This window comes from Peptacetobacter sp. AB800 (assembly GCF_047807365.1).
GTDB lineage: Bacteria > Bacillota > Clostridia > Peptostreptococcales > Peptostreptococcaceae > Peptacetobacter.
The window spans coordinates 57,672-114,762 of sequence record NZ_JBLOUI010000003.1 but is presented as its reverse complement, the minus strand read 5'-3'; the positions used below and the strand labels follow the sequence as shown (position 1 = coordinate 114,762).

General features: G+C 25.0%; 73 protein-coding genes and 6 tRNA genes (2 of these 79 only partly in view). 25 read left to right on the top strand and 54 right to left on the bottom strand.

All coding sequences use genetic code 11. The features are described 5' to 3' along the window. The 40 genes from ACK2WN_RS02660 to ACK2WN_RS02465 form a co-directional block, all read right to left on the bottom strand. On the bottom strand, positions 1 to 133 hold the 5' portion of the coding sequence (locus ACK2WN_RS02660; protein WP_416154784.1) for a hypothetical protein. 95 nt of this gene lie to the left of the window's left edge; 133 of the gene's 228 nt are visible here — the first part of the coding sequence; the start codon lies at positions 131 to 133; its stop codon lies beyond the left edge, outside the window. Positions 134 to 234: 101 nt separating this feature from the next. Next, complete coding sequence (locus ACK2WN_RS02655) at positions 235 to 819, bottom strand: 3D domain-containing protein (RefSeq protein WP_416154783.1); 585 nt, start codon at positions 817 to 819, stop codon at positions 235 to 237. Beyond that, a complete protein-coding gene (locus ACK2WN_RS02650) occupies positions 761 to 1,063 on the bottom strand; it encodes a hypothetical protein (protein WP_416154782.1) in 303 nt (100 codons plus the stop codon). The genes ACK2WN_RS02655 and ACK2WN_RS02650 overlap by 59 nt, the downstream gene beginning before the upstream one ends. Continuing rightward, positions 1,056 to 2,873 carry a hypothetical protein gene (locus ACK2WN_RS02645; protein WP_416154781.1) on the bottom strand — a complete coding sequence of 606 codons (1,818 nt, stop codon included), beginning with the start codon at positions 2,871 to 2,873 and terminating at the stop codon, positions 1,056 to 1,058. The genes ACK2WN_RS02650 and ACK2WN_RS02645 overlap by 8 nt, the downstream gene beginning before the upstream one ends. Before the next feature lie 491 nt (positions 2,874 to 3,364). Further along, positions 3,365 to 4,579: a PHP domain-containing protein gene (locus ACK2WN_RS02640; protein ID WP_416154780.1), complete on the bottom strand. Its 1,215-nt coding sequence runs from the start codon at positions 4,577 to 4,579 to the stop codon at positions 3,365 to 3,367. A gap of 9 nt (positions 4,580 to 4,588) precedes the next feature. Further along, positions 4,589 to 4,909 carry a hypothetical protein gene (locus tag ACK2WN_RS02635; RefSeq protein ID WP_416154779.1) on the bottom strand — a complete coding sequence of 107 codons (321 nt, stop codon included), beginning with the start codon at positions 4,907 to 4,909 and terminating at the stop codon, positions 4,589 to 4,591. Positions 4,910 to 4,920: 11 nt separating this feature from the next. Then, entirely contained in the window at positions 4,921 to 5,706 is a 786-nt protein-coding gene (locus ACK2WN_RS02630; RefSeq protein WP_416154778.1) for a PD-(D/E)XK nuclease family protein, read from the bottom strand. 255 nt (positions 5,707 to 5,961) lie between these two features. Then, positions 5,962 to 6,663: a DNA adenine methylase gene (locus tag ACK2WN_RS02625; RefSeq protein WP_416154804.1), complete on the bottom strand. Its 702-nt coding sequence runs from the start codon at positions 6,661 to 6,663 to the stop codon at positions 5,962 to 5,964. Between the two features lie 459 nt (positions 6,664 to 7,122). Continuing rightward, positions 7,123 to 7,509 (bottom strand): hypothetical protein, encoded by a 387-nt coding sequence (locus tag ACK2WN_RS02620; protein WP_416154777.1) that lies wholly within the window; start codon positions 7,507 to 7,509, stop codon positions 7,123 to 7,125. Continuing rightward, a complete protein-coding gene (locus ACK2WN_RS02615) occupies positions 7,499 to 7,912 on the bottom strand; it encodes a hypothetical protein (RefSeq protein ID WP_416154776.1) in 414 nt (137 codons plus the stop codon). The genes ACK2WN_RS02620 and ACK2WN_RS02615 overlap by 11 nt, the downstream gene beginning before the upstream one ends. Before the next feature lie 10 nt (positions 7,913 to 7,922). After that, positions 7,923 to 8,330, bottom strand: coding sequence for a hypothetical protein (locus ACK2WN_RS02610; RefSeq protein ID WP_416154775.1), 408 nt, complete (start codon positions 8,328 to 8,330; stop codon positions 7,923 to 7,925). A 15-nt stretch (positions 8,331 to 8,345) separates the two neighbouring features. Continuing rightward, on the bottom strand, positions 8,346 to 8,591 hold the full coding sequence (locus ACK2WN_RS02605; RefSeq protein ID WP_416154774.1) for a hypothetical protein: 246 nt from the start codon (positions 8,589 to 8,591) through the stop codon (positions 8,346 to 8,348). Beyond that, the gene (locus ACK2WN_RS02600) at positions 8,546 to 9,550 is read right to left on the bottom strand and encodes a hypothetical protein (protein WP_416154773.1); all 1,005 of its coding nucleotides are present in this window, start codon (positions 9,548 to 9,550) and stop codon (positions 8,546 to 8,548) included. Before ACK2WN_RS02600 ends, ACK2WN_RS02605 begins: the two co-directional genes overlap by 46 nt. Before the next feature lies 1 nt (position 9,551). Beyond that, positions 9,552 to 11,108, bottom strand: coding sequence for a DnaB-like helicase C-terminal domain-containing protein (locus ACK2WN_RS02595; RefSeq protein WP_416154772.1), 1,557 nt, complete (start codon positions 11,106 to 11,108; stop codon positions 9,552 to 9,554). A 10-nt stretch (positions 11,109 to 11,118) separates the two neighbouring features. Further along, positions 11,119 to 11,610: a dUTP diphosphatase gene (locus tag ACK2WN_RS02590; RefSeq protein ID WP_416154803.1), complete on the bottom strand. Its 492-nt coding sequence runs from the start codon at positions 11,608 to 11,610 to the stop codon at positions 11,119 to 11,121. Next, positions 11,585 to 11,746 (bottom strand): hypothetical protein, encoded by a 162-nt coding sequence (locus ACK2WN_RS02585; RefSeq protein WP_416154771.1) that lies wholly within the window; start codon positions 11,744 to 11,746, stop codon positions 11,585 to 11,587. Before ACK2WN_RS02585 ends, ACK2WN_RS02590 begins: the two co-directional genes overlap by 26 nt. A 25-nt stretch (positions 11,747 to 11,771) precedes the next feature. Beyond that, the gene (locus ACK2WN_RS02580; RefSeq protein WP_416154770.1) at positions 11,772 to 12,602 is read right to left on the bottom strand and encodes a prohibitin family protein; all 831 of its coding nucleotides are present in this window, start codon (positions 12,600 to 12,602) and stop codon (positions 11,772 to 11,774) included. Position 12,603: 1 nt separating this feature from the next. Further along, positions 12,604 to 13,134, bottom strand: a complete 531-nt coding sequence (locus ACK2WN_RS02575) for a hypothetical protein (RefSeq protein WP_416154769.1) — start codon at positions 13,132 to 13,134, stop codon at positions 12,604 to 12,606. Positions 13,135 to 13,223: 89 nt separating this feature from the next. Further along, positions 13,224 to 13,760: a hypothetical protein gene (locus ACK2WN_RS02570; RefSeq protein ID WP_416154768.1), complete on the bottom strand. Its 537-nt coding sequence runs from the start codon at positions 13,758 to 13,760 to the stop codon at positions 13,224 to 13,226. 437 nt (positions 13,761 to 14,197) lie between these two features. Further along, positions 14,198 to 14,611 (bottom strand): AAA family ATPase, encoded by a 414-nt coding sequence (locus ACK2WN_RS02565; RefSeq protein ID WP_416154767.1) that lies wholly within the window; start codon positions 14,609 to 14,611, stop codon positions 14,198 to 14,200. A gap of 45 nt (positions 14,612 to 14,656) precedes the next feature. Beyond that, a complete protein-coding gene (locus ACK2WN_RS02560) occupies positions 14,657 to 15,730 on the bottom strand; it encodes a hypothetical protein (protein ID WP_416154766.1) in 1,074 nt (357 codons plus the stop codon). Then, the gene (gene thyX, locus ACK2WN_RS02555) at positions 15,730 to 16,425 is read right to left on the bottom strand and encodes an FAD-dependent thymidylate synthase (RefSeq protein WP_416154765.1); all 696 of its coding nucleotides are present in this window, start codon (positions 16,423 to 16,425) and stop codon (positions 15,730 to 15,732) included. Before thyX ends, ACK2WN_RS02560 begins: the two co-directional genes overlap by 1 nt. 104 nt (positions 16,426 to 16,529) lie before the next feature. Continuing rightward, the gene (locus ACK2WN_RS02550; RefSeq protein ID WP_416154764.1) at positions 16,530 to 17,162 is read right to left on the bottom strand and encodes a hypothetical protein; all 633 of its coding nucleotides are present in this window, start codon (positions 17,160 to 17,162) and stop codon (positions 16,530 to 16,532) included. Between the two features lie 44 nt (positions 17,163 to 17,206). After that, positions 17,207 to 17,923 (bottom strand): SprT-like domain-containing protein, encoded by a 717-nt coding sequence (locus ACK2WN_RS02545; protein WP_416154763.1) that lies wholly within the window; start codon positions 17,921 to 17,923, stop codon positions 17,207 to 17,209. 363 nt (positions 17,924 to 18,286) lie between these two features. Then, positions 18,287 to 19,411, bottom strand: coding sequence for an RtcB family protein (locus tag ACK2WN_RS02540; protein WP_416154762.1), 1,125 nt, complete (start codon positions 19,409 to 19,411; stop codon positions 18,287 to 18,289). 1 nt (position 19,412) lies between these two features. Further along, positions 19,413 to 19,595 carry a hypothetical protein gene (locus ACK2WN_RS02535; protein ID WP_416154761.1) on the bottom strand — a complete coding sequence of 61 codons (183 nt, stop codon included), beginning with the start codon at positions 19,593 to 19,595 and terminating at the stop codon, positions 19,413 to 19,415. Position 19,596: 1 nt separating this feature from the next. After that, the gene (locus ACK2WN_RS02530; protein WP_416154760.1) at positions 19,597 to 20,481 is read right to left on the bottom strand and encodes a Rha family transcriptional regulator; all 885 of its coding nucleotides are present in this window, start codon (positions 20,479 to 20,481) and stop codon (positions 19,597 to 19,599) included. 51 nt (positions 20,482 to 20,532) lie between these two features. After that, positions 20,533 to 20,892 (bottom strand): hypothetical protein, encoded by a 360-nt coding sequence (locus ACK2WN_RS02525; protein ID WP_416154759.1) that lies wholly within the window; start codon positions 20,890 to 20,892, stop codon positions 20,533 to 20,535. Position 20,893: 1 nt separating this feature from the next. Continuing rightward, positions 20,894 to 21,664, bottom strand: a complete 771-nt coding sequence (locus tag ACK2WN_RS02520; RefSeq protein ID WP_416154758.1) for a phage antirepressor — start codon at positions 21,662 to 21,664, stop codon at positions 20,894 to 20,896. A gap of 15 nt (positions 21,665 to 21,679) precedes the next feature. Beyond that, positions 21,680 to 22,273 (bottom strand): BRO family protein, encoded by a 594-nt coding sequence (locus ACK2WN_RS02515; protein WP_416154757.1) that lies wholly within the window; start codon positions 22,271 to 22,273, stop codon positions 21,680 to 21,682. Between the two features lie 149 nt (positions 22,274 to 22,422). After that, complete coding sequence (locus tag ACK2WN_RS02510; RefSeq protein WP_416154756.1) at positions 22,423 to 22,791, bottom strand: hypothetical protein; 369 nt, start codon at positions 22,789 to 22,791, stop codon at positions 22,423 to 22,425. A gap of 1 nt (position 22,792) precedes the next feature. Continuing rightward, positions 22,793 to 23,227: a hypothetical protein gene (locus tag ACK2WN_RS02505; protein ID WP_416154755.1), complete on the bottom strand. Its 435-nt coding sequence runs from the start codon at positions 23,225 to 23,227 to the stop codon at positions 22,793 to 22,795. A 25-nt stretch (positions 23,228 to 23,252) separates the two neighbouring features. Next, positions 23,253 to 23,684 carry a hypothetical protein gene (locus ACK2WN_RS02500; protein ID WP_416154754.1) on the bottom strand — a complete coding sequence of 144 codons (432 nt, stop codon included), beginning with the start codon at positions 23,682 to 23,684 and terminating at the stop codon, positions 23,253 to 23,255. After that, positions 23,685 to 24,083, bottom strand: a complete 399-nt coding sequence (locus ACK2WN_RS02495; protein WP_416154753.1) for a hypothetical protein — start codon at positions 24,081 to 24,083, stop codon at positions 23,685 to 23,687. Between the two features lie 11 nt (positions 24,084 to 24,094). Further along, complete coding sequence (locus ACK2WN_RS02490; RefSeq protein ID WP_416154752.1) at positions 24,095 to 24,676, bottom strand: hypothetical protein; 582 nt, start codon at positions 24,674 to 24,676, stop codon at positions 24,095 to 24,097. 21 nt (positions 24,677 to 24,697) lie between these two features. Then, positions 24,698 to 25,993 carry a hypothetical protein gene (locus ACK2WN_RS02485; protein ID WP_416154751.1) on the bottom strand — a complete coding sequence of 432 codons (1,296 nt, stop codon included), beginning with the start codon at positions 25,991 to 25,993 and terminating at the stop codon, positions 24,698 to 24,700. Between the two features lie 533 nt (positions 25,994 to 26,526). Then, positions 26,527 to 27,579: a hypothetical protein gene (locus ACK2WN_RS02480; protein WP_416154750.1), complete on the bottom strand. Its 1,053-nt coding sequence runs from the start codon at positions 27,577 to 27,579 to the stop codon at positions 26,527 to 26,529. 485 nt (positions 27,580 to 28,064) lie between these two features. After that, on the bottom strand, positions 28,065 to 29,492 hold the full coding sequence (locus ACK2WN_RS02475; RefSeq protein ID WP_416154749.1) for a hypothetical protein: 1,428 nt from the start codon (positions 29,490 to 29,492) through the stop codon (positions 28,065 to 28,067). Then, positions 29,485 to 29,973: a hypothetical protein gene (locus ACK2WN_RS02470; RefSeq protein WP_416154748.1), complete on the bottom strand. Its 489-nt coding sequence runs from the start codon at positions 29,971 to 29,973 to the stop codon at positions 29,485 to 29,487. Before ACK2WN_RS02470 ends, ACK2WN_RS02475 begins: the two co-directional genes overlap by 8 nt. A gap of 14 nt (positions 29,974 to 29,987) precedes the next feature. Next, the gene (locus ACK2WN_RS02465; protein WP_416154747.1) at positions 29,988 to 30,524 is read right to left on the bottom strand and encodes a helix-turn-helix domain-containing protein; all 537 of its coding nucleotides are present in this window, start codon (positions 30,522 to 30,524) and stop codon (positions 29,988 to 29,990) included. Between the two features lie 292 nt (positions 30,525 to 30,816). On the opposite strand from ACK2WN_RS02465, the gene ACK2WN_RS02460 reads away from it, so the two are divergent. After that, positions 30,817 to 31,794 carry a hypothetical protein gene (locus tag ACK2WN_RS02460; RefSeq protein WP_416154746.1) on the top strand — a complete coding sequence of 326 codons (978 nt, stop codon included), beginning with the start codon at positions 30,817 to 30,819 and terminating at the stop codon, positions 31,792 to 31,794. A gap of 39 nt (positions 31,795 to 31,833) precedes the next feature. Beyond that, entirely contained in the window at positions 31,834 to 32,118 is a 285-nt protein-coding gene (locus ACK2WN_RS02455) for a hypothetical protein (protein WP_416154745.1), read from the top strand. A gap of 35 nt (positions 32,119 to 32,153) precedes the next feature. On the opposite strand, the gene ACK2WN_RS02450 is transcribed toward ACK2WN_RS02455, so the two are convergent. The 14 genes from ACK2WN_RS02450 to ACK2WN_RS02385 all read right to left on the bottom strand — a co-directional run bounded on the left by ACK2WN_RS02450 (position 32,154) and on the right by ACK2WN_RS02385 (position 39,211). Next, the gene (locus ACK2WN_RS02450; protein WP_416154744.1) at positions 32,154 to 33,029 is read right to left on the bottom strand and encodes a hypothetical protein; all 876 of its coding nucleotides are present in this window, start codon (positions 33,027 to 33,029) and stop codon (positions 32,154 to 32,156) included. A 109-nt stretch (positions 33,030 to 33,138) separates the two neighbouring features. Then, the gene (locus ACK2WN_RS02445; protein ID WP_416154743.1) at positions 33,139 to 33,882 is read right to left on the bottom strand and encodes a hypothetical protein; all 744 of its coding nucleotides are present in this window, start codon (positions 33,880 to 33,882) and stop codon (positions 33,139 to 33,141) included. 74 nt (positions 33,883 to 33,956) lie between these two features. Continuing rightward, the gene (locus ACK2WN_RS02440) at positions 33,957 to 34,370 is read right to left on the bottom strand and encodes a hypothetical protein (RefSeq protein WP_416154742.1); all 414 of its coding nucleotides are present in this window, start codon (positions 34,368 to 34,370) and stop codon (positions 33,957 to 33,959) included. Between the two features lie 13 nt (positions 34,371 to 34,383). Then, positions 34,384 to 34,977 carry a hypothetical protein gene (locus tag ACK2WN_RS02435; RefSeq protein WP_416154741.1) on the bottom strand — a complete coding sequence of 198 codons (594 nt, stop codon included), beginning with the start codon at positions 34,975 to 34,977 and terminating at the stop codon, positions 34,384 to 34,386. A 177-nt stretch (positions 34,978 to 35,154) separates the two neighbouring features. Beyond that, positions 35,155 to 35,409, bottom strand: a complete 255-nt coding sequence (locus ACK2WN_RS02430; protein ID WP_416154740.1) for a hypothetical protein — start codon at positions 35,407 to 35,409, stop codon at positions 35,155 to 35,157. Between the two features lie 11 nt (positions 35,410 to 35,420). Beyond that, a complete protein-coding gene (locus ACK2WN_RS02425; protein WP_416154739.1) occupies positions 35,421 to 35,696 on the bottom strand; it encodes a hypothetical protein in 276 nt (91 codons plus the stop codon). A 16-nt stretch (positions 35,697 to 35,712) separates the two neighbouring features. Beyond that, on the bottom strand, positions 35,713 to 36,210 hold the full coding sequence (locus ACK2WN_RS02420) for a hypothetical protein (RefSeq protein ID WP_416154738.1): 498 nt from the start codon (positions 36,208 to 36,210) through the stop codon (positions 35,713 to 35,715). 88 nt (positions 36,211 to 36,298) lie between these two features. Next, positions 36,299 to 37,129, bottom strand: a complete 831-nt coding sequence (locus tag ACK2WN_RS02415; protein WP_416154737.1) for a hypothetical protein — start codon at positions 37,127 to 37,129, stop codon at positions 36,299 to 36,301. A gap of 88 nt (positions 37,130 to 37,217) precedes the next feature. Beyond that, a complete protein-coding gene (locus ACK2WN_RS02410; protein WP_416154736.1) occupies positions 37,218 to 37,409 on the bottom strand; it encodes a hypothetical protein in 192 nt (63 codons plus the stop codon). A gap of 14 nt (positions 37,410 to 37,423) precedes the next feature. Beyond that, positions 37,424 to 37,657 (bottom strand): hypothetical protein, encoded by a 234-nt coding sequence (locus ACK2WN_RS02405; RefSeq protein ID WP_416154735.1) that lies wholly within the window; start codon positions 37,655 to 37,657, stop codon positions 37,424 to 37,426. A gap of 21 nt (positions 37,658 to 37,678) precedes the next feature. Then, on the bottom strand, positions 37,679 to 37,954 hold the full coding sequence (locus ACK2WN_RS02400; RefSeq protein WP_416154734.1) for a hypothetical protein: 276 nt from the start codon (positions 37,952 to 37,954) through the stop codon (positions 37,679 to 37,681). Positions 37,955 to 37,992: 38 nt separating this feature from the next. Next, positions 37,993 to 38,118, bottom strand: a complete 126-nt coding sequence (locus ACK2WN_RS02395; protein WP_416154733.1) for a hypothetical protein — start codon at positions 38,116 to 38,118, stop codon at positions 37,993 to 37,995. A 14-nt stretch (positions 38,119 to 38,132) separates the two neighbouring features. After that, positions 38,133 to 38,456: a hypothetical protein gene (locus ACK2WN_RS02390; RefSeq protein WP_416154732.1), complete on the bottom strand. Its 324-nt coding sequence runs from the start codon at positions 38,454 to 38,456 to the stop codon at positions 38,133 to 38,135. A 113-nt stretch (positions 38,457 to 38,569) separates the two neighbouring features. Then, a complete protein-coding gene (locus tag ACK2WN_RS02385) occupies positions 38,570 to 39,211 on the bottom strand; it encodes a SprT-like domain-containing protein (protein ID WP_416154731.1) in 642 nt (213 codons plus the stop codon). A 527-nt stretch (positions 39,212 to 39,738) separates the two neighbouring features. On the opposite strand from ACK2WN_RS02385, the gene ACK2WN_RS02380 reads away from it, so the two are divergent. The 23 genes from ACK2WN_RS02380 to ACK2WN_RS02270 form a co-directional block, all read left to right on the top strand. After that, positions 39,739 to 39,939: a hypothetical protein gene (locus ACK2WN_RS02380; RefSeq protein ID WP_416154730.1), complete on the top strand. Its 201-nt coding sequence runs from the start codon at positions 39,739 to 39,741 to the stop codon at positions 39,937 to 39,939. A 1,059-nt stretch (positions 39,940 to 40,998) separates the two neighbouring features. Continuing rightward, positions 40,999 to 41,958 (top strand): hypothetical protein, encoded by a 960-nt coding sequence (locus ACK2WN_RS02375; RefSeq protein ID WP_416154729.1) that lies wholly within the window; start codon positions 40,999 to 41,001, stop codon positions 41,956 to 41,958. Further along, positions 41,958 to 42,209 (top strand): hypothetical protein, encoded by a 252-nt coding sequence (locus ACK2WN_RS02370; protein WP_416154728.1) that lies wholly within the window; start codon positions 41,958 to 41,960, stop codon positions 42,207 to 42,209. The genes ACK2WN_RS02375 and ACK2WN_RS02370 overlap by 1 nt, the downstream gene beginning before the upstream one ends. 120 nt (positions 42,210 to 42,329) lie before the next feature. Continuing rightward, positions 42,330 to 42,917, top strand: coding sequence for a hypothetical protein (locus tag ACK2WN_RS02365; RefSeq protein ID WP_416154727.1), 588 nt, complete (start codon positions 42,330 to 42,332; stop codon positions 42,915 to 42,917). A 360-nt stretch (positions 42,918 to 43,277) separates the two neighbouring features. After that, entirely contained in the window at positions 43,278 to 44,600 is a 1,323-nt protein-coding gene (locus tag ACK2WN_RS02360; RefSeq protein WP_416154726.1) for a hypothetical protein, read from the top strand. Between the two features lie 258 nt (positions 44,601 to 44,858). Further along, on the top strand, positions 44,859 to 45,128 hold the full coding sequence (locus ACK2WN_RS02355; protein ID WP_416154725.1) for an HU family DNA-binding protein: 270 nt from the start codon (positions 44,859 to 44,861) through the stop codon (positions 45,126 to 45,128). A 453-nt stretch (positions 45,129 to 45,581) separates the two neighbouring features. After that, positions 45,582 to 45,658, top strand: a tRNA-Gln gene (locus tag ACK2WN_RS02350). 37 nt (positions 45,659 to 45,695) lie between these two features. After that, positions 45,696 to 45,770 (top strand) — tRNA-Met (locus tag ACK2WN_RS02345). A 4-nt stretch (positions 45,771 to 45,774) separates the two neighbouring features. Then, positions 45,775 to 45,848: transfer RNA gene (locus tag ACK2WN_RS02340), tRNA-Trp, on the top strand. A gap of 6 nt (positions 45,849 to 45,854) precedes the next feature. Next, positions 45,855 to 45,928: transfer RNA gene (locus ACK2WN_RS02335), tRNA-Asn, on the top strand. Between the two features lie 68 nt (positions 45,929 to 45,996). Next, positions 45,997 to 46,068, top strand: a tRNA-Glu gene (locus tag ACK2WN_RS02330). Positions 46,069 to 46,078: 10 nt separating this feature from the next. Then, positions 46,079 to 46,167: transfer RNA gene (locus ACK2WN_RS02325), tRNA-Ser, on the top strand. Between the two features lie 1,292 nt (positions 46,168 to 47,459). After that, positions 47,460 to 47,648, top strand: a complete 189-nt coding sequence (locus tag ACK2WN_RS02320) for a hypothetical protein (RefSeq protein WP_416154724.1) — start codon at positions 47,460 to 47,462, stop codon at positions 47,646 to 47,648. Positions 47,649 to 47,733: 85 nt separating this feature from the next. Beyond that, entirely contained in the window at positions 47,734 to 48,657 is a 924-nt protein-coding gene (locus tag ACK2WN_RS02315) for a hypothetical protein (protein ID WP_416154723.1), read from the top strand. Beyond that, entirely contained in the window at positions 48,611 to 50,341 is a 1,731-nt protein-coding gene (locus ACK2WN_RS02310) for a terminase large subunit domain-containing protein (protein WP_416154722.1), read from the top strand. The genes ACK2WN_RS02315 and ACK2WN_RS02310 overlap by 47 nt, the downstream gene beginning before the upstream one ends. 21 nt (positions 50,342 to 50,362) lie before the next feature. After that, positions 50,363 to 51,838 (top strand): hypothetical protein, encoded by a 1,476-nt coding sequence (locus ACK2WN_RS02305; protein WP_416154721.1) that lies wholly within the window; start codon positions 50,363 to 50,365, stop codon positions 51,836 to 51,838. Next, the gene (locus ACK2WN_RS02300) at positions 51,831 to 52,028 is read left to right on the top strand and encodes a hypothetical protein (RefSeq protein WP_416154720.1); all 198 of its coding nucleotides are present in this window, start codon (positions 51,831 to 51,833) and stop codon (positions 52,026 to 52,028) included. The genes ACK2WN_RS02305 and ACK2WN_RS02300 overlap by 8 nt, the downstream gene beginning before the upstream one ends. Before the next feature lie 18 nt (positions 52,029 to 52,046). Continuing rightward, the gene (locus ACK2WN_RS02295; protein WP_416154719.1) at positions 52,047 to 53,513 is read left to right on the top strand and encodes a hypothetical protein; all 1,467 of its coding nucleotides are present in this window, start codon (positions 52,047 to 52,049) and stop codon (positions 53,511 to 53,513) included. 17 nt (positions 53,514 to 53,530) lie between these two features. Beyond that, positions 53,531 to 53,989: a hypothetical protein gene (locus ACK2WN_RS02290; RefSeq protein ID WP_416154718.1), complete on the top strand. Its 459-nt coding sequence runs from the start codon at positions 53,531 to 53,533 to the stop codon at positions 53,987 to 53,989. A gap of 17 nt (positions 53,990 to 54,006) precedes the next feature. After that, a complete protein-coding gene (locus ACK2WN_RS02285) occupies positions 54,007 to 54,984 on the top strand; it encodes a hypothetical protein (protein ID WP_416154717.1) in 978 nt (325 codons plus the stop codon). Between the two features lie 89 nt (positions 54,985 to 55,073). Further along, entirely contained in the window at positions 55,074 to 55,697 is a 624-nt protein-coding gene (locus ACK2WN_RS02280) for a hypothetical protein (protein ID WP_416154716.1), read from the top strand. Between the two features lie 12 nt (positions 55,698 to 55,709). Continuing rightward, complete coding sequence (locus ACK2WN_RS02275) at positions 55,710 to 56,360, top strand: hypothetical protein (protein WP_416154715.1); 651 nt, start codon at positions 55,710 to 55,712, stop codon at positions 56,358 to 56,360. Beyond that, on the top strand, positions 56,361 to 57,091 hold the 5' portion of the coding sequence (locus tag ACK2WN_RS02270; RefSeq protein WP_416154714.1) for a hypothetical protein. Its footprint extends 247 nt past the window's final position; 731 of the gene's 978 nt are visible here — the first part of the coding sequence; the start codon lies at positions 56,361 to 56,363; its stop codon lies off the right edge, out of view. It abuts the gene before it with no gap.

Below are 57,091 nucleotides of genomic sequence, written 5' to 3'. Positions count from 1 at the left end.
TATCAAATTCTAAATCATATAAAACGAATGTATTTATAATCTTATCATAGAAACAGTAATATCCTTCGTGCCAAGTTTTTCCTTTTACCTTCTTACCTTCTCTCATTACTTTAATCGCTTCTAATATATTCATTTTATTCTCCTTTTATAATATTTTAAGAGAAAGATAAACAAATCTTTCTCTATATTTATATTATATCACATTCAAAATAGAGTATCAAGTGATAATTTATTTTAAATTTCTAAAACAAAACCTTCTGTATTCTTAACACCCATATTATTTACCCTTTTTAAATATTCCCCTGAAGATTCACCACCATATTTACCAACAAACACATCTAGTCTATTAGGTGAATTGAATCTGCTACTACCTCTATCTGCTACCGTATAAACCTTTCCATCTATATATAACTTTGTTCCTTGAGGATAATAGTTACTAGCTACTATTCCATCTCTTAATGGCTCACCATTACAAGTAACTGTATATCCACCATTTTCAGAAGGTAAAGCAGTATAATAAGTGAATTTAAAATTTTCCTTATAATATCCTTTTACATCTAGCCCTGTAGCTTTCTGCAACTTAGATAACTTTATACTTTCAATATATTCATCTGATTTATAATAATCTAATTCTTTCTGTGAATCTTTATATTTTTTATTAAGCATATCATATTCTTTTTCGTATTTTTCTATCATAATTTTCTTTTCGTTATTTAATTTATCTATTTGTTCTTTTTCTTTAATTATTTCATAACTCATACTACCCAACAACATTGTTGCCATAGCTATGCTTATTATTGTTTGTTTTTTCTTGTTCATTTTTTATTCTCTCCTTATATTCAACATTATTTGAAATACGATATAAACTTTCTAAAATATATGTATTCTTAGTGTTTCTAGGCACTTCATTTTTAATAGATAAATCTATTAATTTCTTTGCCATATTGTAATTTTTTATATGAGTATGACCTTCTTCAAATTTCTTTTTAGTATTTTGAACTACATATCCATTTCTAACTCTAAATATTATATATTCTTTTCTTCTATAAATTTTATTAAACATTTGATTTTTCTAATATCTCATAATCTATTAACCAGCAATCTAAATCGTTATGGTCTTTTATCCATTTATCACCCACTTTTTTAGATTTTGGCTTCTTTTCTATATAGCTGACATTAATTAGGTCATAAACATTTATTTTATTTTCATCTAAAATATCATTAGATATCTTAAATTCGTGACTTTTACCCATTAATAAATTATAAAGTTTAATCTTAGAATATCTTTTATATCTCGTTGGTTTTTCCATAAGAACACAATTCCATTTCCCAACATTACTAAACTTCAAGTCGCAAGTTCCTGTATATTCTAAGAAGTATTCTACCCTTTCTCTATTTGATATATCTGTATTTTCTATATATTTATCTGATAATTCATTACAAAGATTGTCTAAATCTACATCTTTAAATATTTTTTCTGTTTCTACATTTGAATATTTTCTAAACATATCTTCATAATCTTTTATCTTTTCTTTCTTAAATTGTTTTTTAGAATATACATTGTCATATAATTTAACTATATCCCTTAATTTATTAGATTTTCCATAATACTCAAAAAAACCTAAACCTATTAAAACATCTATTTGTCTTGAATTAGCATAACCTTTTAATTCATTTAATAATGTTATAAAATCATTTGGTTTATTCTTTGATAACTCAGATATTCTTTTGCAACATTTTTCATTAAGATATTTTATACTATTCATACCCTTATATATAATTCTATTTTCTTTATCTATTGAGTAATTATAGTCAGCATTTATAAAACTAGGATTCTGTAATTTAATATCAAAATACTTTAATTCATTTGTCATTTTAGCAGTTCTAGTTGTATCATCTGAATACATATTAAGTGCTTCTGCATAGTATTCAAACGGATAATGACTTTTTAAGTATGCACAATAAATTGAATCATAGGCATAACTTAAAGAATGACTTGCATTAAAAGAATATCTCGAAGCATCTTCTACAACTTGCCAAGTTTCTTCAAAATTTTCTTCAGAACCAATTTTTTCTTTCCAATTAGATTTCAATTTTTTATGTAATTCTTCTAATTCTTCAGGTTTAAATTTTTTCTTAGCTATCTTTTTTAAAATATCATAAGTTTTAGATTCCTCTATTCCTAACCATATTAAATATTTCATTATAGATTCCTGATACATTAAATAATGGAAAGAATCCTCTAGTAATTCATCTAACTCAAGAACATTTGTTGTATATGTTTCTCTTCTTATAAAATTATTTAGTAATGAAGAAAATCCCGGTCTAATTGAAGCTACAAAAGCAGACATTTCTGCAACAGATTTAGGATTATATTCTTTTGCTAAATTTTTTGAAAAATCTGAATCAGCTTGGTTTATAGTACAAGTAATACCATTTGCATATATATCCCAAGTTTTTTTATCTATTTTTTTTTCTAATTCTATTATGCTTGGTATAGGTATATTTGCCTTTTCACAAACTCTTTGTATTAATTTCCAAACTTCAACTTTAAGATAATCATTTTTTAGATATTTATATTTATCACAGTTATAGCCATCTAATAAACAACATATTTTATCAGTTGTTTTTATAAGTCCTATTTCTTCAGAAACATCTTTGTCATATATAACCATAGAACAAGGTGAAGGAGAAATACTTTCTATAACTCCTACAAACTTTTTAGATTTTTTTATTATATCTTTCCATTTAGAATCTTCTTTATATAAATCTAAATCTTTAGATACCGAATCATATTGAGAAATATTTAATCCTATTCCTTTACAATATAATCTAAAAGCAGATTTTTCTTGTAATGGTTTATATGACAACATCCAAGCACAATTTTCTTTACCAACTAATTCTTCTGTAGCTTTTATAAATGGTTCTTGGTCAGATGTGTTTAAATCTATCCTTTATACCCTCGGTTTCCCGATATTTATTAGGGGAGTAGACTATACCATTATCGTTGATATTATCTCGGATACCTCTTGGTAGTCGTTGCGAGCTTTCCATATCTTAAATTAAAATATTAAGACTTAGGACTATCTCTCAGAATTGCCCAATTTTCAATCTTTTTACTATACCTAGCTGATTAGACTAGCCACATTTTGATTTCTCTAATGCTTAGTAATTGAAACTCTAAGGGTGTTCTCTGATATTCGAGGTTTTCATTATATATCACTATATAATGCGACCATATTTTTCTAATCCTATATATGTTTTATTATTTATGACTATTTTATTATTTTTTATTAATTCATTATATTCTAAAATAATATCACCTCTTAAATATAAATATTACATATACAGAATTATTTTTTTGTTAATCGGGTAAACTATTAGCTTTCAGTATTCTCTCAGCACTCATAAATCGAGAAGGATATAATGTTACAGGTGCAAATACTCTATTAATTTCAGTAAGACCAAGTAGATGATTTATTAAGAAACTAACTGCACTACCTCTACCCGTCCTAGTAAGTAGTCCTCCATATTTTTCTTGAGCCAATTTACAGATTTTATAGTCCATTATAAAGTAATTTTCCATTTTTGTATCTGTAATAGTCTGCATTTCCTCTCTTACGGCTTTCAATAAAATTTGTCTTTTATCTTTTGGATATTTATCAAAACCTTTATTTCTAAACTCTTTATTTATTATATTCTTCAGTTCCTGAGTAGGATTATCTGAAACAGAAGGTAATTTTATTTTTTTATCTATATTTGCTACATTAATACATTCTTTAAATACTAGCGTATTATTTAAGGCTCTAAGAGATTCTTCTTTGGTTAATACACCTTGAATTTTATATCTATCTAATATTTCTTCTGAAGATGGATAATCTAATTGAAAACTATTTTCATCTCCATAAAACATCTCTTTACCTTTTAAAAATATATCTCTATACTTTTCTCCTTCTTCATCTATATAATGTGAATCATTAGCATGAATTAATTCTATATCATATTCTTTAGCTAATTTAACCATTCTCTTATTGTGATTTATCTGAGCAATATGATTATGACTTTGCACTTCAAGATATAAGTCTTTACCAAATCTATCCTTTAATTTAGATATTAATTCTTTATAATCTTTTCTAGCACCTATTCCTGCAATACACGCAGTAGTTATAATTACATCATTAGGTTTGAAAAGATTGAATAATATATCATCATTTATTCTAGGTTTATAATAATAACCATCTGTATTAGCTATAGACAATGCTTTATTTATTTGTTTAAATCCTTCATTATTCTTAGCTATAACAATTATATGATTGTTACTTTTATCTTTTTTACCTTCTAAATTTTCGTCATAACTTGGTACATAATACATTTCCACACCAAATATATAGTTCATATTATTTTCTTCGCATAAACTTATTACATCAAATATATTCCCTTGAAATCCATGTTCGACAGTAGAATATATATTAGAATTTAATTCTTTCGCTCTATTTATATAATCTATTATTTTTTCAGCTGAATCAGGTGTTCTTATATTTGAGTAACAAGAGTGTTTATGATAATTTATATATTCCATAATTATCTCCTATCCTTTATATTCATTTATTTTTATAAGTTTATATGCTTCTTTTATATCATCTCTAGTCCAACGATATACCGGAAATGTATCACGTCTATTGCATATTTTTGAAATTACACAGTTATTACAAGGTTCTTCTAAGTCATAACAATAATCGATAATTATTCTTTTTATTTCCTCTATTTCATTTATTTTTGTTAAATTTTCAATTTCTTTGATTAATGAATTTAATTTATCTGAAATTAAAAGTAGTTCACATTCTGATAATTCATCTTTATTTGTTATATTTAAAAATATTTCTTTAATTTTTCTAATAATTTCATTCATTTTTATATCTCCTAATTACAATATTTTTTTACACTACAAAGATTATCACAGAAGAATTTATTTATATTTTTACTCCAACATCTTATATCCTCTTTATCACAAATATCTATATGTTTAACTATCAAGTCTATGTAATCTACTAATTCTTCTTTTTTTTCTTCAGTAAACTTTACTTCAACATAAGCATTACCATAAGATTCTTCTTGTGTATCTCTAGTTTTTAAAGTTCCTCTTTTATTAACAAAATATTTGCACATATCAAATCCAAGATAAACTATATTTTTATCAGGATATTTCTCTTGTAAATACATACCATAGAGTATTAACTGTTTTTCTTTTTTCTCTAAATCATTTTTACTAAATTTAGAAGAAGTCTTATAATCTAGTACATAGATATTATTATCTTTTATAAAATATAAATCTATATAACCCCTCATAATAACTCCTTCGATTTCAAATTCAAAATATTCCTCTGTTTCAAAATTATCTATAGGTAATCTTTCGTAGTTATCAAGATAAGCCATAAGACATTCTATATATTTTTTTTTAGATTTTTCTGTAGGAAATTCCATTTCAAATATTTCAGTAGTAGAAATATCATTTAAAAATTTATCTTTTGCTTCTTTTATTGTTATTTCTTTTTTCTGTAATTTTTCTAAACAATCATGGAAAGAACTTCCTAAAAAACCATATACATTTTCTTCCCTTTCTACTTTTTTAATGTAAGTTAAATAATAACTTCTAGGGCAAGTATTAAATGTATCTAATTTAGAAAATGAAAATTTTTCTTTATTCATTCATACACCACCTTTTAAATTTTAAGAATTGAGTATCAACGGTTGCAGATACTTTTTTTAAATCTATATTTATATTATATCATATTCAAAATAGAGTATCAAGTATAAAAAAAGAGTTATACAATTAAGTATAACCCTAAATTTAATTATCTATAAATTGATATTAAATATAATATAAATAGAATTATAAATGCTATAAAACTCATAATTCCAACAAATTTATATTTCATAAAATCACCTCATAAAATTATTAATTTATATAATTGGTTTTATCAATACTTCTATAGTATCAATATTTTTCCCATTTCTTTTTACACCGGTTTTAGACTCCTTTTCCCAAATAATTTCAAATCCTTCTCTAATATTTTCTTTATATTCACTTATATAAAAATCATATTTATTCTTGTTATCGTCAACCCATTTATAAAATTCATCGTGATTAAATTCCCCAACCTCTTTTTTGCAATATCCTAATTTCTTTTCGTATGGTATATCACAATATACAAGACTTCCCAACGGAATTTCAACATCTTTATAATCTTTATTTTCAAATTTAACTAAATGTAAATTGTCTAATTTCTTTTCTATACCTCTCTTAGCTTCATCAGCATAGTTTCTCTTACCCTTACCATCTCTAGCATATCCACCGAACCATTTACCGGAATATGAACATCCAAATCCAACAAAACTTGTTAAAGCCATATTTTCATTCTTATTTTCTCTTATATATTTATATTCTTCTTCACTTATATCATTAGGTGGAATCCAACCATTTTGTAAAGCTTTCCACATTTCTATAAGATATTTATGTTTATCATTTGCGATTCTTATTCTATTTGGCTCTATTTTTTCTATAATATTACAACTACCACAAAATAAATCAACAAATGTTTGTTCTTCTTTTAAATTAGAATTAAGTACATTTGTAATGTCTTTACTTAATCTACTTTTCCCCACCAAAATAATGCAATTTATCACCCTTTCATCTATATTTTAAAAATCAAGTATCAACTAAAATAATGGATAATTTTGTTCTATATAAAGTTTTACAATTTTCAACTAATCTCTATATTCATCTAAACTATCATTATCTAACTTTTTTCTATAATTTTTATTAATTTATTCGTCATTTTCTAAACTCTAATCAATTACAATTTTTTAATTTTCTTTTGCTTTTTAAATTTTATTGCAAATATGACTTCTGAGTTAGTTCTTATAACTTTTCTACCTATGTATCCAATAACATTAAAACCTTTAAACACTTCATATATCTCTAAAAATTCACAAATACTTTCTCCGTTACAAGATTTCTGAAATTCTTCAAGGAAAGATATGTTGTATTACCTTTCTTTAAAATTTTCAAAGGTTAAATCTTTATCTATATATTTGTCACCTTCGTTTAATAACATAACAACCTTATTTAGTTCTTCCATATTCATCTGCAAATCTCCATTCTTGAACTACTTTGTATAATGGTTTAATTTCTCTTAGGTCTAAATATTCTCTTTCGTAACATTCTTCGCAAGATATATATCTATTTTCAACATTTCTACCAATATAACATATTATTTCTTTTTTCATATTTTCAACTCTAAAAATTTCAGTAGATATTCTATAATCAACTTCTAGAGTATTTTCATAAACTTCTGTTTCAAAAAATACTCTATACTCTATTCCATCAAAAACTACAGCTTCATATTCATCTTTATTTGAATAACTAGCTATATCTACTAATTCATTCAAATCAATTTCATCAATAGAATTTAATTCTCCTATCTCAAATATCAATTCTTTATTTTTCATCTTTATACCTCCAACCATTATAAATATTTTCTATTCTTTCAACTTCTTCAAGTTGACAATATAAAACTCCTGAATAGTTTTTCCACTTATAAACATCTCTTCCTGCATAAGCTACAAAATTAGACATAAAATCAATAGTATAACCATTATTTTTATATATTTTAAAAATTTCCATATATTTATTTTTTTTACAATCAACCTTTTCTTCTGTATTACCTATATAAAATATTGCATACTTTTCATCATTTATTTTTATAGAAATACTTGGTTGCAATTGATGTTCTATTTTATTATTTTTTAAATTAAAATAATATTCATTAGTTTCTTCGACTAAATTTTCTAACATAATATATTTATTAGAATCCATTTCTTCAATTTTTTCTATTAATTCTTTATTATTCATATTTATCACCTTACATAAATTTAAAGCCTAACTCTACTTCTCTTAAATTAAGTTTAAATAAGTCCTCTAATTCTTCTATATCTATATCTGTTACTAAATCATCTTCTATATAAACATCTTCTGCAAAATACATTATTATTGCTCCAGAGTTATCATATAAAGCATATATATTTTCATATTTACGAAGATTTTTACAAACTTCTACAGTATCCGTATCAGCAATAAATTCTAATAAGTATTCTTTACCATCAAGATTTATTATTTCATAGAATCTTTCTAACAATTCTTTATCTTCCATTTCATATTTCCGACAAATACTATGTATAGCATATAATTTCCCACCTTTTGCATTTTCTAAAATAGAATCAAAATATTCATCTGATTCTACTATTTTTTCTAATAACTCTTTATTAGTCATATTAAGCACTCCTTTTTATAAAAATTTCATTAAATCTTTTTTCTTAATATATTTTCCCTTTTTTACATAGACCCCATTAATTTTTGTAAAAAAGTCTATTGTATCAACATCATCTAAGTCTATAATCAAAGAGTGCCAATATTCATTAACACTCTTATTATCTTTAAATTCTTTTTCTATCTTAGAGCCATTTTTATTGTTTACTACTATTTTTCTTATATTTTTATTTTCAGAACACATTCTCTTTTCACCTTCTCCCATATTTCTTTTCCTAAATCGCTAGGAGAACATTTATTCTTTAAATATTTATTGTTTTTATCATATATCAAATATATTCCTATATTTTTAAATGCTAGATGTCTTTTTATTTTTTCAAAATTACTATTTATAACTTTAGGATTTAATCCTTCATCATAACAGAAAATTAAATTTTTAGGATTAAGAGTTAGTAATTCTTCTATTTGTACATCTGAAAGAGAATCGCCACCTAATGCAACAGCATTAGAATAACCCATTGTTTTTAATTGAAGTACAAATTTTTCTGATTCTCCAATAAATATGTTATTATCACATAATTCTAAATAATTTTCAGAGAAACCATATAAAGTACCACTTTTTTTAAAAGGAATAATGGGTAAATATTTATTTTCAACATTATCTATGTTACTTCTACCCATTATTCCACATATTTCACCCTCAAAATCTCTCCACGGAATTGTTATTCTTTGCGTTTCATCATCAAATCCTATTCCAAATTCCTTTTGAACATCGATTGATATATTATCATTCAAAAATTTCATATTCCATTGTTTAGAGTAATCATCTAATATTTGCTCAGGATATACATCTAATTCTATTTTTTTAGATATCTCTTTTTTTTTATCTATACTTTTAAATATAGTTAAAAACGTTACGTCAGATTTATGGTATTGAAAATCAGACAAACCTAATACTTCTTTTATTCCATTGATAACCTCTTTAAACTTTAAATTCCTATTAGACATTATCAATGTGATTATATCTCCGTTTATATTTCTAACAAAATCTGTAGAAGATAAATTTTCATTTAATTTAATTCTTATCGCTGTTGGGTTACCATCTGAATCTATAGCACATCTTACTTCGTTTTTAGACACTCTTTTTATTTTATAATAATTAAAATATTCTAAAACACGTTCTACATTATCCCCCAATAACATAGTTTCTTTTAACTTTCTCATATTACATACCTAATTTCGCTCTTTTCGGCATACAATAACAAAGTTCTCTTATTGCCCCAGTATCACCATAAAATTCTAATATAATAGCATAATTACCTGCTGTAGAATTCTTGCCTGACCTAACTTTGTCTAAAAATAACACTTTATAACTTTTCTTTTCATCTAACTTAACTTCTTCTCTTTCCCAAACACCATTCCCTTTGTCTTTATTTATATAAGGTTTACAATAATATCTTGATGTTTTATCCATTTCTTCTGCATATAAATCCCTAACTATATATAAATTTTCTAAAATTTCTTTAACCTGTTTAGAATTAGATAATACAGAAGAATCTAAGAATAATTGTCCTAAAGTATTATTCGCACATTGTATAGTTGCAAATCCTATAGCATCATATTTTTTAGCAAGTTCAAATAATTCTCTTGAATCTCTTATAAGTGACATCCAAAAGTTATCCTTATCGCCACTATTAAAATCTATTTTAAATGTATCGTATATAAACACTCCACAACCTTTTCTAAGACAATATTCTCTAAATTTAGTTTTAGCAAGTTTCATATTTGTACTAGGAATTGAAACAAAATATATTTTATCTTTATATTCTTCATTAAATATTTTTTGAGCTTCTTTTATCATTCGTATATCTTCATCATTTAATGCACCAGCACCAACTCTCATTTTCTTTTTAGTAACGTGATAATATTTTAATTTATTAGTTAATATCCACATTAAAAAATTCATTTGAAAAGGATTGATTTTCTGTTCATTAGAAATAATACATACTTTTTCTCCTCTATGAATTAAAGCCATAACTATTGGTATAATTAAAGTAGATTTACCTACACTTGAATAACCGGCTAACATTGATAGAGAACCGTGTAAAAATCCACCTGTTTCATTAGATATTTTAGGAAAAGCATATATTTCATTTCCATTGACATCTTCACCTGCAACATTAAATAATGTTCCTAATTCTTCTCCTGATAAACAACTATCTATAAAATCATCTGATATAGATAACATTTCTTCTTCTATACCTTTGTTTAAATCTAAAGTTCTAATTTGATTTACATAATCATCATAGAAATCTTTAACTTGTTGCGAATCATATTTTTTAAACTTATAAAAAGGAATAACATTTTTTCCATTAAAATTGACTTCTTTGAATAAATCAAACCCACCATCTACTAATTGAAGTATTGCATTTTCCTTATATAAATCATCTATATATTTTGTCGCATTATCTATTGACAAGTTATTTTGCATAGAATTTATTAATTCAAATCCACCTAATTCATTAAATTTATTTTGTTGTTCTTTAGTAAAATTATTCATTAAATCAAATTCTGTGAGAGTACTGATATTTGATTCATTTAATTTATTTGCCATACTAAATAAAAATCTACCTTCTGTAGTTTTAAAATCTTCAACTTTTAAATCATAATCATTTAATAATAAAAAGTCTTTATAAATTGTACCTATAACAGAAGATTCTACTACCATTCTATTTTCAAGTAATTTTTCATCGTACTTTTCTTGTATTCCTGATACAAACATTTAACCACTCCTAACAATCTGTACTCCCAAATCCTCCTTCGCCCCTATCGGTAGTACTTAATTCATTTACTTCTATAAAATTAGCTTTAGGTATTTTTTCTATAACCCCTTGAGCTAATTTAGTACCTTTTGGAACACATACAGGATGTAATTCATTATTAGTTGTAAGTATTTTAACTTCACCTCTATAATTTTCATCTATAGTTCCTATCTGTACTTTTATATCCATTTTATGTTTGTTTTCATCTATTAGAAGACAAAATTCATCTACTATTGGCTCAAACGTACCTATAACTCCTTTTAATGTATTCCCACTTCTAGGTCGAACCATAATTCCATAACCTTTCGGTAATTCAAATTTTAAACCTGTAGGTATAGCACCTGTACCTTTTGCACTTATTACATAATCTTCACTTGTATATAAATCAAATCCACTATCCGTAGAATGAGCATAGCAAGGAAGTATTGCATCCTCGCTAACTTTCATTACTTTTATTTCCACGTTTTCCAACTCTATTTTCCTCCGTTTTATCCTTCTTTATTTTTATATTTAAACTCTTTATCAATATGAAACATATATATAATGTTATTGTTACCATTAATATTGATAAACATATATTCATAACTGTTGCAACCATTTTAGTGTTCACCTCTCATTTTTAATTATTTTATTAATAATGTTCCACCATTTGTTGATTGTGGTAATTTACCATCCCATTTTTCTATAGCTTTTTCTTTTAATACTGTTTCAGTTAAACCTTTAGCTTTTTCTTCATTAGCTTTACGTTCACCCTGTGCTTTTATTAATGCTCTTTCTTGTTTAAGTTTTTCTTCTTCTTTAGCTATTTCAGCTTTTTTAAGATTCATTTTCTGCTGTTCTAATTCTTGAGATATTTTCTGTCTTTTTTCCATAGCTAACTGCACTTCTTTAGTAACTCTAGCTTCTGCTAAAGAAACATTTTCAAATCTTATTCCGTATTTTTCTCCACGTTTATTGAAGTAATCAACTAATTTAGAGTTTACTTCTTCCCTCTTATCCATATATACTTCTATAGTTGTATAGTTTTTAGTAACCTCAGATACCCAAGTTCTTAACTGACCTCTAAGAACAGTATCAACTATTTCATTACCATCTCTACCTCTATATTTTCTCTGTAAATCAGGAACTTTATCAGCTTCATATCTATAACTAAATGTTAAATCTGCATTTACACTTCCATCTTTACAAGCTATATTTATAGATTCGTCATCTTCAGAGCCTTCTCTATCATCTTTAGACATATATATTGTTTCTATACTTATAGGGAAGTCTTTAACTTTTTCAAAAGGACTTTTTATATGGAATCCTTCTGTTAAAACTTCATCCTGAACGCCATGCTCTAATTTATCATAAACTGCACCAACATGACCTGCTGGTACTATTGTTGTGCAACTAGGTGCTAATAATACTCCTACACCTAATAAAGTCATTATTGCTATTAATCCTTTATTCATATTAATCTCCTTCGTCAAATATTGTTTTTCTAGGTTTAACTTGTTTACCTCTTGGCATTAAGTTTTCATAATCTATATAATCTTTTAAAATTTCATTTTCAATTTTATAATTTTCCGCTATTTCATCATTAACATATTTTGTCATCCCGTAACTAATCATATTAATTAGTACAGCAATTTTATAATTAAGATTTATAGTTTTAGTTTTTTCTATCCTATTTATTTCACATTTAAATCTTTCAAATAAAGTTTCAAAATATCTATCAACATAGGTATACATAAGTTTCGTATTTTCAATTTCTTTTATACGTTTTTTAAAATAAGCATTTCGTGTAATTTCTGCACCTAAAATTTCTGAACACTTTGAATAAAATTCTACTTTTATTGTTTTATCATAATGAAAATTTTTCTTACATTCTTCAGAGCAAAAGTATCTATTTGCTATTTTCAAAGTATTCGTTATATATTCTTCTTTTATTGCATTTTTCTTATCTACTCTTTTGCCACAATGTTTGCATTTTACATTAGCCATTAAATCACCTTAATCGTTTCTTAAATTGTTATTAGAGAGTATACCAAAAAATTTGATATACCCTCACATAACAATTACTTTATTTCTATCTATATTAATTTAGATATATCATTTAGTGCTTCGTCAGATAATTCCCCAACTGCACTAACTCCTTCAGAACCCATTAGTTCTTTTATTTTAGTAACTACTTCTTGATTTTTTATATTTTTCTTTATAAGGCTTAATAATGAATCCCTATCTATTTCTTCTTTAACTTCAACTTTCTGTTCTGCAAATTCTTTCATTTCTTTTTTGGCTAAAGTTTCAAATTCTTCATCTGACATAGGTTTAGATTTCGAACCTTTTAATCCATCTTTAAGAGTTTTTATAAGTAATTTTGCAGTATCTCTTGAATCTTCACAACATTCTATATACTCAGGAACAGAATTATTTGCAAATCTACAACCTGCTTCTATATAAGAATCACCTCTTAAAGCAAGTTTTCTAACAGAAGAAGTTATTCTTCCATCTGTTATTGTTTTATCTACATATCCAGTAAGAACACAATCGAATATATCCCCAAAAATAGATTCGTAGGCATTAGATAGATTAGATGTTAGCACCTGATAACCTTCATCCTCATTCATACCTTTTTCTTTTATTGTTTTATCTTTTGTATGTGCTATCGCCCAAGTGCCAAATCCTGCACTTCTTAAATCAGCAAAATATTCTTTTATTAATTCTTTAACTTTTTCCTGACCTTTACCAACGTATTACTCTCATATTTCTATGGGTACAGACTATATCTTTTCAGTATTTCTATTACCAAAATACCTATTCTCCCATTTCCAAACAAGGAATTTCACCTTGAATGTAACCTCACTACATTTGAATCGTATTTCTCGTATTCAGTAGATATTGGATAGTCGTTAGAGGTTTACTATTTCTAGCACTTCCTACGGGATTGACTTCAACTTTACTTGGTCAGCTTCCCCCGTTAGCAACATTTCTAACAATCATTTCCTATTGTTCCTAACGTAAATGTTACACCCTATATTTATAGGCTAGAGAGATTTTAGGTGAACTAAGCTACCAATCCACCAAAAGCACTATTTATTGATTCACATTTTTTTTTCATTTTTATTTGAGATAACCTACAAGCCTCTTTTTCAGCTATAGGTATTAATTCATCTACAACATCAAATGCCACTATTTCTATATTATGTTCATTACCTTTTTCAGATATAAGCCAGTTTTTAAGTTCTATTAAATCTTTCCAAGTATCTACATGAAGTGCATTAAGGTTATCAAGCATATCATAACCATGCTCATAACCAACACCAACTAAAAGTCCTTTACTAGCGTCCCCATTGTAAAGACATTCTACATAATCTCTAAACAGAGTTGTTTTTCCCCATTTTCTTACTGCTCTTATATATATTCTTAATTTATTTATATTATTACTTGCCCTATTTATTTTTGGTCTTGTAAAAGCCATTTTTTATTCCTCCTATTTTTAAAATTGTGTATCAACTATAATAAATTAAAACGGTAAATCATCATTTATCACTTCTGAATTTTCGCCAAACAATTCTCCGATTAATCCATCATCCATTTTAGCAGAAAAATATTCTTCATTAAATTTAGTCAAGATAGCACCTGTACTATAACCTTTAACTAATCCTTTAAATATTTTTTTATCTCTAAATTCACCTTTTCCTAATCCTTTTTCTTTTTCTAATTCTTCCATTGTCATAAGACCAAAATCAACTAAATCTTTTTCTTCATCAGAAAGCATTTCTTTAGTCAATCTGACATCTTCAGAACCTCTTATTAAATCAACCTTTAAACCTATTTTATTAAGTTTTCCAACTTCTTTTTCTCCTAGATTTAATTTAGATTTTATTGTATCTATAGCTTTAGTACCTTTTCCTGTAAAATCAAATTCTATACTTTCATCAAACAAAGTGTCTTTCCCTAATTTAGAATCATACTGTATAACTTTACCATTAAGTATCATTATTTCTTCTGTTTCACCTTCTAATATAGAATTTTCATCAAATAACATTTCTATATTAGCTTCAGCTTTTTCTTCAATCCCTTCATTAAGTAAAGTAATTCTCTGTGGTACATATTTTTTACTCTCAACTTCTTTATTTTCTTTATTTTTATATCTTGAATATTCTATTCTTCCTTCTATTTTTATAGGTTTATTAACTATTTCTTCATTATCTATAAGTTCTTTTAAATAATTTATAAAATCTGTATTATGACAAAATTCTTTTTTATCATTATCATTTTTAAACACCATTTTAGAAAACTCAGACATTTCTTCTATACATTTTTCTTTTTCAGAATAAAGGAAATTAAATTTAACATTTTTATCTCCTTCTCTTTTAAAAGCGTATATTATTCTTTCGTTTTCATTGTTATTTAAAAATCCCATTAAATTCATTTTAAATACATTAGAATTTGTTTTTAAATTAAAATTCAATAAAGTTGTTTCACCTTTATTACCAACTTTAACTTCATACCATTTAGATTCTTGTTTAGGTTTCATTATTTTACCAACCATAACAAAATTAACACTTTTAGCTTCTGATTTTTTTTCTCCCATTAATTTTCCTCCAATTCTATTATTTTTATTTTATTTTTATTAGGTTTTCTCCCACAACATCTCTTTTCAGGTTCAGGACAATAACCTAAATTTATACATTTTGAATTAAGTTTACTTTCTAATTCAGGTAATACTTCTATCACTTCTTGTTTTATATTTTCAGCTAATTCTCTTATTTCCCATTGTGAAGCAGTACATAACCTTTCTTCACAAAAATGTATTAAAGCTTCTAAAGTAAAACCTATCGTTAAATCTGTGGTACAAGCATTTGGTAGTACATATCTTGTATCTTCTTGTATCCCCTCTAATTCATACAACATACCATTTAAAGTTCGATACATAGTATTAATACTTTTCATAAATTCATCGTATTTTTTTCTTACAACAGGTTTATTCCGTATTTTAGGTGGTACAACATAATCAAAGAAACTTTCATCGCAATACCTTTGACTTCTTTGATTTACTGTAACACCTACCGAGTGACGAACGAGCTGATGAGAACACCGACGAGATATTCCTTTTACTTCAAAATTGAAACTAAACGCTCTACTACCTGAATAATGCCCACTCTCAAAACAAGTTTTTCCAACTTTTTCTGCATATTTCTTATCAGTATTATAACAAACGCTACTGAATTCACCCCAAGTTTTAAAGAAATTTTTACATTCTTCTTTATTGAGTAATTTAACTTCCATAACAAACCTCCTTTTTTAAAAATAGGGTATTAACTTGTATTTTCAGATATATCCCTTTCCATAATTATATTATAACATATTTAAAATAAGGTATCAAGTAATTTTTAATAAGAAATTCCAAATTCTTCTTTAAAAGATTTTCTATCGCCATTATACACATACGCTTTTATAGGCTGATTACTTCTATATATTTTTGAACTAACATAAGCTTTAAATCCTGCTATTAAAGAATATCTACCATTTTCTTTTCGAGAAACAGCTATTATAGAATTAATACCTATTTTATCTCCCATTTCTATTACTGAATATTTATGCTTAGAATAATCTATATCTATATCTTCTAAATTAATTTCTATTAATTCATCCTCATTTATTTTTTCTCTCCAATTATTAGATTTTTTTACTTCTTCTTTTATTTTTACTTCTTCTTCAACTTCATCTATATTAATACTCATACAATTAACTACTATATAAGGTTTATTTTCACTATTTGTTAATGCCTTAATTTCACCACTTATACTATAAATTGTATTTTTATTAACCTCTTTACCTTCTATTAAACTTTCCCACATTTTTTTAGTTACATTCACTTTACAAAAAGTTACACCTAATTTTTTCAATCCTTTAGGAATTTTATTACTCATAGATATTTTAAAATATAATTCCATAGAATTATTAACCTCTCTTGGTTCTCTAACTGTTTTTCCAATTATTTTTATAATTGCTCTATTTTCCATTTTAATACCTCCAATTTATTTTATTAAGCTAGATATAGATATATCTAGCTATTTAACATATTATTACATTTTTCATTTTCTTTAGATGTCATTTTCTTTTTACTCAAACTCCATCTTTTGGTTCTAGTATTATAAGTAGACCAATATTTTAAATTTTCAACTATATCAAATACAACTAATTTATGTCCGTGTTTTTTACAGCGCCAATTTTGAGTCCACTTCTTTATAGAATCTTTTCTAGCTACTTTATAAACACTATGCCAAGAATAATCACACTCAGGACAAGTTTGTATATATCTTACCTTTTTAGGATTTTCAATTTCCTTTATTTCTTTTTTTGATTCAATATAATCTTCTCTTATATATTTTTCTGAATCTTTTACTAAAGCAGAGCCATCTATTTCAAATCCTAACTTCGATATATTTTTACAAACCTCTTTAAATACTTTATTGTGTTTATGACCTACTCCAAACAATTCAAACGTTATATAATGTGCCACTTCATGTCCTATAACTTTATCTATTAATTCATCATTATACTTATTAATAAGATATCTAGATATTTCTAAACTATAACTATAATATTTTCCATTTTCAACTTTAGTTCTAAACATACCAAAATTTCTAGTTATTTTTTTACTTTCATTTATTAATACTTTTGGAAAATTTTCAGTAAAATCTTTTTTATAATATTCTTCTGCAACTTTAACATATTGCAACATTCTTTCTTTTACAGTTTTCTCATTCCATATTTTAGTCATTTCATTTACCATCCTTCGCTCATTAAGTTAATTATATTATAGCATATTCAAAATAGGGTGTCAACGTAAAATAAAAAAAGAGAATGAAACTTCATTCCCTTTCAATACATCTTATGTTTTAATTAAGCTAAAATATTATGACAAGAATATACCGTATATTTAAATACACCTTGTGTTTTTAATAAGCTTTAAATATATCCTATAATTAGAGTATAATACTTTTTTAATAAAAATACAATTATTTTTCAAATTTTTTACATCTAAATTCTTCTATTTTTATTTTAAAATAATATTTACATTTATTCTTACACTTCTTACATTTACTGCACATATACCATTCTTGCTCCAAGATTTCCATCTCCTTTATGCTTTAAAATTATATATTGGTTTTACTACTTCTTCTATTGTAACCATTTCTGATATATTTTCAAGTATAGATTCTATAGGTTTATAAGCATTTGGCGCTTCATCTAAGGTATCTTCTGATACACAAATAGAATGTATTCCTTCCATCTGGTTTTTAAATTCTTCTAAAGATAATTCTCTCTTAGCCTGTCCTCTACCCATTAATCTTCCTGCACCGTGAGGTGCTGAACAATTTATACTTTTATTACTTTTACCTTTACCTATTATCATACCATCACGCATATTTATAGGTATTAAGAGTGTATCGCCTTCATAAGAAGGTATTGCACCTTTTCTTATTATAACATTATCATTTTCTACATCTAAAACTTCTACAAAGTTATGTATAGAAGAATAACTTTTTTCAACTTTAACACATTCAAAATTCTTCTTTAAATGTAAATATAATATGTCTAGTATTAATTTCCTATTATATTTTGCGAATTTTTGGCAAAAGCTAATATCCATTAAATAATCGAATATATCTGATTTATTTATTAAAAATCCATTCTCATTAGCTATACTCATATAGTATTCTGCTACTTTTTTACCTAAATTTCTACTTCCTGAATGGACAACTATTAAATAATTTCCATTATTCATTTTATCAACTTCTATGAAGTGATTTCCACCACCTAATGTCCCTAAAGATTTTTTAGCTCTTTCTATAGTTTTATCATCTATTTTTTTTAAACATTGTAATAATCCAAAACATTCATCGTCTATTACATCTTTTTTTCTAACATTAGTTCCATAAGGAATACCTTTTATGATTGCATTATCTAAAACTGTAAATAGCTTTTCTTCATTAAAATCATTATCACTTATAGAAACTTCTATAGCAGATACACCACAACCTATATCTACACCAACATAAGAAGGATTTATAGGTGAAAACATATCTTGTACTATTGTTGTTCCTATAACGCAACCTTTTCCTGAATGACAATCAGGCATTATTTCTATTTTTGAATTTTTTAATTCTTCTAAATCACACATTTCTTTTATCTGTTCTATAACATTTTCTTCTATTATATTTGTATGTATTCTCGCTTTATTATATTTACCTTCTATTATTTTCATATTAATAATCCTCCTCATCTTCAATACCTGTTGCTATTTCAAACTTAGTACAAGAACAGTTAGGGCAAGAACATATCTCGCCCCTATATAAAGTAATGCCATTAGATTTGTAAAACTCACCCTCAGTAGAATCTAATTCGTCTATATAATAGATAGTATTACATTCGACACATCTGTACCACATATTAATTCTCCTTTTTATTTGCATTATTAACTATATCATTTTCTACTTTTTCTATATCTTCTTTAGCTAATATACCCTCTCTAGCTAATCTTTTTAAGAACCATTTTAAGCCTTTTCCAGTAAAGTAAGGTTTATAATAATCTTCGTCGTTTCTTTTTTTATTAGGTTTCATCATAAAATAATCTGTATAATTATAGTAAGGTGAATTATGTTTCTGTGTACCTTTATCAGATATAAGTATTTTATTATTTCTTAAATAATCAAATATCTTTTGGAATCCCATTTCTTTAGTATAACTTCTTAATATTCTTCCAACATCTCCAACTGCATATAATTTATCGTCAGGTATTATTGTATCTATAACTACATCTTGATTATCTATTGTTTCTAATAATGGTGCTGATATTTCTTCTTCTAATAATACTTCATATCTTTTTAAACTATCCATTCTTTCTGTATCGTTACCATTTAATATAGATAACTGTAATTTTTCTTTTTCTGATAACTGTGGAACATAACTTCTTATTATATTTTCCATCTCTTCAAATTTATCCATATATTTTGCTGTGAATAAATTACCTTTAGTACCAGTTGTTTTATGTGCTAAAAACTCGCAACCTTTTTTAGTTACTTCATAGCATTTATTTGTTTTACCACTTCTATCTGTGTATTCAGATTCTATCCAATAATCACTCAAGCCAATTTTGGCTTCAGTAAAATCTTTATTTATTCCACTTATTTTTCTTAATAATTTTGAGTGTTCTATATCCATCATCTGAGCTACTTCTGTCGATGGTATTGTTGGCATCGGATTACTTTCAAAATATTCCCTTCTTGCATTAGTATCAACTAATGTTATTTTCCCCTCTTTTAATTCTTTTTTCATACTTTCATTATCCTTTCTATATTTATTTTTAAAATTAAGTATCAAGATAAATTATATAACTTCATCATCTATATACTTAACCTTTGTTTTAAATTGTTTTTCATACTCATTTTTTACATACCCAATAGTATGTTTAAATAATATTTTTCCATTTACATTATAATATTTCTTATCTAAATAATATTGTGTAAAATCTCTTATATTATTAGATTTTAAATATTCTATTAATTCTTCTTTACTATTAAATTTTTCGTATGTAAATTTTTTACCACTATTATTAACGCCATACCAATATTCATTTATTTTTAATAAATACCAAAATTCATAAGTATGTGTTTCTAAATTTGTAAAACCTATTAAATTCGTAGTTTTAATATCATTTGTTTTCCTTCTTCCAAACTCAGTAAACATTTTACACCTCGCATATTGGTTCTATGTTGTGTCTTTTTAATTCTTCATATAAGAATATTCTTCCTTTAGGAGTCCATCTAGTAAATTTAGTAGCCACGCCATTTTTGTATATATCTTCACTTTTTGTATATCCTTTACCCTGATAACCTTTATAAAGTACCCACTGCCCATTATTTTTATACTGTATCTTTAAAGCTGATAATACAGAATTAAATTCTTGAGCTGACATTCCATAATCTTGAGATATCTGACCTACATTAAAAGTTCCTTTGGCATTTAATATTCTGTCATAATATTCTTCTTTAGGTTTCATTCTTTCATTGTCTAGTTCTAATAATTTTCTTTTTTCCTGTTCTGATTTTAATTCTTCTAATAGTCTTATACCAAAATCAGGATTAGCTATAACTTCTTCTATAGTATTAGGTGTTAAATATGCTCCATGTTTTCTTATGCTAGGTAATACTTCTTCTGCTACCCAATTTGTAAATCTTTCTGCTGATGCTTTATTGCTTCTAAAAGCTAGTTTATATACACCAGCTTCCGTTAAAAAGTTTTCTCCTCTATTAGCTAGTTTTCTAAAGTTACTTTCTTTCACATTAGAATTTTTTAATAATATAACTTGATTTTCATTCATATTACCTATTGCCTTTCTCACAGAAGAATCTCCTAATCCTAATACTTCACCCACATTTTTAGCATTAAATAACACAACACTATCTAACTCTATTACTTCTACTTCTTTTCCTTCAAATACTTTTATTTCATTTAACATAGCATTACCTCCTAATTAATGTATATATTTACTTACTTTTGCTATATTTTTTAAATCACTACAATTATCGCTTAATCTAACAAACTTACAACCAAGTTCTTTTTCTATCTGTTTTTGTCTGCCTTCTTGAGTTTCATAAGAATAGCTATTGTGGTTATTTTCGTCATATTCTATTGCTAATTTAATCTGTGGTATATAATAATCTATCCTATAGTTTAATATTGGATATTGTTTAATACCTTTAAGGTTATACTCACTTAAAAATTCTTCTAACTGTTCTACAAATAAACATTCTTTTCTTTCAAATAAAGGTACTATTTCTTCTATTCCAAAAAAGTTTAATAATTCAACTTTACGTTCATAAGTCATTTTATTAGAAGATGAAATTATTTTATAAATACCATCTTTGGTTAGAAAGTTTTCACCTCTATTGTTTAATTTTCTAAAATTTATATTTTGAATATCTGATTTTTTTAATAATACAACTTGTTTATCATTCATTTTTCTTAGATTATCATTTATGTTTTTAATGTCTAAAACTTTTGCTACATCTCTTGCATTAAATAATATTTTCCCTTCTAATTTTATCACTTCAACTTTTTCTTTCAAATACTATTATTATTTCCTTTCTATATTTTAAAATTATGTATCAACATTTTTATATATATTACTCATCTCCTTCCTATATAATATATAATACCCAATAGGTCTACTTTTTTTAAGTAAATTTAGAAAAAGTTTTTTCTAAATAATACTTTTTATAATCCTATATATTCCTTTGTATCTAATGTACCAAACTTATTATTAAAATAGACTAAATCATCTTCTATCAATAATTCTTTATTTTTGTCTAAATTAATCAAATAGTCTATATCAAAGTATAAGACATCTAACATTTTTTCTAATTCTTCATTATAGACACTTCTTCTACTTTCTGTCCTAGATATAGCTTTTTCATTTTTCTCATCAATTACTAAATTATTCATATTAGTTAAGTCACTCAAAAGATATTGGCTTCTCATACTATTTAATGCTTCTTCAAAATTTACATATTCTTCTACATAAACTTTTGTAGAAATTGTATATGATTCTTCATTTGTTATATTTAAAAATAAATATTTACTCATATTATTCCACCCAATTAACAAAAACATTCTCATTTTCTTTTATGCTCTCATCATAACAAACAGGCACATAAAAACCATAATTTTGAAGATAAAGCACTATTTCTTTAGCTACTTTAGGATAATATCCTTTTTCATATTTTTTACCGAATATTTTTATAAAATCATCTTTTAATATATATGTATAACCTTCACCGTTATTTGCTTCACTATATATTTTATTAATTATAAATTTTTTAAATTCATCTATCATTTTATTTATTTCTTTTTCATATTTTAAATCTTTTTTCTTTTTATTTTCTTGGTATATTTCTTTTACATTTTTTAAAGAAAATTCTTCATATACTTTTGTATTTTTATCAGATGAATTATTTTTTATCCTACTGGTGTCAGGATTTATTTTTCTTACATTTCCACTATTTATTCTCTTAAAAAGCATTTAATCACCACCTACTATACTTTATTTATTCATTTGTTAATTTTCCTCTTATAACTTCATAAGCTGTTTTAATATCCTCTCTATCCCATTCTTGGCAACAATATTTTATTGGAGCATAATGATATTTTCTACATATATAATCTATTTCACAATTTCCTCCATCTATGCAACTTTCTCCAATATGTTTGTTTGGGTCATGCTTTTTGCAAAAGTCTGATATTGCAACACCTTTACCTTTTGTTAGTAAATCTTCTTTCTCCTTATCTTCTACAATTTCCCAATCTGATAATATATCATCTAAAGTAAAATAAGTTAATCCATTAGGTATAACTACATTTGTTTCAAGATTTATAAAATACATAACATCTTCTTTAAAACTTACACATTGATGTTCCCCTACAGGTCTAACCTTTTTACCTTTTTCTTTAGCAAGAGTTAATGCTTCAATTATATTCATTTATATTTCACCTTCCTCTTTTAAAATATGATAGGCTTCAACTATATCTTTCAAACTCCAATCGTCACACATTGCGTCTTGTCTATTTGCTACACAATTTAGATTTAAAACACATTTTCGACAATGTTCTTGATTAGCACAATGTCTGACTATCTGAAATTTCATACTGTCTATTTTGTACTGTGTTTCCTTGCTTGGTTTTTCCTTTACAACCTCCCAATCTGACATTGCATCTTCTATTGCTACTTTCCAATAAATACATACCATTTTATCTGTTGCCATATCTTTTTTAATAAAACCTTTACGTTTCTTATGCATAATGTACTGATATTTTGCACTTACAGGTCTAACCTTCCTTCCCTGCTCCTTTGCTAATTTTAAAGCTTCTACTATGTTCATTTAATCACCTTCTATTTTGTATTTAAAAATATTTCTATATTATCTAAGTATGTTTTAATCTTTTCTATATCTTCTTCTGAACCTGTCATTCCTATGGCTTTAGATATTTCTTGTAAACTTAATACAAAACCATCTTTTTCTGAACTTAATTTCTTTACTGCAAAGATTGTTTTTAACTCCTTATTAGAAAGTTTTAAAAAATCTATTATAGATTCATCATATTTTACATAAGTTTTAGCTCCAGTTTCTTCATCGTAAATTTCACTTTCATTTAAGAATTTAAAAGTTTTTTTATCTCCTTCTAAATTTTCTACAGTTACCATTTCTGCTTTATAGTCTTTTATCATATTCTTCATAAAATTATTCATCATAGAATTAAATTCAGAATGTTTTATTCTCATTAATTCTATATATTTTTCTTTATTTTTTCTTATCTCTGATAATCTTGTATATAAATCTAAAAAGGGATTTTCTTCATTTGTTATTATATTTTTTCTTGAACCACTATCTAAAAGTATTATATATGCTCTGTAATCAAAGTTTTCATTAGAAAGCATATAGTCATTAATTGCCAAGTAATTACATTTTTTCATTTTAATATTCTCCTATCTTTTTTAATTCATACTTATTTCAGTTTTATCATCTCTAATACGATTAAGCCATACCGGGAATCTCATTCCATAACCACCATTATCATTAGGTGTTATTTCAAAGTACTGTATAGTAACTATCTTACCTAGCAAAAGATTTTTATTATTCCAATATAATTCTCTTTCAGAATCAGTAAATCCTGAACCTACGTTACATCTATATAGATTACCTTTGTGTTCAAATTCTATTTCAATAGCACCTAATTTACCTTTGTTCTTTCCATCACCTTCTAATATATCAGTAACTAATACATCTGCATCTGCAAATTGTTTAACTTTTAGAAGTGTTTTAACTCTTTTACATTCATAAGGTGCATTTGCTAGGTTTATCATTAATCCTTCTTCACCCTTTGCTACTTCTTCCTTCAATAAAATACATATTTTATCGACTTCTTTTCCTATGTAAATAGGCTCTAAATAATGTATGAATTCTAAGTTTTTTTCGTAAATTATGGCTTTTAATGTGTTTTTTCTTTCTATACAAGGTGTTTTATCAATACCTTTATAAAAGTCATTAACATCTGCTATATAATCATATACAATAAATTTAAGTCCTGATTTTTTACCTTTTACACTACTTCTTTTTATAGTTTCTGCAAATATCTCTTTAGAATCCGAAACTCCTTCTGTTATAGCCATTAATTCTCCATCATAAACTCCATCAGGTAAAGTAGCTAATTCTTTTTCAACTTCTACAAGTCCTTCTACTATTTTTCCTTGTCTACTAAAACATTCTACGTTTCCATTTTCTACTATAGCTATGTTTCGAACTCCATCTAATTTGGTGGTAAGTATAAAATCCTCTTTTCCATTTACTTTGTTCATATTTTTAGAATAAGGTTCTGCTAATATTACACCAAACTCTCTTACAGAATCAGGAATTACCTTATTAAGTGTTTTTGCAGTAACTCCTAGTCTAGTAGATTTTGTAACTAAACCTTCTAGAAAATCTTTTAAAGATGAATCCTGACTTTCTATAAATTTCTGTATTTGGTATATATCTTCATCTCTACCTGTATTATTTTTTATTAGATAATTAAACATACCTTCTATAGAATGTATAACTAATTTTGATTCTCTATTAGTTATTTTTTTAGATATTTTCTTTTTAGATATTCCTGTTACAGTAAAGTCATCTAACAGGAAAGTTAAAGATTTTACAAATAGTTCATTATCTTTATTTTCTTTTATTATCTTCTCTTTTGATTTTCTTGAACTAGTATTAGCAAGAATATCAAATAAGCTTGAAACTTTATTCATAATTTACCTCCTAAATATTCAAATTACAATTATATTATAACATATTTAAAATAAGGTATCAAGTAATAATTCTAACTTTATATATATTTCTTATAAATTGCTTTTTGATTAGAAGATTGTGTTTGTTATAGCTGGTTTTAATTGTTCTTATGTGAAATTCTTAATATAAATAAATATATATAATAAGTAACTAAGTCATAAATTAAAGCAAAAATTAAAACAGAAGTTAAAAACAATAATTAGCGAGATATATAAAAAGCTACAAGTATTGATATAACTATGTTTTATTAGCTTACATATAAAAAATAACTTTCTATTGTATAAAATTAATTGTTTGATGTTGATTTATTATTAGTATATGTTGATTAAAAATTTTATAATGTTAATAACTTTTATATTAAAAAATAGATATATTACTATAAATATAATTAAAAATATGTAAAGAAAATTCTGAAAAATAAAAATAAATAAAAATACACAGCAAAAATAGAGGTATGTGTAAATACCTCTATAAGTAATATTTGATTTTAATGTTATATAACAGTTTTTTCTGTAGCTACATATTCTTCAATCTTACTTCTAATATATCCACCTGTATTAATTGTTTCGTTCTTATCTACTCCACCATAGTTAATATACATATCTTGTAATGCTTTAAGCACTAAATAAATATTATACTGTATAGCTAACCCTGCTAAATCATCCAAAATTATAGATTTTTCTAATATCAAATGATTAGTCATCGTTGGGTTATTTATATTATCAGCATAATGTTTGCTATAAGCCATTTTAGACACTCTAAAGAAACCTTCTATAACATCTTTAAAATCATCGTATAAAGGCTTTAATATATCTTCTTTAGTTTTATAAGCATTATAATTAAGAGTACCATTTTCAAATACAAACATAGTCTGTGCTGAATTAAGTAACTCATCTCTTTTGCTTGGTCTTACATAATCAGGAAGAACTTTTAAAAGATTATCTTTATTTAAAGATATATTAGCAGATGTAAAATTAACTTTTGCATCACACCATAATATCTTTTTTAGTTCTATCTTTAATTCATTTACATTTTCAAAAGATAATAAATTATAGAACATATTTAAAGACATAGTTATATATCCTTTTCTAACAGATTCATGATTCTTATACTCATCTACTATAACTATATCATATAACCCTCTTTCTATTTTAGATACCCAAATAAACCCTAATTTAACAAGTCTTTCAAAATTATTTCTAACAGTCATTGTAGATATATTTAAAGACTTGGCTAAGTTAGAGTAAGAAACTCTTTTTCTTACACCTGATTTATTTGCAGGAATAAAGTGTAAAAATAAATATTGTTTTATCATAGACTTGCTTAGTGATAAAGAAAATTTATCTGTAGCTATACCGTTAAAAGAATATTTGAATTCATATTCTTTTTTAGAATAGTCTATTAAATCATATTCAGAAGAACATAATTCAAATATAGAATCTTTTTCTATAACTTTTTCTACAACATCTATATCAGAACTATAAACTTTAAAAAGTAAATCAATTTTCTCTTTTGATATTCTAGCGACTGATTTTAAATAATTCATTTTTACACCTCCTTTTCTCTTGATACCTCATTTTAAATATTATCTCTATAATAATACTATATCTCATATTAAAAAAAATGTAAATACCTAATTTCTAACTGTTTTATTACCAAAAGCTCACGCTACAGGATTACATTTTTATAAGATATAGTATTTCCAATATGCCTGAAAACGAAGTATGTTTTAAATACAAAACCTCACGCTACAAGATTACATTTTTTGTAAGTGTTGGAAATACTAGCTTTCAAAGATTTTTAAAGTTATATAATTAATATTATATATATAAAAATTTTGTAAAAAATATTTTTAAAAGTTTTTAAATTTACGCAAAAAAATTAGAACATTGAAATTTCAATGTTCTAATAAATTTAATGTTGTTTTAAATACAAAACCTCACGCTACAAGATTACATTTTTAAAAAATAAAATTGTTTTAAATACAAAACCTCACGCTACAGGATTACATTTTTGATTTTTTAACAAGTTTTAGTCTTTTTCAGGTAATGAAATTATAGTCTTATCTAATAAAAGTTGTTTACGTTCATCTGATTCATAAAAATCTATAAAGAACGTATAGTACTTCACATTATACGATTTAACAATAAATTGATTTTTTATTATTTCATCTAAAACTTTAGAAATTATAGCTACAGCTTCTTTTGGTTTATTTAAGTTAAGTTTTAAAAACTTCTTAAATTCCTTTAATGAAATACTTTGTGCTTCATTTTTCAGGTCTATACCCTGACTTATTAAATATAATCTGCGTCCTTCTAAAAAATATGCTACTGATTTACTGTCCTCTGATTTTATTTTTTTTAATTCTGTTTTATACATTATTTCCATAGAAAATGGATTTAATCTAAATAAATTTGACTTAGCAGTATTAATAATTCTCTCTCCTGTTTCTTCGTTTATTGTAATATTTACACCCGAAAATAAGTTGAATACTGTTTTGCTTTTAATGTTTCCATCAGGGGATATTTTTTCTGCGTAAAAGTTATATCTTGGTAACTTCATAAATTTGTTTTCAATACGTTCTTGATTACTTTTACATTTAGATAAACCTAAGAATTTTAAAACATCATTAGTATTGAAGGTATTAAAATCGTGATATGAATAAGTATAAGCATATCTAATAATATCTAAATCTTGTTGGTCTAATTCATAACCGCCTTTAAGTTCTAATTTGAATTGTTCCTCTTCATTTTCTTTTGGTTTTTCTATCTCATAAAAATAGTCTATTTGCTCTCCTTCATCACCTTCTATTATAGTTAATAATTCTGATTTATACTTTATTTCATCAAATTCCTTTTTTCTACCATTTTTTACGGGAACAAATAAAGATGGTGCAACTGGTGCAGGTGTTTTTATTGTTATATTTTCTATGTTAAAAGCATACTCGTTCATTAATTCTTCTGTAATACAAAGTATTATATCGTTTTTAAAAGCATTTTCTATTTTCTTATCTGATATAAGATATAAATAAGGATAATCTGTAACATTATATTTTATATCGCTTTTCCAAGCATTTAAAAATTTAACCCTATGCTCTTTTAAAGCATTTACATTAGCAAATTCTTTACTTACTATGCCAGTTTTGACATAATTTATTTTAGCAAATTCAATTTCTTTGTTTAAATGCTTTTCTAATGCATTTGTATGCCATCTTTGTTTTAATCTTAAAGTAGAAGTACCAATTTTTTTTCTGAGAGATTTAATTCCGTATTCATTACAAAATATATCTAAATTTTCATCTATTGTATTCAAAACTAATTCTTTAAATTCTTTTGTTATATCATTAGATTCTTGTTTATTCTTTATTTTTTTTACTTCTAAATAATTTTTTGCTATTTTTTTAAATTTTTCAGTTTCATAAATAGCTGTTAATATTATTTCTTCTAAATTTTTATTCATTTTCCTTCTCCAATCTAATACTTGGCATAAAAATTATGTTTGGCTCAAAAACAATTTTTCCGTACTTAGTATTAATGATTTTATCACCGTATTTATTTTTATACGTTAATAAAGCATCTTGTAAAAATTTATCCGTAACATTTAACATATCGGCTAATTCATATATATTTGTAATTCCCTTATTTAAGTAAAAAGCCAAATCATTTAAGCTCACTAATTTTTCATAAGCATATAATCTAGCTTTATATTCTTGTTTTAAATTTTCTATCGTGTCTAACTTTTGGATATTTCCATAAGTTTTTTTATGATGTCCTTCTTCCTCGGCTAATATACAAATTTTTTCTTTTGTTGTTTCTAATTTTTTATTTATAGCTATTACGCCATCTTGATATAATCCATTAGCAGAGGATTTGAAATTTGTTTCTCTAATTATAATATCTTTTTTTTCTAAATCTGATATCATTTTTTCATAAGAGTTCAAAATATCACCTCTTTCTATTTATTGTTTTCTTCCTTCCATTTTTTCATCATTTCAAAATCTTCGTTCATTAATTCTTGTTCTTTATCATCATATTGCTTATCATTATTTGCCCGTCGAGTTAATAGAGAATTAGGGTTTGTAGAAATGCTACAAACTGTATTAGAAACTGCTGTAGTAATTTGTATACTCATAGTATATTCATTTATTTTTGTCATATCCTTTACATATTCTTTTACTTTGTTTTTACCTTTAATGTTCAATTCTCTAAACATAGAAATTAAAATCTTTTCATTTTCGTTTAATTCATTTGTTTCTAAATTCATATCCCAACCCATCATTTGAACAGGATTTATTTTTAAAACTTTAGCCAATGTTTCAATTTTATCTGCAGGAATATTCTTTATCATACCATTTTCATATCTTAATAAAGTAGACCTACTTAAACCTGTTTTTTCTGCAATATAGCTATAAGATAATCCTAACTCTTCTCTTCTTCTTTTTATTCTGTTCGATAATTCTTTTGAAAAATTTTTAGAATTTATATTATTCATAAGACACCACCCTTCTTTATTTGTTTATACTTATATTATATCAAATATGCAACAATTTTATAAGATTTTGTTGCATATTTGGTTGATTTTAAGAAAAAAATATGTTAATATATAGTTGCTGTTCAAATATGCAACAAAATATCAAATATGCAACAACTATCTATAATCATAGATAGTTCAAATATGAGATATATATGAAAAAATACTATCTTTTATTGTAAATTGTGTATCAAGGTGTTATAATAATTATAATGAATTGACTACTAATATTAATGAAAGGTGGTATTTTATAATGAAAAATAAAATATTTTGGTTAAATGAAGAAGAATTTATTAAAAGATTAGATACTTTTCCTTATGCAGAAGCAACTAAAGTGAATATTAAAAATGCATATTTAAATTTTATTGATTTTATGATAAGAAAAAAATATGTAACTGATTTTAATACTCCATCAATAGACGGAGAAAAATTAGATGAAATTGTAGAAAATTTTATAAATGAAAAAGATACATTTGGTTTAAAAAGTGTATATAGAAATTCTTTAAGACCTATCTTCATTTTACATAATTTAGAGTTTAATATAGAAAAATATCCTATTATCAATTACGCTGAATTTGAAGATTATAGCGAAAGATTCTTAACAAAAGAAGAATTGATAAATGAAATTCAATTTGTTTATAATGAATCTGATAAATTACTTTTATATATGGCATATTTAAACATTTGTGGGGATGACTTAACTAATATAAGTTATGCTAAGATTGAAGATATAGACTTTAATACAAAAGAATGGAAATTATATGATGGTCAAGTTGTAGATTTCAAAAATGATTTATTGTTAGAGCAATTATTAAAAAATACTATCAATCAAACAGAATATATACCTTATATAAAAATTAATGCTTTATATGAATATGTTCCAACTTCATATAAATATAATGAAAATTGTATCTACTTATTTAAAACAAGAAAACATCCACGTTCAAATGATGGCTTAACACCACTTCTTAAAGAGGGTATTAAAAAAACATATACAAGGCTAACTTTAGAATTTGGAAAAATGTTTAGAAGAAATAATTTAAAAATAAGTGGAATGCTAAATGTTATGTATGAAATAAATCCTTCACCTAAATGGACGATTAAAGAAATTACAAAACTTAAAAAAGAGTTAGGATTTAAAGGTACAGAAACAGATATAAAAATTTTCTATTTACAAAAATATTTTCCAGAATACTTATTAGAAATTAATAAATCAAAACAAAAAAAATAATGTTTAAAAGTATCATCTTCTTCTAAAAATGGAGGATTTATGTTATTAAGAAATGAAATAGTATTTAAAAATTTAAGAAGTTTTGAAGAAGTAAAAGAATATATAGATGAATATGATTATGAATTAATGTATTCTTTATATGAAAAATTGGTAAAAAAAGAATTCTATGTATTTAAAATTGATGGTGAAAAAATGTATGCACCAGCAGAAATAGTATCATCTTTGATAGAAGAATATAATTATATTTTACCTGAATGTGAAGATATAGAAGAATTTTTAGAAGAAGTAGATTGCATAATGTTTGAAGATTATTTATTAAAATAATAAATTAAAGGTTATACTTAATAGTATAACCTTTTTTAATTAACTTTAGTAATTCTATACACATTATTATCATTATTTTTACTTATATTATGTGCATGAACAAATTGTGCTTCAATCCACACCTTTTTACCTGATTTATATGTTCTCCAATGACCTCTTCTATACCAACTATCTAAATGATATTCTCTTTTGCCTTCCTTTTCATCATTAACATTCTTATTAATAACTTTATTCGTATTTAAAAAATTATTATCTATTTTATAATTATAAATATATTTTTTCTTATTTTTATTACTTTTGTTCTTAGTGTTCTTTTTATTTCTGCTATCATTTTTAGATTTAGTATTTTTAAAAACTTTTTGTCTAGTAGGTTCTATCTTGTTCTTAGTTGTTGTCATAAAAGCAAATAATCCAAAGACAAAAGCGACTGTGTTGCCACCTAAAACTTGCATTTGTTTTTCTGTAGCATCATTGTGTGGTGTACTCATTTCTGCCAACATTTGAAAATCATCATCTTCTGTATTAAATTTCATTTTATCAAAAGAAACTTTTGCTTTAAATAAATAATCATAATCTAAAAATATAACATTATCTTTAATCTCTACATCTATCATTCTACTATCTAAATCTGTATTTGATTTTTTTACATCTGTTTTTAGTTGTTTAATTATTTCATTTTTTAGAGCAATTTTTTTAAAAGCATCTATAGAATTATCATCTTTTAAAAGTCTATTCAATCTCATATCTGCTAAATGATTTAGCATATCTTTTTTACATTTTTCATCTTCATATACTTTTATAGTAAATTTAGAAAAAGGAATGTGATATAAATCTACATCACATTTTCTACCTAATGCCATTAAGCTATCTTCAATTTGAGGATTAGCTACTTCTAAAACAATATCATTCATACAATCACCTCTTTTAAATTATAACATATTACAAAATAAAGTACAAAAAATAAAAAAATAGATAGCCTAGAATCAATTCTAAGCTATCTACAAAATATTTAATGAAGTTTTATACCTTTAAAAGTTTAGCTTTTTTGGAAATAATTTCTTTTTCTCCTTCATCTATAAATGCTAAAATATCATTTATATCAATCTCATATGTATTAACTATACCTTCACTATTCCAACGTTTAGCAAAAAATTCTGCAACCTTTTTATCTAAAGTATAGCTTAAACCATCTTCATTTCTACCAAATTTATGAACACCTCTATATGTTATTATCTTATCATTATTAGCATAATTTGAAATAGAAGATATGATATCCTCTTTAATACTCTTATCCTTATTAATACAATATTCCATACCATTAGATAATATATCGTATCCATAATCATCTTCAATTCGAGAATATGCAGTTATAATATATTCATATAATTGCTTATATGTAAAATCTTCATTAATTAATAATTTATAATACATTTTTGTTAAATCTCTTTTATCACAAAATATGGTAGCTTTAATAATATCTTCATTTTCAACACCTTCTAAATAAGTTTTCTTATTTGTTTCTGCTATCATTAATAATGTGTCAATTAAATTTTCACTTTTAATATTGTTCACATTAATACTACCATCATCATTCACATAATTAATTTTAGATGCCATAGCTAACATCATTTTGTCAGCAGTAAAACAAATAGTATTATCTTCATATTCTAAATTATCTAAAAAAGGTATTTCAGGATAATGATATTCTGTAATAATAATATCATCCTTTTCATATAATGTAGTATTTTCATATTTAAAACTCATAAATTACCTCCTAAAAAAATAAATATAAGAAAGGTAAAATACCTTTCTTATATTTATCATCAATAATTAATTTTTTATTTTTCTGTGTCCTCATCTTCAATAAGACTCATTATTTCATACCATTCAAATGTTGGATGATAATTTTTTATAATGTAGTCGGCTATTTCTTCTAAATGATTTGTAGCATTTGATAAAGCAATATCTAAATCATCATAAAATTTAATTTCTTTTGTTGTTGGATTGAATGTAAAATAATAACCAACAATATGTTCATCATTTTCAAATAACATTTTATTTTCTTGTTCTTCAAATATTGTCGCAAAATCTGAATATTGTTCTTCTAAAAATTGTATCCCACCTTCATCTATAGATTCAAATACTATCATATAATCGAAAGAACTATTTCCTATCAATTCATTTCTTAATGTGCTAAACAATAAATCTTTATCGTTTTTTAATTTTTCTATTATTTTATCTTTTATATTCATAATAACACCTACTTTATTGATTATTTAAAATATCATCTATTTCAGATAATCTTTTTAATAATCTTTCTTTTTCTTCTTTTAGTTTGTCAATATTGTTTTTGTTATCTACTCTATATATAATATCATTATCATCTTTTAAATCATATTCATTTAATAATTTAACATATAAATGCTCAGGAACATCTTCTATTTGTAGTATAGTATCATCATAGAATTTTAAATTAGGATTATTCCTAGAGCCACCACTATCAGAAAATCCACCTTTAACTAATATTACAGTTTTATCTAGTAATGGTGCAGAATCCCTATATTTTCTTATTGCTAGAGTTCTTCCGAACATTCTAACCTCATCATCCCATAATTGAGAATAATCAATTTCAGATAATTTACTTAAATTAACTCTCACAATACATTTAGGTGCAGGAGAACCATCATCTCCATAAATATCCATTAAATGACCTTTGATTATATCTTCATATTCTTTCTTAAATTCCCATCCTTTTCCATTCCAATTACCCTTTAACATTCTAGCTTTTTTAACAAAACTAGCATTATAAGGTGTTACTACCTCTATTTTACCATCATCTAAGTTATTAATTTTTACCATCTTTTTTACCTCCTTTATAAATTCTATAAAAAGTATAAAGAGCATATACTCTTTATACTTTCAAACAACTTACAAAAGAATTGCTTTGATGCGTTTTTTAATAAATCTATTTTATCTACACATTTAAATCGTTTCTAAGGTAATTCAAATGTGTTTGGTTTATATTTATACCTTCATTTATAACTCAATAAATAATTTATTTATATTTATATTTAAACTTTCTGCTGTTGTATCTATAGCACTTTTTAAATCATATAAATTAACTTCTAAATCATCTATTGATATAATTACATCATAAGAATCAGTTCCTCTATGTTTTCTTAAACGTACAGATTGAATAGATTCTTTTTCTAATGTATCTAAACAACTTCTAACTTTACAATAACCACTATCTAATAAATTAAATAATTCTTTTTTAAATTTTGTACTCATATTGATACCTCCTATAATGTTTCGTATTCTCCATCAATTTTAACTTGCATTTCTGTCACTCCATATATTCCCATATAGTAATATAATGGTTCAAAATCTTCTGCATACTCATCATTATAAAACCAATTTGCATCTATTATTCCATACATATAGACTATTTTATCATCATCTAAAAGTCTAAATTTTATAACATTTTCTGTATTTAATTTTCTTTTTGTATATATATCTTTTTTATCTTCTGTTATTACTTTACAAAACTTAGTAATTACCCAATCTCTATTTTTCATAATATTTTACCATCCTTTAGTTAAAATTTAATAAACTTCTTAATTCTTCTTTTCTTTCTTTTAAACTTTTTATCGTATCTAATACATTGATATATTCATTAATTATATCATCATTTTCAAGAACACTAATTAATTTTTGTTTTAATTTTATATCTTGTTTAATTACATCTATCTTCTCTTTTATTAAATTAGAGAAATCTAAAGCATAAAAATCTTCTAAACTTAAAACTGAATTTTCATTATCCCATTCACCAAAGATATTTTTATTATTATTTTTTATATTAAAGACTAATGACCTTGATACAAATTCTAAAGAAAATCCTTCTATATTTATTTCAGAAACTATTTTATCACACAAATCATTATTAACAGGTTCAAAAACGTGTTCTTTTTCAAGTATCATATTTATCTTTTCCCAAAAGAATACTGCTATCTTACATTTATCAATATAATTTTTATATCTTTCTAAATTGTTATCTCTTTCTTCTAATACACATTCTTTATTTTTAGTCATTTTCATTTACCATCCTTTCAAATAAATTAGTCAATAATGACTTTATAAAGAGTATAAATATTAAACTTATACTCTTAAAAAACCATTATTAATTATTTTTTATATAATCAATAAAGAAATTTAATATTTTATCATATAAATATTTTTTTGTTTTAATATCAAAGCTCCAAAATTCATTCAGTAATTGATAATTTTGAACTATGCCATAACTTATTACTTTATTAAATAGTGGTATATCGTTCATAACTTTACCATCTAGTCGCATATAATTATAATAAATACCATCTTTTTTTAGTTTAAAATCTTTTTTAGAACAAGATATGTTTTTAAAAGCTTCTCTACATAATTCAAAGCCTTGTATATATTCTTTATTCTTTTTATAAATTGAAAATATCGAATTTATAATATCTTTATTTTTTACTTTTTCGCGATATAGTTCCATTTTATAATCTTCTATTGTTTTTTTCTTGTAAAAATCTCTTAAAAAATACCCATCTATACGAACGCCTAAAACGCCCATAATAACATCATCTTCTTTTATAACGTATAATACTGGTAAATCATTCACATTAGATAACTTTAATGTATACCCTTTTTTATCACATATATTTTTAAAATATATGTGATATTTGCTATTTACATATATAACATTTTTATCACTTTTTAACATAGTGTGAGAAATTCTAGCATCAATTTCTTTTATATCTTCTAATTTTATCTTCAATTTTATGTTTAAAATATCATCACTTTCAACTTTTTTATCTAAGGTTTTATTAATGCCTTCTTTTATAAACATATACCCATCTGTTAAATATAAATCTTTTATATCATCGTTTAACATTGTTTTCTTACAACATTTTTTAGAATTAAACACACTTGTTATTGTTGGATTTAAATTTAAATTAATTTTTTCAGTCATTTTATTTACCACCTTTTTTATATTTTTACCTAATAATTAGGTTTATGAAAGGTATTAAATTAAATTAATACCCTTGAAAACTTAATTATTAAAATAATATTGCATAGCCTATTTTATAAAACATACATCCTATTGTTAAATAAAGTATATATAATATTATACCTATTGCTTCTATTAATAAAGCTAATATGAAGTAAAGAAACACTCCTGCTATAAATAACCCTCCTGCTACTATCATATAAGCAATTAAAGATTCAATTTTATCTCTTATAATATCCATTTTTATCATCCTTTTTATTGATAATTTATAGTTTCAACTAGTTTTTCACCGTATTCATTTTTATACCATATTTCAATTTTAGATATTCTTAAATTTGATAACTTAAATATATATCTTAAATCATTTTCTAAAGAACCTCCCTCTAACATATTTCTAACATCTTTTAAACTGTATGATTTATTTACAGGATAAACATAATACCATTTATCAATCATATTTTTTTTATAAAAAGCATTAATAAGCCACATATTTTTACACCATCCTTTTTATTAATTATTTTCGCTAATTATTATTTTTATTGTTTTTACGCCTCCACCAAAACCTACTTTTGTATAAAAATAAACTTCTATATCTTCAAAACAAGCTGTATATATAGAGTCAACTTCATCTTCAAGTGATTTTATATCACTTCCAATTTTAAAGCTAATATCTAATTTTTTAGATATTGCAAACATTGATTCAGTCCAATTATAAGGACTTAAATAATACTTATTTTCTAATTTTGTAACTTCCTTAACTAATTTTTTGTATACTGATTTTTTCATTTTTCTTTTCCTCCTTTATATTTATTGTTTACACTGTGCTATAATGCACAGCATAAACAAAATGTTATTATCATAGCTAAAAAGCTTTTTAAGAATAAACAGCTCAAGTATTCTTTTAACAAGTGTTTTTTTAGTGCTGTATTTTTCATTAAAAATATTTTCATTTTGAACCTCTCTATTATCTATTTATGTTGCAGAAGTCTTCAAGTAAAGCGTCAAGCTGTTTTTTAGCTTCATTGTATGTTTTAACACTTCTTAACACTTCTTCAGCTTTTTTGTCGTACTCTTCTATAGCTGTTAATTTTGTAGCTTGTTTTATACTGTCGTAACCACTTATTATAGTTAAACCATTTATACAATATACATCGAAACGCCAGCCATATGCGTTGCTATAGTAATAATCAGCTTCTGTATATCTTAATAAATTTTGTAAACTGCAGTAACTGCAACTTCTTAAATTGTTTAACTGTCTTAATTCTTTTAATTTGATTGATTTTTTCATTTTTCTGTACCTACCTTTTAAATTATTTTAGGTTAAAAACCTAATAAAACCAGCTTGTCAAGTTGGCTTTATTAGATGCTTAACACATCTAATTGTTTCACGTATAACTTTAGTTAACTATCGTTATATGGAGATAGTGTTGTATAAATTAAAAATAATGTATCAACATCTATAGCTTTAATAAATACATTTATAGTAACTTTGATAACTATATCTATTATCGTTTCAACAAATTTTCCAACTGTTATTTTTCCCTGCTGGTTATGCTGGTTATATTTTTCAATAGCTTCTTGTCTTGTTTCTCCATTTTCAGAAGCCTTAGAACCATCAGGAACGCCCAACTCCTTACATAAAGCCTTGCACATTCTTTTAAATGTTACATCATGGTTATGGTCTATTTTAGACTTTTTACCGTCAAACTGATAGCTTAAAGCGTGACACATCTCATGTATGATTGTAGATTTTACAAAATCATCTACATAATCTTCTAATAAAAAATCAGAAAACTCTATGTGATTTCTTATATACCAGCATCTAGCGTATGCACGTTTTAATCTGCTATTTTTAGCTATTGTTAAATCTTTATAATTAAAGTTGAATAGCTTTTTTGCAACTTCTAAAACCTCGTTTATGTAGTTATTTAAAACTTCAAAAGTCCAGTTTGTGAATTCAGGCTTTTTATATTCTATATTTGTATTTTTTAAAGAAACAATTTTGTTCTGCTTAACATTATTAAAATCAACTATTAAATCCATATTTTTCACCTCCTTTATTTTTTATTTTTTATTTTTTACGATATTGAAAAAAATGATTCAGCTTTTTAAAAGATATATTTTCCATTTTATCCATTATTTAAAGTCGCGTTCTCTCATCCTTATAGGTTAGATAGAATATCTTTAATTTCTACCTGCCAACGCCCTGCCCTGCAGGACTTTTCCGACTATTATTAAATTTTCAAAGTGCTTTTATTATCAAGTAAAATTCAATTTCACTTGTCAACTTAATCTTAATACCTAATTTTAAATTTGTCAATAGCTTTTTAGAAATTTTTAAAAATAAATTTAATTTTAAATTAGAATAGTGTTTTTATCAAAATGAAATTGATAAAAGAAACACTTTAAAAGATGTGAGTTAAATTTATTTTTTTTATTTTCCTTGTTGCTATGACTTAATTATAAATGTCGTTGACGATAGTGTCAATACTTTTTTTAAAAATTTTTTTGTGATATTATTAAAACAAAATAAAAAGATTGAAATTTCAACGTTTAGGAGGATTAAAAAAATGAAAAAAGATTATAATAAAAAGAAGAATGTAGGTGTGCGATTGACTCCAGAAGTCTATTATAAAATTAAATATATTTCTAATAAATCAAAAAAACCTATAAATGGAATTATTGAAAGATATTTAATTAAATATATAGAGTGTTGGGAGAAAAAGAACGGAGCTATTAGTAATGTAGACATAGAAGAACTAAAAGAGTAGTCAACTACTCTTTTTTTTATGCTGCAAAAAAGGAGATCTCCTTTTTCAGATTATTAATTTTTAAAAAGCCGTATAATGTAAGAAAAATTTAAAAAAGAATATCAAAATAAACTTGTACATATTCATATAACTAATGTTTGGATATATCTTTTATATATGTTTGAAGCATTAAGCTGAGCTATTAATAGACCTAGTTGTTTAAATGTTTATTATTTTTGTTTTTTATTTTTTTATTTTTTTAAGTAATTAAATAACACACATTATATTAAATATTAATATTAATCTATATAAAAAACTTAAAAAAATAACATTAGATATTGTTTTAGCATATTTTTTTGAAAAAGAAAATCTATTAAAAAGTATCTAAAAAAGTATCTAAACAAATTTAAAAATGTTGAAATTTCAATGGTTGTAGCTGTTTTACATATAATAATATATTATATGTTTTTATAAAAATTAGTAATGCGGGGATATTTTCATAAAAAGGTGTCAATTATTTTGTTGTGAACGTAATTAGTCGCTAAATTTCCACATCTCGAATTTTTTAGCCTATATTTTCCAATAATTTTGATGATTTTTTAAAACTACATAATATCTAGGCTACAGACTGAATGTAGACTGAATTACAGACTGAATTACACTAGAAAATATGTGGTTTAGTATGAGTAAGAAAATGAAAATTTTATGATTTTTCATCAAAAATCAAGATTAAATACTAGAAAATATAGGTTTTTTCAGTCTGCAAATTAGTAAAAAATTAAGTAAAAATGTATGAAAGTTGCATAAAAACTTGCAATTTTACACAATTTTTTAAGAAAAATGAATGTAAATTATAGAAAATATAAAACAAGGTGTAAACAAGGTGTAAACACGTTGTTTGTAGAGTAAATGATTAAAAATCAGTCTGTAAAGTATAAAACAAGGTGTAAACACGTTGAAAACAAGGTGTAAAATTACAAAAAACACTACAAAAACAAGGTGTAAAAACATTGTAAACACATTGTTAAAATATGAAAAATATGTTATAATAGAAATATAAATGAAGGAGGTAATGAAAAAATGAATGAAAATGATGTAAAAGAAGTAAAAGCACCTATACAGATTATTGGATTAGATATAGGTAGAGGATATGTAAAAGCATATTCTGAGTTTAATAATAATAAAAAAGAATGTATTTTTAAATCAATCACTTCTGATGGAAGAGATGGTTTAGATTATTCAAATTATGAAGAACCTATATATGTTGAATATGATGGTAAAAAAATATTTGGTGGTAAATTTGCTGAAATAGAAGGTTATGTACCAATAAGTAATAGTAAAGATTCTAAATTATCTTCTGTAGTTGAAGAATTAATGGCTATAACATTTTCTAAAATAGCAGTAGCTAAAGAAGTAAAAATAATGATGGGTGTACCATATAAGATATTCAATGCTGAAACTTTAAATGCTATAGTAGAAAAATATAAAGGTAAAATATTTAAAGTGGAAGATAAAATAAATGGTGGATTAAAAGAAGTTACAATAGCAAATATATCTATATTCAGAGAAGCAGATTCTGCTCTATTCCACGCTTTAAATGGGTTACCTAATATGAATAAACCAGTAGGATTAGTTTCAGTTGGTTTTAGAAGTACAGAATTAGCTTATTATGATAAAGGTTTTAGATTTAATGATAAATATTCTACAACATTAGAAATAGGTAATAGAAATGTATTACAATATGTTTCTCAGATATTATTAAAAGAAAGTAATATAAATAAATCAGTTGCTGAAATAGATTCATCAGATAGTTATGACTACCTTAAACAAAGAGGTTATGAAGCTATATCAGAACAAATAGGACAAGAAATAGAAGCGTCTTGGAAGAATTTGAATGAAATGGACGTATATATAGCAGGTGGTACAGCTTTAAATATGACTTTTGATGATAATTTTAAAATATTAGAAGATTCACAAATGGCTACAGCTAAAGGTCTATATGAAGTAGCAGAATTTAGAAGTCAAAAAGGTAAATTCTAATGGCAAAAAAGCAATTAAGTATATATCTATCACAAGATATAATAAATATCATAGATAATTATAAAGATGAGTATAAACTTAAAAATAGAACTGTAGCTATTGAGAGAATTATATTAGAATGGGAAATGTTAAAAACAATGCCTATAACTATAGGAAATTCTAATATAGAAATAAAAGATTATAAGAAAACAGAAAAAGATGTTCAGAAAGAAATGATAGATGCCGAACTAGATGATATATATAATTTTTAATTTTTATAAGGGTTATTATAATTAATAATAGCCCTTATTTTAATGTATAAAATTAACTATTACTTGATACTCTATTTTAAATATGGTATAATATAAGTATAGAAAGAGAGGTGATAAATATTGTGTAAGTATGCAATTTCAACAGAAGAAGAATACTTAATGAACAAAGATATTGATTATAGGATATATTTAACATTTTTAAAAGATAGTACCTATAACAAAAACTTAGATTTTAGATACGTTTATAATAGTAATTATTATTTAAACAAAAATTATTTTTTAGGAAAATTGAATATTAGTAAAGGCAATTTAAATAAGTTGATTAAAAACTTTTTAAAATTTAATTTAATTGAAAAAGATACTGTGCTTAATGAAAATTTTGAATTAAAGCAAATATATAGGTTCAATGAATTAAATAATAATTTTGTTTTATTATCTGATAAAGAAGTAGAAAAACTTTTAACTTTAACAAGTAATGAAATAAAAACTTATTTAATTTTAAGATATTTATTAGCTGATATTAAAGAAAAGAATATTGAATTAGGTTATATAGCTAAGAATATTGGATTATCAGAATTAAATACAACTAGAACTATTAAAAAGTACATCGACAATTTAAAAGAGAATAATTTAATTGAGTATAATTATTATTTTGAGTTTATAGAAAATAAGAATATTAAAAGATATAAATTTAGAATTAAAGAATAATAAATTGTAAGATTAGATTTTAGTTTATTGTTGAAGAATGACCTTTTTACGATTCGACTTTAGTCGATGAGGAAAAAGCTATAATAAAGACTATAATAGAACTATAATAAGACTATAATATGCTAGTACTTTTTGAGCAAGTAATTGCTTTTTTTGAGTACTGAATTGCTTAAAATGAGTTTTAGAATTGCTTTTTTTGAGCCTATAATATTTACCTAGAAAAAATAAGAATATATTTTACTTCTACTTTTAAGAATATAATAAATCTCTAATAAATATTATAAAAATTATTAACTTTATCTCAGATAATACCTTTCCTATAAATAAATTACTTAGATAAAGGAGAAAAATTTAAAAATAATGTTTAATAATAATAATTTTTACGGAGAAATAGATAATAAAAAAATAGAAGATTATACTAGAAATATTAATTATAACTTAGAAAATGTAGAAGAAAGAATAGATTTTGTAAAAGATAAATTAGGAATAAAAAATATAAATAATATAGAAGTTCCTGATAAAATATGGGAAACAATATTTGAACAAAAAGGTGAAATTAAATTAAATACTAATGGTAAATTCTATATAGATGATGATTATGAAATAGCTTTAAATTATAATGAATTTATCAAATGGTGTGATGAAAACGATTATATTCCTGAAGAATTTCTTTACGAAAATGATTATTTACACAAAAGTTCTTGGAGAGAAGTAGGGGATACTTCTAATATTAAACTTCATTTAAACACTTCTGATACTTTATATAGCGAAAGTAATGTTGCTAAAGCTTTAGAAATATTAGGTAGTTATATATTAGCTAAAGATAATGTAGAAAATGAAGAAGAAAAAATGAAAATATATAACTCAAGAGAATTATTTTTAAGAGCTATAAAAGAAGAATGTACTGTAAATGGGTTATCTTCTAATAGTACTAGTCCTGAATTCGCTGTATTTAAAATGGAAAAGAATTATAAAAAAGAAATCAAAGATGTTGTAACAGCAGATGATGTAAAAAAATATCCTGTAGTCAAAGATTATACCGACGCTTATAATAATATTCTTAAAGAATATAAAGAACTTGGTAAAAAACAGTTCTTAACGCCAGAAGAAAATAAAAGGAAGTATATGTTAAAGAAGAATTTAAAAAGCCTTAAAAACGATTCTATCGATTCAAAGATAGCTTTTGCTAGACCTATAAAATGGAAACAACCTTTAAAAGATAATGGGTGTCCTAATTGGGATTATCTTGATTTGATGGATAGGGAACACGTTAAAAGCTTATTACAAGTTTCTTGCAGTGAAGATTTACAAAATGATTTATCTTGCATAAAAACAGATTTAGAAAATCTTATAAAGAGAACTAAATTCACAGATAGACAGAAGGAAGTATTAGACCTTTGGATGAGAGATTTACCAATATCTAAAGATAAATATAGAGGTGGTAAAGGTATAGCTGAAATACTAGATATGAAACCACAAAGTGTAAATGATATACTTAATCAATCTATTGATTGCATTATAAATACTTATATTGAAGAATTAGAAGATTGGTATTATCTAAATATAAATAAAGGTGAATATAAAAAATGTTCTAAATGTGGTGAAATAAAATTAGTTCAAAGATTTCATAAAAAAGGAAAGGGTAAATATCATTCTCAATGTAAAGAATGTAAAGCTGTGTAAATTAAATAAACATCTATAATTTAAGTATTGTAAAATAAATTTAGTTTACATTAATTTACATCAAGGACTAAAACTACCTTAAAAAATTCCTTCTCAAATCTTATTATATATGAAGAGGTAATTAAATAATAAGTTGATACCTAATTCAAAATAAATGATATATTATTAAATAAGAGGAAGTAATGGATATGCTCTTCTCATTCGGTATTTATATCATTTATAAATTAAAAAGTAAGAAAATAAGGAGAAAGTTAAATTATGAAAAAACAGGAATTAATTAAAACTGTTGCTGTGACAACAGAATTAACTCAGAAACAAGTAAAAGAAGTTTTAGATGCTACAGAAGTTGTACTAAAAGATGTTATGAAAAATGAAGATGAAATAACAGTTTTTGGTGTGAAATTTGCTACTAGACTTCAAAAAGGTAGAGATGGAGTTTCTCCAATGACTGGTGAACCTTATCATACAGAAGATAAAATAGTACCAAAACTTAAAGCTATGAAATCTCTAAAAGAAGCTTGTTTATAAAATAATTTAAACTAGGAAGTAATTTATTAAAATATATATTTATATGTTGTTAAGAAATCTTACAATCGTTTCTTTGAACAACCATTAAATGCAATTTGAAGAATTGATACTTCAAAGACTTGAAGGATAAATAATAAGTCCTAGTAAAGATTGTTGTATGATGTTGTATTGCATCATTAAATAAGAACAGAGAGGATAATCCTCTCTTAATGTGGTTAGGTAATTTAAAGAAAAATACCTTAGTGGAAATATAGGTGCAACTCCTATCCTAACAGATGTGATATTTGTTCATTTTATAATAGTACCTCCTTTCATAGAAAACTTTGGCAATCAGAAGTTTCTAGTTTTATAAGATTGCACTTAAAAATTCGTGTGAGAGTTCTGACACGAAGTAAAAATAAAATAGTAACTCAAGTGAAGAAGATTGGAATAACTAGTAACCAATCTAAATATTGTGGGGTGGCGAAGTTGGTAAACGCAGATGACTTTGACTCATCCATTCGCAGGTTCAAGTCCTGTCCCCATAGCCAATAAAATTTTAATTTAATATAAGTTTTTAAATGATATTGCAGAGTAGAGAAGTGGTAACTCAGATGGCTCATAACCATTGTAATGTAGGTTCAAATCCTACCTCTGCACCCATTATATGGGTATAGTTTAATGGTAAAATGATGGATTCCAAATCCGTAGTTAAGGGTTCGATTCCCTTTACCCTTGCCAAATTATGATTCATTAGCTCAGTTGGTTAGAGCGTCTGACTGTTAATCAGAAGGTCTTAGGTTCGATTCCTAAATGAATCGTTATAATACCTCTTTTTATTGATTTTTAATAATTATTGCAAACTTCTTATTTTTGTGGTTTGCAATCTCGCCCTATAGTGCAGGGGTTAGCACACCACCCTTTCACGGTGGCGACACGAGTTCGAATCTCGTTAGGGTGATTTAAAATATGGAAGGTTACCCAAGTGGTTAAAGGGGAATTCTTGCTAAGAATTTAGACTACAATAAGTGGTGCGTGGGTTCGAATCCCACACTTTCCTTTTGAATTAAAAGATGTTTAAACTTTTTAATAACTGTTTAAAGTTTTCATATAAATTTAGTGTTTTACTTTATTGTCTTGAGAGTTATGATAAACATAACTCTTTAAGGCATAAAAAACAACACAAGGGGATGGTAAAAACTCTAAATGACTAATAAAGAGTGTAAATAAACCTTGCGTTGTTTTATATATTTATTATAGTATATTATAAATTATTTTTCAATGATTTTTATATAAAGGTAGCTTGGTATCTTTAGGATAGTCTATGTGAATAGGTAAAAGACAAGTTATGTGTAGTCGCTACTGTAGTAAGTAGTCCGTCTAAGCAAAGCATATTCTCTAAGTTCTTATAGAGTTGGTGGCTTTATGAGAGTGTCTTATATGTATGCTAAGTGAAAACCTAACCAATGTCAAATGATGAGGTTAAGGTGAATTAGGTGTGGTAGCCTAATAGCTTGTACCGAAGCAATATGAAAGATTAGAATATGCAAGGGATATTAGTTCGAGTTTAACAAGCAAGAGCAGATTCTAATTAATATTGAGAAATCTTGATATTAATCGTAAAGAGAGTTTAAATCTTTACACAGAGGAGTTTAGTATTTTGTTACTAAAAGGTAACGAAGCTAAAGGTACAGTACTTCTCTAAACAAAAATCACATACCTTAACTGAGTAGGGAACGTCAGTACTATACAGAAGATTCTTATTGTTTAAGTTTAATAGTTTAAAAGAGTAAAAGCAACTATAATTATACAAGTAAGCGAAAATCTGTATCGACAAGTAGTGAAAATGCACTAATACTTCACTAATAATAGAATGAAGTTCAATATAGTTACGCAATAGCTATATTGATTATTAATCACACTTCAAGATGGCGACAGCTAAGCTGGAAGGGAGTAAATGATTGATGAGAAGCTACTTGGAAAAAGTCAATTGCTCAGACTGTAAATAGAGTGTGCTTAATCTCATACTAGCGAAAGTTAGTGAACAAACAAGGGAATAAATAATCCTTGCGAAATGGGATATAATCTAAACTACGGTTGTTCAATAGTTTTATTAATAAAATAATCTGCAAAAAGGCGTCAATGGAGTTTGGTGCTTTTGCGTTAGGAATCTATTAATTTAGGTTCTTATAACGTGGTACTGAAAGCGTAAGTTAGTGCAATTCTAACTAGTACCTAAAATGAAAGTTAAAAAAGATATTTGCCTATCTACCAAGTTGTAGAAAAGGTTTCTGAGGGTGTATTTAATAATATATACATCTTCTGTATTAAAAATATAAGGAGAATTATTCGATGATAAAGAAAACAAATAAAGTTACAGCAAATAAAATAATGATAACTAATGAAAATGGTGTATTAATGGTACACGAATTTGATAAAGATGGTCTTGAAACTAATATAATAACTTTAGAAGAAGTTATAAAAGACTTTATGAATAAAGAATATGTTGGATTATCATTAGGTTATGATGTTAATTGTTAGTTAAGAGGTCTATAAGGCTTCTTAGCTATTTTTTTTGTTTTTCTTATTGATAATGATAATTGTATGATAAAAAGAAGGTGATAAATTGGCTTTAACTAAAATAATTTGCAGTAAGTGTGGCAAAGAAAAAAGCGAAAGAGAATTTCTTTTTTCATCTAGTGAATTATATAAAAATAATAATAAAATTCCAATATGTAAAGAATGTTTAAATATAAGATTTAAAACTATATACAATACTTATAATGGTGATTTGAAATTATCACTACAGCATTTTTGCTTAAATTTTGATATATATTTTGATGAAGAAGTTTTTAATGATATGTCTAATATTAAGTTACATAATTTTGTAATAGAATATTTAAAAAAAATAAATAGAAATAAAGTTAATAAGAATAGAAGTTCATTGGATAATCTTATTTATATTTATTCTACAGAAAAATGTGTAGATGATAAAACTGAATTTATAGATAATACAACTTTAAAAAATACATTTGAAATAACTAATGATATGTTAAAGAGATGGGGCAAAAACAAGTTTACCAATGAAGAATTAGAAATACTTGAATATAAATATGAAGAACTTATAAGTGAATATCCTTCTGAGAAATATCAAGAGAGGGAGATTATTAAAGATATTTGTCAAATAGAAATACAAATGGATAGAGCATACAAAAATGGCGACCATAATGCATATGCAAAATTCCAAAATATAAAATCTGAAAAAATGGCTGAGTTAAATGTAATACCATCTAAACAAAAACAGTATGACGAGGATAAATCTATGACTTTAGGTCAAATGATAAAAAGGTTTGAGGAAGAAGAACCTATTCCTGATATTACTGATGAATTTAATGATGTAGATAGAATACAATTTAATATTAATAGATATTTTACTATACCTATGCGTAAAGCTTTGGGTATAGATAAATCTAAATATACGGTAGAAGATGAGTTAAATACTTATGAAAACTTTATCGAGAAAAAGAAAAAAACTAAAAAAAACAAGTAAAGAAAATTTACACGATGGTACGGCTATTTGGACTGAATTTTACAGAAAAAATCCTCATAGATTAGTAATGGATTATTTACAATTAGAAATATTTCCTTTTCAATGTATTTTATTGTATATGATGAACATTTGTACCTTATTTGCGTTTGTGGCTTGCAGGGGCTTGGGTAAGTCTTATTTAACAGCACTTTTTTGTGTTGTACGTTGCATACTATATCCAAATACTAAAGTAGTTCTTGCATCAGGTAATAAAAAACAAGCAGGTATGATAATTACTGAAAAAATTGAAGATATGAGGATGCGTTCTATAATATTAAATTCTGAAATTGAAAAAATACAAACAAATAATCAAGATATTAAATGTATTTTTAGAAACGGAAGCATTATTCAAGCTACCGTTGCAGGAGATGGTGGTAGAGGACTTAGAGGAAATGTTCTAATAATTGATGAATATAGACTTGTTAAAAAAGATGATATAGATTTAGTTCTTAAACAGTTTTTAACAGCACCTCGTAGACCTAAGTTTTTGAGTAAAACAGAATATAAGAACTATCCAAAAGAGCCTAATAAAGAATTATATTTAAGTTCTGCTTGGTATAAATCACATTGGAGTTATGATAAATTTTTGGAAATATTAAATAATATGATGGATGAAAAAAATTCATTTTGTTGTGATATACCATATACTTGTTCCTTAGACCACGGACTTCTTCTTAAAGAAAAAATCGATGAAGATAGAAATTCAATAGGAGAAGTTAAATTTGAAATGGAATATTGTGGTTTATGGTTTGGGGAAAATGAAAAATCTTATTTCAAATCAGATGAAATAAATCAATGTAGGGTTTTAAAGAATCCTTTTTATCCTTTGACTGAATTAGAAATTTTAAATGGTGTAGACGCAAAAATTAAAAATAAAGGTTATAAAAAACAAAATGGCGAAATACGATTAATAAGTGCAGATATAGCTATAGAATCAGGTGAAATAAACGATAATTCTATTTATACGTTATTAAGAATGTTACCTGATAGTGAAGGTTATAAATCAGAAGTTGTTTGGATGGAAAATCATAATGGGTTATCTCCTGAAAAACAGGCTATGCGACTTAAAGAATTATATGAAGAATTTGAAGCAGATAAAATAATAATGGATACTAACGGAAATGGTATCGCAGTTTTTAAAGAAATGCAAAAATCTCAATATAATGATTCATTAGATAAACATTATAATTCATTTACTAATTATAACAAAAATAGTGATATAGATGAAGAAATGTCTAAAGGTTCATTACCTGTTATTTATGCATTAAAACCCAATGCTAAAATTAATAATGATATAGCAATATACTTAAAAAATGCTTTTAGAACTAAAACAATTAGATTACTAAAAGATGATAATGAAAAAAGACAAGATTTAGAAATTAATGATAAAAAATTTAATAATATGACAGCTTCAGAACAGATAGATATTTTAGAACCATTTATTGAAATCACTTCAATGGTAAATGAAATAATTAATCTTGAATATGAAGCTGTAGGTGGAAATATTAAAATAAGTGAAAAAAGTAATAATAGGAAAGATAGATATTCTTCTATTGCATATGCAAATTATTTAGCTAAAATTATAGAACACGAAGAAATAGCTAAAAAAAGTAGAAGTAATAATCAAATATTCTTCTTTAATTAAATTATATAAGGTGGTGAGAAAGTGGAGAATAGCAACAAAAAAGATTTAGACTTATTAATGGCTAATGCTGTAAGAGAAACTTATGCTACAAAAGTAAGAAATATTAATAATGGTATTGGTGCTGTAGATAAAGTATATAAAAAAATATCTAGAGCAAGAACTCAAAGTAAAGATAGTATAAGAAATGCTTTAAAAGACGCTACAAGTGAGTCTAATATAAAAACTTTACAAAATGCTATGAGTTCTTATAGGATATCTAATGGTATTTTAAAGCAATTTATTAATTATCAATCTAATATACTCACTAATGACTATTTTCTTGTACCAACTGATATGACAAAATTTAAAAACAAAGAAGATATGTGGAAAAAAGAATTAGAAGTTGCGAAATATTTAGAATTATTCAATGTAAAGAAAAATTTCCGTTGGATGTTTGAAGAATTAATTACTTTTGGAGAATTATATATATATCTTATTGAATCTAAAGATAGTGTTGTAATAGTTAAAATACCACAATCTATATGTATTATAGTTGGAAAAGATATGAATATGCAAAATGTTTATGGTATTGATTTAAGTAAAATTACAGAAGAAGAATTAAATTATTTTCCAAAAGAAATTCAAGACGCTTGGAATAAAAAGAAAAATGGTACTTTAAAATCAGATGAATTAGTCGATAATAAATATTATAAAGTTAGTGAAAAAGGTGTTGCTTTTACACTAGATGAATGGGGAATAAAAGGTGTGCCTTATTTTGCACATATACTAGATTCTCTTATGGCATTAGAAGATATAGAAGATTTAGATTTATCCAATGCTACCACAGATAACTTTAAATTAATTCAACAAAAAGTGCCTATAGATGATAAAGGTACTTATCTTTTAGATTATGATGCTGTAGGTATATATCACCAATCGGTTAAAAATGCTGTTCCTAGTGGAATAGGGGTAGTTACTTCTCCTATGGAGATAAAAGGCGTACCTTTAACAGATAGTAGAGTTAAAAATTTAGATTATGCTACTAAAGTTAAAAAAAGTATTTATGATGCAACAGGATTTAATGATGATTTATTCAATGGTAGTAAATCTTCTAATGAAGCAATAGCTATGGGGGCAGTAGTAGATACTTTATTACCTTTAAAAATTCAATCTATGTTTGCTAGTTGGATAAATACAATATTAAAAAATACTAGTAAAACAAAAAATTGGAAGGTTGTTTTCTGTAATTCAACAGAATATAATCAATTAAATATGGTAAAAAATGAAAGAGAAAATTTAGCTGTTTATGGCTCTAAAAAGAAATATTTAGCTTTACAAGGATATACTCCTTTAGAAGCATTAAATATATTATTAAATGAAGAAATGCTTGGTATAGAAGAAAAAATGTTACCTATGCAAACTTCACATACACTTTCAAGTGAAGATGAAAAAGGCAGACCATCTAATGAAGATAATCCTGATTCTTCAACTAATACAGGGGAAAGTGAGAGTGAATAAGATGGAACAATTTGTAAAAGTTTTTGCAGAAGAAGATAAAGAATATCTTGTAAATAATGGATATAAATTACTTAATTCTGAAAAAAATGGAAATATAACAATATATACATTTAAAAATGATAGTAATAAATTAACGTTCTCTAAAGAAGATAGAGAGCGTTTTTTATTTACAAATATATTAAATTTTTAATTGCAAGGAGGTGAGAAATTGGAAAATATAAACATACCTTGCAAGATTAGATGTTATGAAGAAGAAGAAACTAAATTTGGTTTAAAGAAAGCTAAAGTCTATATTATGCACGAAGGTATTAATCGTAATAATACTTCTTTTAGTAAGAAAGCTATAAAAAAAGCCGAAAAAACAATAAAGAACAGACCTTTATTAGCTTATATAATAGTTGATGAAGATGGAAATGCAAAAGATTTTTCAGACCATCGTATGAAGTTAAAGAAAACTAAGAATGGAATTGAAATGTATTACTTAGAAAAACCAATAGGTGTCTTTCCTGAAAGTTGCAATCCACGTTATGAGGAAATAGGTGGGGTTACTCATTTTGTTGCAGATTGTTATATTTGGGAGGGTTATTCTAATGAAGCATTGTCTTTAATTGATGATGCAGATGGCGAAAAACAGGTATCGATGGAAATTGCAGTTTTAGATTCTGAAACTACAGAAGATGGAATAACTGATATAACTGATTTTAATTTTATGGCTGTTACTGTTTTAGGTGACGATGTAGTACAAGGAATGAATGGAACTTGTGGTTTAGAAATGTTTAGTAATAATTCTAACATAGAAGAATTTACTAAAGAAATAACATCTAAGATTAAAGAAATAGAAGAAGGTGAAAACAAAATGGAAAAAGATATATATGGATTAGGTTCTAGTGAATTATATAGATTAGTAGGTGAATCACTTATTAACTATATGTACAAAGAAACATCTCATTGGGGCGAAGAATATGAATATAGAAAATATTCCCTTCAAGATGTTGATTCAGAAGAATCTGTTGCAATAGTATATGATTTTGAACAAAAAAGTGTATTCGGAATACCATTCACTTTAAATGAAAATAAGATAACTTTAAGTATGGACGATATATCAAAATATGTGTCTGTTTGGAAAAAAGTTGAAAATGATACAGAAACGCTTAATTTTGATTTAAGAAATACTCAATTCACTAAAGTTCTTGAAGATAAAATAGAACAGATGAATGAAGAATATTCTAAAGTCAATGAAGAAAAAGAAGAGCTTCAGAAACAATTTGAAGTTACTAAAGAAGAATTAGATACTTTACAAACAGAAAATTCAGAATTAAAAGAATATAAAGAAACTAAAGAAAAAGAAGAAAAACAGATGGCACTTGAAAAAGAAGTTTCAGAAGTTGTTTCTGAATTTGATTTAGTTATGGAAGAACTTGAAGAATTAACTTCTAAAGTTTATTCAGAAGAAATATCAATAGATGAGTTCAAGAGAGAATTATTTGTTTTAGAAGGAATGAAAGCGATAGAAGAAAAGAAAAAAGCTAAATTCACTAAAAAAGATAATGATAAAGAAGAAAATTTAAAAATAGAATTTTCATTAAAAGAAAAAGAAATAAAAGATAAAGAGCAAGAAACTAAAGAGAGAAAAAAACAACTCTATGGTGGAATATTTGCTAATCAAATAGATTAATAGGAGGATTAAGAAATATGGCTAAAATGGCATTAGTTAGAAAATCTACTGGTAGAAATATATCAGTAAAACACACAGCAGATTTAGAAAATGGTTCAGTTATAGGTTATAAAGAAGTTATGACAGACGTAGTTGGAGAAGAAGTAAGAAAGGTTCAAAATTTAACTGATGGTGAACCGTTTGCAATATTAATATGCGATTGTCATAGATATAAAGAAGATAAAACAGATGCTGATTTCATATTAAAAGCAGGACAAGTTGGTAGAGCATATATACCAATGAGAGGTGATGTTTATGAAATAGATGAATCTTTTGTTGATACTATAACAGGAGCAAATGCAGGTGACTTACTTGAATTAAAAGCAGATGAAATGAAATTTGCTAAGAAAGATACAGGTACTGCTGTAGCTAGACTTAGAAGAAAAGGTCTAACAAATATATTAGGACAAAAATCTTGTGAAATAGAAATAATATAATAGGGGGTTTTAAAATAATGGATACAAACGCTTTAAGACAATTATCTATGGATTTATACCATAAAAGAGTAGTAGAATTTTCTGAAAAGGAAGCAAATGATAGATTAAGAACGTATATAAAAGATGAAATATGTGGTGGAGAATGGAAACCTTATACATTTTTACAACATAAATATGAAATATATGAAGTAATGTCTGAGTTACTTACAACTACTACAGCAGAATTATCAAGAGATATGTTTGAACATATAGCACAGTTTAAAGATACAGAACTAGGAGATAGAATAGAATTCATAGTTGAAAATCCTGAGTTATATGAAGTTTCTGTTATAGCGTCAGGTACTAACGACCTATTAAGACAGAAATTAATAAATGGTAAAGCACAGACTACAGGCTTTGATTTAGGTGTTAAAATATATGCTGAATTCAACGAATTTATGACAGGAAGAATAGATTGGGATAAATGTGTTGAAAAAGTAGCTAAATCATTTAATGTTGCTATAGCTGAATTAATAGCAAAAGAATGGAAAACAGCTTATGATACAGTATCAAGCGATTTAAAAGTAACAGGTGATATAGATGAAAATAAACTTGTTGAATTAGTACAGAAAGTTGAATCTCAGGGGCAAGGTAAAGCTATTATATATGGTTCTAAAACAGCATTAGCTAAAATACCAAATATAACAACTTTAGAAGCAAATGCTAGAGAAGATAGAGAAAAAGGTTATGTTTCTATGTTCAAAGGTACTGAATGTGTGGAATTACAAAATAAATATGACCTAGCTACTAAAAAATGGGTACTTGAAAATGATATATTATTTATAGTTCCTTCTGAGGTAAAACCTATATTAATAGGATTTGAAGGTGATGCTTTCGTAATGGACGATGAAACTGGCGAAAGATTAGATAGACAAGTAGAATACGAAATGACTAGAAAAGTTCATTTAGGTGTTCTTAAAAATCAAGTTTATGGAATATATGATTATTCAGTATAATTATATATTCTTTTTTTATGGAATAAAAGAAGAAATATAAAAGGGAATAAATATTTTTATTCCCTTTATTATAGAAAGGGGATAAAAATATGACAACTGTAAAAGTTGAAGAAATAAAAGAAACTGATAATACGGAAACTCAAAAAGAAACAACAAAAAAGACTAGAACTAAGAAAACTACACAAACTAAAAAAGAAGTTAAAAGCAAATCAACTATAAATAAAGAACTTAGAGCCAATGCTAAAGATATAGATGTTGAAGTACAATCACTTGTAAAAGGCGAAGTATTTTATTGTTCAAGAAAAACAGGCGAAATATTAGAACTTAGTGAAATTGGCGATAGAGAAATAATATCTTTAGATTTATTAATGGATATAAGCAAAAGATGTAAAAAATTACTTAGTAATTTAGTTATAAGTATATCAGATATATATTCAGAAGATTATAAATTAGAAGATATAATAGAGTTCTTTGGTTTAAAAGATTTATATAGTTTTAAAGAAATGACTTTAGAAGAAATAGATGATTTTATACTAAATACAGATTTAACTGAATTTGAAAAAGAATTTACAAATATACAAAATGAAAATCTTAAATTCAGATTAATAGAACGTTCTGTAGGTTTAGTTAAAGAAGGATTACTAGATTCTACTGCGAAAATGAAATTATTTGAAGTTGCTTATGGTACAGAATACTTATATAAAAATATATAATAGGTGAAGAAAATGTTAATACCTGTAAGTAAAATCTATGATGATTTTTTAGAATCTGTAGAAAGTGAAACTATAGCTTTAAAAACTGCTTTTTTAGCAAGAAAATCATTAAATAAATATTTAAAAAATTCTATAACTAGATTTTCTACTTGTAAGAAAACAATTAATATAGTAGGCACTATTATTGGTGATGGTGAAATTGATGTAGGCAATAACACTTTTGTTATAGAAGATTGCGATAAAAAACCTAATATAGAAGTGTATTATGAGTTAGAAGATAAAGGAATTATAGAACTTTGTAAGTTAAAAGACTATAAAGTTGAAGAAATTGAAGATAGTAAATTTCTTATAACATTAAATGAAAATGCTAAAGAACAAATATATGTTGATTATTTTTTAGATGGGAATTTAGAAGTTGATTCAGAAGAAGGACTGACTGAACTTGAAAAAAGAATAATAGTTGAAGGTATGATACTTGAATGGTTAGCACCACAAATAAATCGTGAAGATAATTTAAAGCAAAGGGTAGCGAATAAAGAGTTTAAAAAATTATCAAATGCTACTATGTTGAATTCTTTAGTAAAAATTGATTCTCATAGAAAAGAAGAATATAAAAATCTTATAAACGAATATTCTTATAGAAATTTCAATGGGTTTAATTAAATGGACTTACATAAAAGATATAAGAAAAAAGTATTAAATAATACAAATACTTTAAGAGAAAAAGAAACTTTAGAATTACAATGGTATTTTGAAAATGTAACTCTTAAAACTATGCCTAGTGTTAGCCATATTCAAATAACAGACCCTGATGAATATACAATTACTGAAACTACAAAGTATTGTGATGTTATTTTGGAAGATATAACTAATAACGATAAAAAAGCCTTAGATGAAAAAAATATGTACACTAAAATATCCGAGAATATCGATGTTGGCTGTTATATATATTTTGATAGTTCTTTTTGGTTAGTTATATTTAAAGAGCATAAAACAATAAATGATAAAAAACATTTCATTGTTAGAAGATGTAATCAATTTGTTAATTACAAATATAAAGGCGAAGTATATAAGATACCTGTATCGATAGAAAACCTTACGATGTATAGTGATGGTTTAGCTGACGGAGTTAATATATCGACAGAAGATGCTAAAAGACAAATATGGTATGGAAATAATCCTATTACTAGATTATTAAAAGTTGGTACTAGAGTAATGCTTACACATAATACTGTATTTAGAATAACACACATAAATGATTTTGAATTTGTTGGTAATGAAACAGGTTCAGACGGAATTATAAAAGCACTTGTTCTTCAAACGGGTATTCTTAAAAAAGATGATTTAGAAAATAATATAGCATATAATGATAATTCTGAAATAGCACAAGAAGA

Bases quoted from the DNA above. Each gene is read 5' to 3' on its own strand.
- ACK2WN_RS02430 (WP_416154740.1), bottom strand. From the start codon at position 35,409: ATGAGTACAAAATTTAAAAAAGAATTATTTAATTTATTAGATAGTGGT.
- ACK2WN_RS02610 (WP_416154775.1), bottom strand. From the start codon at position 8,330: ATGACTAATAAAGAGTTATTAGAAAAAATAGTAGAATCAGATGAATAT.
- ACK2WN_RS02285 (WP_416154717.1), top strand. From the start codon at position 54,007: ATGGATACAAACGCTTTAAGACAATTATCTATGGATTTATACCATAAA.
- ACK2WN_RS02630 (WP_416154778.1), bottom strand. From the start codon at position 5,706: ATGAATAAAGAAAAATTTTCATTTTCTAAATTAGATACATTTAATACT.
- ACK2WN_RS02385 (WP_416154731.1), bottom strand. From the start codon at position 39,211: ATGGATTTAATAGTTGATTTTAATAATGTTAAGCAGAACAAAATTGTT.
- ACK2WN_RS02485 (WP_416154751.1), bottom strand. From the start codon at position 25,993: ATGAATAAAGTTTCAAGCTTATTTGATATTCTTGCTAATACTAGTTCA.
- ACK2WN_RS02320 (WP_416154724.1), top strand. From the start codon at position 47,460: ATGATAAAGAAAACAAATAAAGTTACAGCAAATAAAATAATGATAACT.
- ACK2WN_RS02380 (WP_416154730.1), top strand. From the start codon at position 39,739: ATGAAAAAAGATTATAATAAAAAGAAGAATGTAGGTGTGCGATTGACT.
- ACK2WN_RS02500 (WP_416154754.1), bottom strand. From the start codon at position 23,684: ATGAATATAATTGAAGCATTAACTCTTGCTAAAGAAAAAGGTAAAAAG.
- ACK2WN_RS02450 (WP_416154744.1), bottom strand. From the start codon at position 33,029: ATGAATGATATTGTTTTAGAAGTAGCTAATCCTCAAATTGAAGATAGC.
- ACK2WN_RS02650 (WP_416154782.1), bottom strand. From the start codon at position 1,063: ATGTTTAATAAAATTTATAGAAGAAAAGAATATATAATATTTAGAGTT.
- ACK2WN_RS02520 (WP_416154758.1), bottom strand. From the start codon at position 21,664: ATGTTAAATGAAATAAAAGTATTTGAAGGAAAAGAAGTAGAAGTAATA.
- ACK2WN_RS02480 (WP_416154750.1), bottom strand. From the start codon at position 27,579: ATGAATTATTTAAAATCAGTCGCTAGAATATCAAAAGAGAAAATTGAT.
- ACK2WN_RS02595 (WP_416154772.1), bottom strand. From the start codon at position 11,108: ATGTTTGTATCAGGAATACAAGAAAAGTACGATGAAAAATTACTTGAA.
- thyX (WP_416154765.1), bottom strand. From the start codon at position 16,425: ATGGAAGTTAAATTACTCAATAAAGAAGAATGTAAAAATTTCTTTAAA.
- ACK2WN_RS02370 (WP_416154728.1), top strand. From the start codon at position 41,958: ATGGCAAAAAAGCAATTAAGTATATATCTATCACAAGATATAATAAAT.
- ACK2WN_RS02545 (WP_416154763.1), bottom strand. From the start codon at position 17,923: ATGACTAAAATATGGAATGAGAAAACTGTAAAAGAAAGAATGTTGCAA.
- ACK2WN_RS02375 (WP_416154729.1), top strand. From the start codon at position 40,999: ATGAATGAAAATGATGTAAAAGAAGTAAAAGCACCTATACAGATTATT.
- ACK2WN_RS02460 (WP_416154746.1), top strand. From the start codon at position 30,817: ATGAAAAATAAAATATTTTGGTTAAATGAAGAAGAATTTATTAAAAGA.
- ACK2WN_RS02570 (WP_416154768.1), bottom strand. From the start codon at position 13,760: ATGAATGAGGATGAAGGTTATCAGGTGCTAACATCTAATCTATCTAAT.
- ACK2WN_RS02550 (WP_416154764.1), bottom strand. From the start codon at position 17,162: ATGGAAAATAGAGCAATTATAAAAATAATTGGAAAAACAGTTAGAGAA.
- ACK2WN_RS02655 (WP_416154783.1), bottom strand. From the start codon at position 819: ATGAACAAGAAAAAACAAACAATAATAAGCATAGCTATGGCAACAATG.
- ACK2WN_RS02475 (WP_416154749.1), bottom strand. From the start codon at position 29,492: ATGAATAAAAATTTAGAAGAAATAATATTAACAGCTATTTATGAAACT.
- ACK2WN_RS02505 (WP_416154755.1), bottom strand. From the start codon at position 23,227: ATGCTTTTTAAGAGAATAAATAGTGGAAATGTAAGAAAAATAAATCCT.
- ACK2WN_RS02290 (WP_416154718.1), top strand. From the start codon at position 53,531: ATGGCTAAAATGGCATTAGTTAGAAAATCTACTGGTAGAAATATATCA.
- ACK2WN_RS02540 (WP_416154762.1), bottom strand. From the start codon at position 19,411: ATGAAAATAATAGAAGGTAAATATAATAAAGCGAGAATACATACAAAT.
- ACK2WN_RS02440 (WP_416154742.1), bottom strand. From the start codon at position 34,370: ATGAATATAAAAGATAAAATAATAGAAAAATTAAAAAACGATAAAGAT.
- ACK2WN_RS02525 (WP_416154759.1), bottom strand. From the start codon at position 20,892: ATGTTTACTGAGTTTGGAAGAAGGAAAACAAATGATATTAAAACTACG.
- ACK2WN_RS02535 (WP_416154761.1), bottom strand. From the start codon at position 19,595: ATGTGGTACAGATGTGTCGAATGTAATACTATCTATTATATAGACGAA.
- ACK2WN_RS02530 (WP_416154760.1), bottom strand. From the start codon at position 20,481: ATGAAAAAAGAATTAAAAGAGGGGAAAATAACATTAGTTGATACTAAT.
- ACK2WN_RS02580 (WP_416154770.1), bottom strand. From the start codon at position 12,602: ATGAATAAAGGATTAATAGCAATAATGACTTTATTAGGTGTAGGAGTA.
- ACK2WN_RS02510 (WP_416154756.1), bottom strand. From the start codon at position 22,791: ATGAGTAAATATTTATTTTTAAATATAACAAATGAAGAATCATATACA.
- ACK2WN_RS02490 (WP_416154752.1), bottom strand. From the start codon at position 24,676: ATGAAAAAATGTAATTACTTGGCAATTAATGACTATATGCTTTCTAAT.
- ACK2WN_RS02420 (WP_416154738.1), bottom strand. From the start codon at position 36,210: ATGACTAAAAATAAAGAATGTGTATTAGAAGAAAGAGATAACAATTTA.
- ACK2WN_RS02410 (WP_416154736.1), bottom strand. From the start codon at position 37,409: ATGGATATTATAAGAGATAAAATTGAATCTTTAATTGCTTATATGATA.
- ACK2WN_RS02395 (WP_416154733.1), bottom strand. From the start codon at position 38,118: ATGAAAATATTTTTAATGAAAAATACAGCACTAAAAAAACACTTGTTA.
- ACK2WN_RS02635 (WP_416154779.1), bottom strand. From the start codon at position 4,909: ATGAATGAAATTATTAGAAAAATTAAAGAAATATTTTTAAATATAACA.
- ACK2WN_RS02605 (WP_416154774.1), bottom strand. From the start codon at position 8,591: ATGGGAGAAGGTGAAAAGAGAATGTGTTCTGAAAATAAAAATATAAGA.
- ACK2WN_RS02445 (WP_416154743.1), bottom strand. From the start codon at position 33,882: ATGAGTTTTAAATATGAAAATACTACATTATATGAAAAGGATGATATT.
- ACK2WN_RS02575 (WP_416154769.1), bottom strand. From the start codon at position 13,134: ATGGCTAATGTAAAATGCAAACATTGTGGCAAAAGAGTAGATAAGAAA.
- ACK2WN_RS02355 (WP_416154725.1), top strand. From the start codon at position 44,859: ATGAAAAAACAGGAATTAATTAAAACTGTTGCTGTGACAACAGAATTA.
- ACK2WN_RS02645 (WP_416154781.1), bottom strand. From the start codon at position 2,873: ATGTTGTCATATAAACCATTACAAGAAAAATCTGCTTTTAGATTATAT.
- ACK2WN_RS02560 (WP_416154766.1), bottom strand. From the start codon at position 15,730: ATGGGAGAAAAAAAATCAGAAGCTAAAAGTGTTAATTTTGTTATGGTT.
- ACK2WN_RS02360 (WP_416154726.1), top strand. From the start codon at position 43,278: ATGTTTAATAATAATAATTTTTACGGAGAAATAGATAATAAAAAAATA.
- ACK2WN_RS02425 (WP_416154739.1), bottom strand. From the start codon at position 35,696: ATGAAAAATAGAGATTGGGTAATTACTAAGTTTTGTAAAGTAATAACA.
- ACK2WN_RS02435 (WP_416154741.1), bottom strand. From the start codon at position 34,977: ATGGTAAAAATTAATAACTTAGATGATGGTAAAATAGAGGTAGTAACA.
- ACK2WN_RS02280 (WP_416154716.1), top strand. From the start codon at position 55,074: ATGACAACTGTAAAAGTTGAAGAAATAAAAGAAACTGATAATACGGAA.
- ACK2WN_RS02390 (WP_416154732.1), bottom strand. From the start codon at position 38,456: ATGAAAAAATCAATCAAATTAAAAGAATTAAGACAGTTAAACAATTTA.
- ACK2WN_RS02415 (WP_416154737.1), bottom strand. From the start codon at position 37,129: ATGACTGAAAAAATTAATTTAAATTTAAATCCAACAATAACAAGTGTG.
- ACK2WN_RS02600 (WP_416154773.1), bottom strand. From the start codon at position 9,550: ATGAGAAAGTTAAAAGAAACTATGTTATTGGGGGATAATGTAGAACGT.
- ACK2WN_RS02275 (WP_416154715.1), top strand. From the start codon at position 55,710: ATGTTAATACCTGTAAGTAAAATCTATGATGATTTTTTAGAATCTGTA.
- ACK2WN_RS02495 (WP_416154753.1), bottom strand. From the start codon at position 24,083: ATGAACATAGTAGAAGCTTTAAAATTAGCAAAGGAGCAGGGAAGGAAG.
- ACK2WN_RS02640 (WP_416154780.1), bottom strand. From the start codon at position 4,579: ATGGAATATATAAATTATCATAAACACTCTTGTTACTCAAATATAAGA.
- ACK2WN_RS02400 (WP_416154734.1), bottom strand. From the start codon at position 37,954: ATGAAAAAATCAGTATACAAAAAATTAGTTAAGGAAGTTACAAAATTA.
- ACK2WN_RS02585 (WP_416154771.1), bottom strand. From the start codon at position 11,746: ATGGTTGCAACAGTTATGAATATATGTTTATCAATATTAATGGTAACA.
- ACK2WN_RS02405 (WP_416154735.1), bottom strand. From the start codon at position 37,657: ATGTGGCTTATTAATGCTTTTTATAAAAAAAATATGATTGATAAATGG.
- ACK2WN_RS02615 (WP_416154776.1), bottom strand. From the start codon at position 7,912: ATGAATAATAAAGAATTAATAGAAAAAATTGAAGAAATGGATTCTAAT.
- ACK2WN_RS02565 (WP_416154767.1), bottom strand. From the start codon at position 14,611: ATGGCTTTTACAAGACCAAAAATAAATAGGGCAAGTAATAATATAAAT.
- ACK2WN_RS02465 (WP_416154747.1), bottom strand. From the start codon at position 30,524: ATGAATAATATAAATTCTAAAAATTTTTCAAAAGAATTATCGAACAGA.
- ACK2WN_RS02455 (WP_416154745.1), top strand. From the start codon at position 31,834: ATGTTATTAAGAAATGAAATAGTATTTAAAAATTTAAGAAGTTTTGAA.
- ACK2WN_RS02620 (WP_416154777.1), bottom strand. From the start codon at position 7,509: ATGAAAAATAAAGAATTGATATTTGAGATAGGAGAATTAAATTCTATT.
- ACK2WN_RS02310 (WP_416154722.1), top strand. From the start codon at position 48,611: ATGAAAACTTTATCGAGAAAAAGAAAAAAACTAAAAAAAACAAGTAAA.